This is a genomic window from Pseudarthrobacter sp. fls2-241-R2A-127 (assembly GCF_030209355.1).
Taxonomy (GTDB): Bacteria; Actinomycetota; Actinomycetes; order Actinomycetales; family Micrococcaceae; genus Arthrobacter.
This window is the reverse complement of sequence record NZ_JARVSF010000031.1, coordinates 1-57,671: the sequence shown is the minus strand read 5'-3', so window position 1 is coordinate 57,671 and position 57,671 is coordinate 1. Positions and strand designations below refer to the sequence as shown.

Genomic DNA, 57,671 nt, shown 5'->3' with positions numbered 1-57,671 from the left:
CCCATACGAGTTCACCGCCGGCAACACTCCCGATGCACCCCGCAGCGACCGGCCAGGGTTGCTGGCCGCGCTCGCCGCGGACCTGCGCGGGATCGACTACACGCTCGACGGCGTCGCCCGGCTCCTGGGGCCCACGGCTTCGGCTGCGCTCAACCGGGACCAGATCATTCCCGCGATGCTGGCAACCGGGCAGGCCGTGCAGCGCAGCGAAGCCGCGGCGCCCCTTGCCGCCGTCGTCCGGCTGTGGCTCCTGGCTGAGCCGCAGGAACAAGGAACGCTCGACGCCGCGCTGCCGGGCATTGGCGTGGAAGGGCTCCTGGAGTTGGGGCTGGTGCAGCCCGTCCCCGGCACGTCCCTCCTCACGGCCAAGGCCGACCTGCGCCCCTACGGCTGGGACGCCAACCCCGACGGCAGCGGCGGCGCCGAACTCTGGGTGGCCAGCGACCTCGCCGCCCACCAGCAGTCCGGGGTCCTGCGGCACGATCACGTCCTGGGCATCGGCCAGGCGTCCACCACTCTGGTGCAGACCACCATCCGCCGCCACACCGAACGCGCCCTGGACCTGGGCACCGGCTGCGGCATCCAGGCCTTCCACCTGCTGCACCACTGCCAGCATGTGACCGCCACCGACATCTCCGAACGCGCCCTGGCCTATGCCCGGTTCAACATCCTGCTCAACGCCGAAGCGCTCTCCGTGGACCCGGGACGCCTTGAGGACCGGGTCAGCCTGCGCCTGGGATCGCTCCTGGAACCGGTAGCGGGGGAGGAGTTCGGCCTGGTGGTGTCCAACCCGCCGTTCGTGATTACCCCGCGCACGGCCGGCGAGGATGCGGCGGACCAGTTCACCTACCGCGACGGCGGACTGCCGGGCGACGGAATCGTGGCCGCGCTGGTGGCGGACCTTCCCGGTGTCCTGGCGCCCGGCGGGTGGGCCCAGATGCTGGGCAACTGGGAAATCGCCGCCGGCAGCAGCTGGGACGAGCGGCCGAAGTCGTGGGTGCGGCAGGGCACGGACGCCTGGTTCATCCAGCGCGAGCAGGTCAGCCCGGAACAATATGCCGAAACCTGGCTGCAGGACGCCTCCGAATCCCGGGACCGGCACCATTACCGGGACGCCTACGCCGCCTACCTTGCGGATTTCGGGTCACGGAACGTCACGGGGATCGGCTTCGGCATGGTCTGGCTGCGGCGCCCCGCTGCGGACGGGCAGGAAACCATCAGCCGCTTCGAGGAAATCACCTACCCCATCGAACAGCCCATTGGGCCCCACCTGGGTGCCGCCGTCGAACGCAGCGACTGGCTGGCCGGGCACGACCTCGCCGGCACGCACCTGCTAGTGGCCGACGACGTCACGGAGGAGCGCCACCAGCGCCCCGGCGCCGAACACCCCGGCGTGATCCTGCTCCGGCAGGGTGCCGGCCTGCGCCGCACCAACCTGATGAGCACAGAGCTGGCCGGGTTTGTGTCCGCGTGCGACGGCGACCTGGCCGCCGGGCAGATCGCCGCCGCGTTGGAGGCCCTCCTGGGAGGGGAGGCCGGGACATTCCAGCGCTCGCTGCTTGCCGATGTGGCCAACCTGGTGCGGGACGGGTTCCTTATTCCGGCCGCGTTTCCGGCCGAACAGTAAGCCCCCTTATGCCCCCGTCTTTTCCACATGAATGCGCACGATTCCCCAAAATATGGTGAACTAGGCGAACATGGGCTCATCTGCCCCAGCAACCTTTTTCTGTAGGAGCACCGTGCCAAGCAAGGCCAAAACCGGCAAGAAACTCGTGATTGTGGAGTCTCCGGCCAAGAGCAAGACCATCGCCAAGTACCTCGGCGAGGGCTTCATCGTAGAGGCCTCCATCGGTCACATCCGCGACCTGCCGCAACCGTCCGAGCTCCCCGCCGAGCTGAAGAAGACATCGGTGGGCAAGTTCGCCGTCGATATCGACCACGACTTCAAGCCCTACTACGTGGTGTCCCCGGACAAGAAGAAAAAGGTGACTGAGCTCAAGGCCGCGCTCAAGGACGCCGACGAACTCTATCTCGCAACCGATGGGGACCGCGAAGGCGAAGCCATCGCGTGGCACCTGCTGGAAGTGCTCAAGCCCAAGGTCCCGGTCTACCGGATGACGTTCGGCGAAATCACCAAGGAAGCGATCCAGCGTGCCATGGGCAACCTGCGCGATGTGGACCAAGACCTGGTGGATGCGCAGGAAACCCGCCGTGTGCTGGACCGTCTCTATGGCTACGAAATTTCCCCGGTGCTGTGGCGCAAGGTGGCACGCGGCCTGTCCGCCGGCCGCGTGCAGTCCGTGGTCACCCGCATGGTGGTGGACCGCGAACGTGAACGCATGGCCTTCAAGGCTGCCTCTTACTGGGACCTGACCGGCCAGTTCGGCGCGGACTCCGGCTCGTTCAAGGCCAAGCTCGCCGCGGTTGACGGCGCCAAGGTGGCCAGTGGCCGCGACTTCAATGACAACGGCGAACTCACCGCCAAGAACGTGGCCCACCTCAATGAAGAGTTGGCAACGTCCCTGGCCGCCGGGCTCCAGAATGCGGACTTCCGGGTCCGCTCGGTGGACACCAAGCCGTACACCCGCCGCCCGGCCGCGCCGTTCACCACCTCCACGCTCCAGCAGGAGGCCGGCCGCAAGCTGCGCTTCTCCTCCAAGAGCACCATGCAGGTGGCCCAGCGGCTCTACGAAAACGGCTACATCACCTATATGCGTACGGACTCTTCGGCGCTCAGCGACGAAGCCGTCACCGCCGCGCGCCGGCAGGCCTCGGAGCTCTACGGACCGGAATACATTCCGCAGTCCCCGCGCGTGTACTCCAACAAGGCCGCCAACGCGCAGGAAGCGCACGAGGCCATCCGCCCCGCCGGAGACTCTTTCCGCACGCCGGCCCAGGTTGCCAAGCAGCTCTCCGGGGACGAGTTCCGCCTGTATGAACTCATTTGGAAGCGCACCGTGGCGTCCCAGATGGGCGACGCCAAAGGTTCGACGGCGACCATTCGCCTGGGTGCCGTCGCCACCGACGGGCGGGATGCAGAGTTCTCCGCTTCCGGCACCGTCATCACCTTCCCTGGCTTCCTGGCCGCCTACGAGGAAGGTAAAGATGAGACGCGAGGTGACGACGAGTCCGACGAAGCCCGCCGGCTCCCGAACGTGGCCAAGGACGATTCCCTCACCGCCTCGGAGATCCAGGCAGTAGGCCACGAAACCTCGCCGCCGCCGCGCTACACGGAAGCGTCCCTGACCGCCGAACTGGAAAAGAAGGGCATCGGCCGGCCGTCCACGTACGCGTCCACGATCTCCACCATCCAGGACCGCGGCTACGTCCGGAAGCAGGGCTCTGCCCTGGTGCCCAGCTGGATCGCGTTCTCGGTGATCCGGCTGCTGGAGCAGCACTTCAGCGACTACGTGGACTACGAATTCACGGCCGACATGGAAGGCGACCTGGACAAGATCGCCAACGGCCAGGAGGCGGGCGCATCCTGGCTCCGGCACTTCTACTTCGGCGAGGACTCCGACCCCGGGCTGTTGAGCATCGTCAACAACCTGGGCGAGATCGACGCCCGTGAGATCAACTCCATCCCCATCACCGACGACATCACCTTGCGGGTGGGCAAGTTCGGCCCGTACCTGGAAAGTTCGGCCGCCGTCGTTGATCCCAAGACAGGCGAGATCGTGGAGTCGGCCCGCGCCAATGTCCCCGAGGACCTGGCGCCGGACGAACTGACCGCGGCCAAAGCCATTGAGCTGATGGAGACGGCGGCACCGGAGGAACGCGTGCTCGGCGCCGATCCGCACACGGGACACACCGTCGTGGCCAAGAACGGCCGCTACGGCGCCTACGTCACCGAGATCATTCCGGAGATGACCGACGAAGAACTGGCCAAGCAGCCGGTGGAGTACTACAAGAACGGCAAGCCCAAGCCTGCCAAGAAGCCGGTCAAGGCCAAGCCGCGCACGGGTTCGCTGTTCAAGTCCATGACCGTGGAATCCGTCACCCTGGACGAGGCCCTGCAGCTAATGAGCCTGCCGCGCGCCCTGGGCGAGGACGCCGAGGGCAACCTCATCACGGTCCAGAACGGCCGGTTCGGTCCGTACTTGAAGAAGGGCACGGATTCCCGTTCGATCGGATCCGAAGAGGAAATCTTCACCATCACCCTGGAACAGGCGCTGGAGATCTACTCCCAGCCCAAGCAGCGCGGCGCCCGTGCCGCGGTGCCCCCGCTGGCCGAGTTTGGTCCGGACCCGGTGTCGGAGAAGAACATCGTGGTGAAGGAAGGCCGGTTCGGCCCGTACATCACGGACGGCATCACCAACATCACGGTTCCGCGTGCCACCTCCCTGGAGGAACTCACCCGGGAACAGGCCGTGGAATTGCTGGCCGAGAAACGCGCCAAGGGCCCCGTCAAGCGGACGGCCACCCGCAAGGCACCCGCGAAGAAGAAGGCAACGGCCAAGAAGTAGCGGCTGGCCGGCGCGTTTGCGCCGGCCACCGGATCGTGATCGGGTAGACGGTATGACTGAACAGCCCGCGCACACGGATCTCCAGCCGCTCAACGACCTCGAGGAGAAGCTCGCCACCGGCGGGCAGGAAGACGCCAATCCTGTGGACGTCATCCTGTCCTTCCTGAACAGCGAGGTCTACATCATCAGCTCGGACACGGTGGAGGGCGTGGATTCCCAGGTTGAGCCGCTGGTCCTTGCCAACGCCGACGGCCGCCCCGTCCTCGCCGTTTTCTCGCACCCCACCCGGGTGGACCAGCAGTACCTGGAAGCCGCACCCAACGTGCTGGGCACCCAGGGCGCGGCCATCATTGCCAACATCGGCGACGAACTGGGCATGGTGATCAACCCCGGTGCCGCCTATGGGTTCGAAATCGATCCGGAAGGCGTTGCGAACATCCGGCGCGACTTCAAGCGCGCCGACGAGGAATAATGTCTCCATGCGTCTAGGCGTCCTCGACATCGGGTCCAATACTGTCCACCTGCTCCTGGTGGACGCCCACCCCGGTGCGCAGCCGGTCCCGTTTGCGTCCCACAAGCGGCCCCTATCCTTGGTCCAATACCTCGAACCGGACGGCAGCATCAGTGACGAAGGCCAGCACGAGCTGATCGATTTCGTACTGGAAGCGTGGGAATTCGCCGCCCGGCACAAGGCCGAAGACCTGCTGGCGTTTTGTACCTCGGCTATCCGTGAGGCCACCAACGGCCCCGCCGTGCTGGCCCGGGTCAAGCACGAGACCACGGTGACGCTCCAGGAACTCACCGGGAGTGAAGAAGCCTCCATGACGTTCTTCGCGGTGCGGCGCTGGCACGGGTGGGGTGCCGGCCCCATCCTGAACCTGGACATCGGCGGCGGCTCCTTCGAAATGGCTTTCGGCCAGGATGAACTTCCGGAGGTGGCCACGTCCGTGCCGCTGGGTGCCAGCAGGCTCACGCGGGACTGGTTTCCTGAGGACCCGCCGTCGGCCAAAAGCGTCAAGGAACTCCGGCGCTACATCAGGGCCACCCTCAAACCTGCTGTGCGGGAATTTGACGGCCTGGGCCGGGCCAACGTGGTGGCGGGGACCTCCAAGACCTTCCGCTCCCTGGCACGGATCGCAGGGGCCGCGCCCAGCGCCGAAGGCCCGTACGTCAAGCGTGAACTGCATGCCTCCGACCTCGGCATCTGGACCCAGCGGATCTCGGCCATGAGCTCGGAGGACAGGCTGCATCTTCCCGGCGTCTCCGAAGCGCGGGCGCACCAGCTCCTCGCCGGCGCGCTGGTGGCCGAGGCTGCCCTGGAAATGTTCAAGTTCAAGAAGCTGCGCATCTGCCCCTGGGCCCTGCGTGAAGGCCTCATCCTGCGCCGCCTGGACCAGCTGGTCTTCGCCGGGCCGCTGGATCCGGCGCCCCACGTGGTGGCCGCGTCATACCCGGTCGAAGCTGCCATCTAGGAACCATGCCGCCAGCCGGGAAACAACAGTTCCGCCGTGCCAGGCAGTGCCTCGGGTTGCGCGGCGCTTAAAAGCGGAAGCACCGGGGCCGGCAATCAGGAAAATGGGGGAAAACCTGTTGCCGAACCACCGGTGCCCTGGCAGGCATCCCCATGCCTGCCGCATCACTCGCACCCTCAATGAGGTAATAACTACGTTAGGAGCCCAAGTTGTGCGCTGCCTGCGCTGAACATGGGAGTTGCCTGTGAATGCGTGCGAACTGCAATGATGGAGGCATGAGCAACCGAATTGCATTCCTTGGCTGTGGATCCATGAACGAGGCCATTCTTGGCGGGCTGCTGGAGGCCGGCACGGACCCGGGTGATGTGGTGGCCACCGTCCGCCGTGCGGAGCGCGCCTCGGAACTCGCGGAGCGGTACCCCGGTATTACCGCGATCGCCGGCGAGGAAGAACCGGACAACAACAAACAGGCCACCAAGGGATCCGCCGTCGTCATCCTTGGCGTCAAGCCGGTGGGAATCTCGGACCTGGCCCGGGAAATCAGCCCGGCCCTTTCGCCGGAAACTGTGGTGGTCAGCGTCGCCGCGGCAGTGTCCATCGCCCAGCTGGAAGCCGCGCTCCCCGCCGGCCAGCCGGTCATCCGGACCATGCCCAACACACCGGCCAAGCTGGGCCGCGGCGTCGTGTCCGTCTCGCCCGGCAGCCACTGCACGGCCGAGCAGCTTGGGAAGGTCAAGGACATCCTGCAAGGTGCCGGGACCGTTGTGGAAGTGCCGGAGGAGCAGGTGGATGCACTGTCAGCCATCAGTGGCTCGGGCCCGGCTTACGCTTTCTACCTGGCGGAGGCCATGGCCTCCGCGGGGGAGGAGCTGGGACTGGACCGCGAGCTGTCCCTGCTCCTGGCACGCGAAACGGTGGCCGGGGCAGGCTTCATGCTCGCCGAACCAGGGGCGGACCCTTCCGCGCTGCGCAAAGCGGTCACCAGCCCCAACGGCACCACGGAGCGGGCCATCGCCACGTTCGACGAACAGGGCATCCCGGCCATCATCGCCGCCGGCGCCAAGGCGGCAGCCGACCGGGCAGCGGAGATCACCAAGCAACTCGGCTAGGGCCGGGCGGCAAACCGTTCCAGCAGGTCCACGTGCCCGGAGACTATGAGCATGTCCCGCGAGGACACCTTGGTCTCGGGCCGGGCGTAGGTGAAGTCCTCGCCCGGGGACTTCACGCCCACGATGGTCACGCCGTACTTGGACCGGACCTTCGACTCGTCCAGCGTGAACCCCACGGTCTCGCGCGGAGGGTACATCTTCACAATGGCGAAGTCGTCGTCGAACTCGATGAAGTCCAGCATCCGGCCCGACACCAGGTGCGCCGCGCGGACGCCCGCGTCGGCCTCCGGGTAGATGACGTGGTTGGCCCCGATCCGCGTCAGGATCTTGCCGTGTGAGGGGGTAATGGCCTTGACCCAAAGGTGTTCGATGCCCAGGTCCACCAGGTTGACGGTGATCAGCACGGAGGACTCGATGGACGTACCCACGCCCACCACGGCGGAACTGAACTCCTGCGCGCCGAGCTGGCGCAGGGCGTCGATGTTGGTGGCGTCAGCCTCCACCACGTGGGTCAGGAGCGGCGCCCACTTCTGCACCAGGTTCCGGTCGCGTTCAATCGCGAGCACTTCCCGGCCCTGTTTGACCAGCTGCTCTGCGGTGGATGATCCGAAGCGGCCCAGCCCGATCACCAGCACCGGGGCATTGTGGGCAGGGCGCCGGGGGGCGTCTGTGGAACTAGCCAATGATGGGCCTCTCTTCGGGGTAGTGGTACAACTGGCTGCGCTGGCGCAGGGCCAGGGCGGCTGCGAGGGTAACGGTTCCCACGCGGCCCGCGAACATCAGGGCCGTGAGGACGTAGACACCGGCAGGGGGCATCTCGGCGCTGAGGTTGGTGCTCAGGCCCACCGTGGCGAACGCGGAAATGGTTTCAAACAGCACCCGGTCCAGTGACTGGCCACTGATGTGGAGCAGCAGGAAAGCGGACACGGACACCAGGGTGGCGCCTGCGACGATCACGGAGATGGCCACGCGCATGCTTCCTTGCGGGATGGTCCTGCCGTAGACCTTGACATCCGCGTCACCGCGGGCCTCGGCGACGATGGCCAGGAACATCACGGCGATGGTGGTGACCTTGATGCCGCCCGCCGTGGACGCGGAGCCGCCGCCGGCGAACATCAGGGCGTCCGTCAGCAGCATGGTGGTCGAATCCATCTGGTTCTGATCCACCAGGTTGAACCCGCCGGACCGCGTCATCACGGAGGCGAACAGCGCGTGGGTGATCTTGTCGCCCACGCCCATGGTGCCGATGGTCCGGACGTTGTCCCACTCCATGAGCGCCCACAGGAACGCCCCGGCCACCAGGAGGATCAGCGATACCTGGATGGTGAGCTTGGTGTGCAGGTTCCACTTTTTCCAGTTCAGGCCGTTCTGCTGGAGGACCATCACCACGGGGAAGCCAAGGCTGCCCAGGAACACCCCCACCATCAGGGGGATGAGGATCCACAGGTCCGTCTCGTAGGGCACGATGCCGTCCGAGTGCGGGGTGAAACCGGCGTTGTTGAACGAGGAAATGGCATAGAAGATGCCGTGCCACACCGACTGCCAGAAGGGCTCCCCGAGGGTCAGGAACCGGGGAACGAGGGCCAGGGCCAGGACGCCCTCGATGACCACGGAGGTGGTGATGACGATCCGGAGCAGGGTGCCCACCTCACCGAGGCGGCCGGCGTTGTTCATGGATTCCGCCGCAATGATCTTCCCGCGGACTCCCAGCCGCTTGCTCACCATCAGTGCCAGCAGCGAGGCCAGCGTCAGGGTGCCCAAGCCGCCGATGAAGATGCCCACCAGGATCACCAGCTGGCCGAAAAAGGACCAGTGCACCGCCGTGGACACCACCGTCAGTCCCGTCACGCACACGGCCGAGACTGCGGTGAACAGGGCCTCGTGGATGGGGGTGGCGGTTCCGTCGGCCGAAGCCACGGGCAGGGAGAGCAGGAATGTGAAAACCACGCAGACGGAGGCGAACGCAGTCAGGGCAAGCCGGGCGGGGGAGGTGTTGGCGATGTCGTCGATGAAGTCGCGAAGCCGCGTGAAGATCCAGAGGCCCTCCCGCTCCTGCGCTGGGGGGTGCCAGCTGGCCGGGGTCCGGGGCCTTGACTGGCTCTGCGTCATGTGTGGCTTTTCCTCGGTCGAAACTGCTTCCCCCAGTAGTAAACCACTAAAGCCAGGCTTCATGGCCTGGCGGGGACTCCGGCGGGCTCGGGTAGCCTGTGATTGATGACATATCTGCCCGGTCTAAGCCAGCCCGCGCCGCCGACGATGGTGGCGTGGAGCCCCGACATGACTGCCTACAATTTTGGCCCGGGCCACCCCATGGCGCCGGAACGGATGGACCTGACGGCCCGCCTGTCGCGCAGCCTGGGCCTCTTCGACCTGGACCACGTGGACGTCCAGGCGCCTGAGACGGCATCCGACGCGGAACTGGAAGCGGTGCATTCGACGGATTATGTCGCCGCGGTGCGCCGCGTCAGCGCCGACCCCTCCCGGCCGGACGAATCACGCGGGCTGGGAACCGAGGATGACCCGGCCTTCGCGAGAATGCATGAGGCAGCGGCGCGGCTGGCCGGCGGCTCCCTGATGGCGGCCCAGGGTGTGCTGGAGGGCTGGGCCGTGCATGCGGTCAACTTCGGCGGCGGCATGCACCACGCCTCCCGGGACCGGGCCAGCGGATTCTGTATCTACAACGACGCCGCCCTGGCCGTGCAACGGCTCCTTGACGGCGGCGTCGGAAAAGTGGCTTACATCGACGTCGACGCCCACCACGGCGACGGCACGCAGAACATCTTCTGGGACGACCCCCGGGTCCTGACGCTCTCGCTGCACGAAACGGGCCTGACCCTCTTCCCCGGAACCGGCTTCGCCAATGAGATCGGCGGCCCCGCGGCCGAGGGAACGGCCGTGAACGTGGCGCTGCCCGCCGGCACCGGCGACGCCGGCTGGCTGCGGGCGTTCTACGCCATCGTGCCGCAATTGGTGGGCGCGTTCGAACCGGAAGTGATTGTGAGCCAGCACGGCTGCGATTCGCACCGCAGCGACCCCCTCACGCACCTCAACCTCAGCGTCGACGGGCAGCGCGAGGCCGCGAACGCGGTCGCAAACCTGGCAGAACGGTTCTGCGGCGGCCGCTGGATCGCCACCGGGGGCGGAGGCTACAACGTCCTGGACGTGGTGCCGCGGGCGTGGAGCCACCTGGTGGCGATCGCCGCCGGAAGGCCCGTGCCGCTGCGTACCCCCGTGCCCGAGGACTGGCGGCAGTACGTGGCGGAGAAATTCGGGACCGTGGCCCCCGCGCTGATGGGGGATGACGTGGAGTTGTGGTGGCGCTCCTGGGAAGTGGGCTTCGACCCCAATGACGCCGTAGACCGCACCGTCATGGCTACCCGCAAGGCGGTGTTCCCGCTGCACGGGCTGGACCCCTGGTTCGACTAGCAGGCCGGGCCGCCGGACCGGGACGAGGGGCCACCGAAATAGTTGATGCCTTTCGGCGTATATGTCGCTAGGGTGGGAGGCATGGTGACAGACGACGTATTTGCCGTCATAGCGGAATCCACCCGGCGGGACATCCTGGTGGCCCTCAGGACGGGGGATAAAGCCGTGGGGGAGCTGGTGGAGGAGCTGGACGCCAGCCAGCCCACCATTTCCAAGCACCTGAAAGTCCTGCGGGAGGCGCAACTGGTCAGCATGCGTGCGCAGGGCCAAAAGCGCTACTACGCCTTGAACCGGGGTCCGCTGGAAGGAATCGCCAGCTGGCTGGAGACGTTCGACGTCGGCCCGGCCGCCAAGGCTGCCGCGTCCCCTGCCGGCGCATCACCAAAGAACGGCCCGGCCGGCAGCGCATCAGCCAACGGTGGGTCAGCGACGAAAGGCCGGTCCGCGTCGGGCACCGCCGCACCTGGCCTGCCGGAAGCACCTGCCGCCGTTGAACCCGGCCTCGTGCCGCAGGGCCAGGAAGAAGCCGCGGCGGCTGTCCTGGTGCGGGAAGGGGCCGAGCTGAGCCCCGCCGTCGTCATTCCCGGTGGAACCGCCGCCCCGCTGAGCGATGACAGTGTTCCCCAGCAGATCGGACGCAGTGTTGGCCGCGCGGCCACCAAAGCGGCGGACCTGCTGGCAAACCTCCCCAACCTGCCCAAGTTCGGCCGGAAGAAATAGGTTGGCGGAGGTGGTGGGAGCGGAGCCCCGCCGCGGCTAGCCGTGGACGGCGCTCCGCGACGCCTTGGCCGGGCCAGTGCTCGCCCGGACTTCGAGCCGGGGCTGGAAGCGGGTGCCGGGCACCTCGTTCCCTTCCTTGCGGATCAATGCCCGCAGCTGGTGCCAGGCCTGCTCGCCCAGTTCGGTGATAGGGACGGCCGCGGTGGTGAGTGCCGGCGTCGTGTACCTGGCGAACGGAATGTCGTCGAACCCGGTGACGGAGATGTCGCCCGGCACGTCCAGCCCGCGTTCGTGCAGTCCGCTCATCAACCCCATGGCCACGAGGTCGTTGAAGGCGAGGATGCCGGTGGCGCCGCTCGCCAGGACCGCATCCACTGCCTCATGCCCGGTGTCGAAGTCCGAACCGCCCTCGAGCATGGTCACCTCTACCTGCGGGTGGGCATCCTTGAAGGCCTCCAGGCCCTTGAGCCGCATTTCGTTGGAGGCGCTCCGGGGAGGCCCGGCCAGGAAGGCCAGGCGGGTGTGCCCCAGTTCCACCAGGTGCCCGGCAATGTCCTGGACCCCGTGGCCATAGTCCACCACCAGGCTGGGGACGTCCGGTGCGTCAGTGGTGCGGTTGATCAGTACCAGCGGGTGGAGCGACGGTGCGATTTCCGTCAGTTCGGCATCCGACATTCGTGGGGCGCAGAGGACCAGGCCGTCGCAGCGGCGGCGCGCCTCGCCGGCCAGGATGGATTCCTCGCTGGAGACCTCGAACGAGTCCGCGATCAGCACCCGGTAGCCATCCTGTGCCGCGGCCCGGCTCAGGCCTCGAAGGATGGCCTGGAACGTGGGGTTCGCCAGGTCCGGCACCACGATGCCGATCGTGTCCGTCTTTCCCAGCGCCAGGCTGCGGCCCACCGGGTTGGGCTGGTACTTCAGTTCAGCGGCGGCGGCGCGGACCCTGGCGGCGATGTCCGGGTCCACGGTGAAGTTCCCGTTCATGACACGCGAAACCGTGGCGTGTGAGACTCCTGCCTTCACGGCGACATCCGCGATGCCGATCCGGCCGCTTGCCGATTTCCTGGCCATGGGGAACCCTTCCTTCGTGCCACCCGGGCTGACGCTGCCGGGAGCGGCAGGCGCCCGGCTCTCAAGCCCCCGGGTGGCAGGTGCTTTGAGAGACAGCATATACGGGAGCTGGAAAACGATTTCTACCCTTTTCCCGACAGTTTTCCGCGGCGAACGCCCGGGGCGATCTCCGCTCGACCAGAAAACGCTTTCCAGCCGTACCTGAAGTGGTTGACGGATGGGTGGGCGGGTTGATACAACTTCTATAGCGAACTGAGAAAACGCTTTCTCAGGCAAGTGCAGCAGAGTGCCACCGCCGAACCGCAGCGGCCGTCCCGGCGGCCGGGCAAATGAGATTTCGAAAGGGACCCCACATGGTCAACACAGCCGAGACGACGTCGGCCGCAGCTGCTCCCCACACGGCTGCCGGCAGCTCCACCCACGACGGCCGCAAGGCGCGCCTTGCGCTGGTCGGCACCGGAGGGCGTTCCGAAATGTACATCCGCGCCGTGTTTGGCAAGCACGCCGACACCGCGGAACTGGTGGCGTTCGCGGACGTGAACCCCGGTCGCGTGGAGTTCTACCAGAACCTCATCCAGGAACTCGGCGCCCCCGGCCCCATTGCCTCGTTTGATCCCGCGGACCTGACCGCCTTCATCCAGGCCAACAACATCGACCGCGTTGTAGTGACCACGCCCGACTACACCCACGCGGACTACATCGTCGAAGCCCTCCGGGCCGGCGCCGATGTTGTGGTGGAGAAACCCCTCACCATCGATGCCGAGGGCTGCCGCCGCATCACCAAGGCGGTCCAGGAAACCGGCCGGAACGTCGTGGTGACGTTCAACTACCGCTACTCGCCCCGGAACAGCGCCCTCAAGGAAATCATCCAGAGCGGCGTGATCGGCAAGGTCACCTCGATCGACTTCAGCTGGGTCCTGGACACCGTGCACGGCGCGGACTACTTCCGCCGCTGGCACCGGGAGAAGAAGAACTCCGGCGGCCTCCTCATCCACAAGGCGTCCCACCACTTCGACCTCGTCAACTGGTGGATCAACGACGTTCCGGAGCGCGTCTTCGCCTCCGGCGGCCTGAAATTCTATGGCGACAAGAACGCCGCCGAACGCGGGCTCGGCCCCCGTCCCGAGCGCGGAACGCCCGATGCCGGTGCCCCCGCCGGCGAAAAGGACCCGTTCGCGCTTGACCTGCGCGAGGACGAGCGGCTCAAGGCGCTCTTCCTGGACAACGAACACTACGACGGCTACCGCCGCGACCAGGACGTCTTCACCAGCGGCATCACCATCGAGGACAACCTGGCACTGGTGGTTGAATACCAGGGCGGCCCGCGGCTGAGCTACTCGCTGAACGCCCACAGCCCCTGGGAAGGCTACCGGGTGGCGGTCAACGGCACCGAGGGCCGCGCTGAGCTCGAGGTGGTGGAACGCGCCGCCGTGCTGCACAGCACTGACCGGAAGACTGTCGTGGACCCCAGCGCAACCCCTGTGGAAGAAGAGGACGCCGTCCGCCGCAACGGCGAACGGCTGGTGGTCCAGCGCCACTGGGAGGCCGCGTACGAGGTGCCGATCATCAACGGCGAAGGCGGCCACGGCGGGGGCGACGAACTGCTGCTCTCGGACCTCTTCGACGGACCCGGCGAGGATCCCCTTGGCCGCCCCTCCGGCTACCTCGACGGGCTGCGTTCAGTATCCGTGGGGATTGCCGGCAACCAGTCGCTCGAAACCTCGCTGCCCATCCGCGTGGCGGACCTGGACCTCGGCGTCGACCTCCGCCGCGGCAAGTAAGGAAGAACCATGAGCAGGATATTCGTCACCGGCGGCTCCGGCCGCCTGGGCCGCAGCGTCGTGGCGGGGCTGGCCCAAGCCGGCCACGAGGTGGTCTCCGTGGACCGTGACGCCGTGCCCGCTGACCAACTGCCGCCCGGCGTCGTGCAGGAGACCGCGGACCTGCTGGCGCCGGGGGAGGCGCTGCGACTCCTCCGGGAGGCACGGCCCGACGCCGTCATCCATCTTGCGGCGATCGCTGTCCCGTTCAGCGCGCCGGAGGACGTCATCTTCGGCACCAACACCCGGCTCGCCTTCACCGTGATCAGCGCGGCGACGGAACTGGGCGTGCCCAGGATCATCACCGCCAGCAGCCCCACCGTGCTCGGCTATGGCTCGCCCGCGGGCTGGCTGCCGCCGTCGTTCCCGCTCGACGAGCGGACGCCGCCCAAGCCGTGGAACGCCTACGCGCTGTCCAAGCTCATCGCCGAACAGACCGTGCAGATGTTCGCCGCCGCCCAGGGGGAGCGGATCCGGTACGCGGCGTTCCGCCCGTGCTTTGTGATCTCTCCGGAGGAGTGGGAGGGGGCGCCCACGCAACAGGGCCACACCCTGGCTGAGCGGCTGGCCGATCCCGCCCTTTCCGCACCGGCCCTGTTCAACTACGTTGATGCCCGCGACGTCGCGGACTTCCTTGACCTGCTGCTCCGGAAAATGACGGACATTCCCAACGGGGAAACCTTCTTCGTCGGAGCCTCGGACGCCTTGGCAACCGCGCCGCTGGCGGAGCTCATGCCCAGGTTCCTGCCGGGCAGCGACGACATCAGCGCAGGCCTGACCGGGACCAGCCCGGCCTTCTCGATCGCCAAGGCCCAGGAGCTCCTGGGCTGGCAGCCCCGGCGCAGCTGGCGCACCGAACTCACGTCCCGCCACACCCTCAACGACGAGGCTTCCGCGCTGGTCACTGCCGGCGGCGGAAGCAAGGAGACACCATGAAATTCGACGGCGTACTGTTCTTCCCCGTCACCCCGTTCACGGCCGAAGGAGCCGTTGACGTGGAACTGCTCAAGGAACACATCGGTTCCCGCCTGCCCTTTGGTCCCGGCGGCGTGTTCCCTGCCTGCGGCACCGGTGAATTCCATGCCCTCAGCATCGACGAGGTCCGCACCGTCGTGGCGGCCGCCGTCGAGATCGTCGCCGGGAAGGTCCCTGTGGTGGCCGGGGCGGGCGGACCGCTGGGCCACGCCCTGGCCGCCGCCCGGGTTGCAGAGGAAGCCGGCGCCGACGCCCTCCTGGTGCTGCCGCCGTACCTGGTGACCGGACCCACCGACGGATTGGTGGCCTACATCGAGGCCGTGGCGAACGCCAGCAGCCTGCCGGTGATCGTCTATCACCGCGGCAACGCAAAGTTCACGGCGGCGTCCATGGCCAAGCTGGCCGCAAACCCCAAGGTCATCGGCTTCAAGGACGGCCTGGGCGACGTTGGCCTGGCCCAGGAGATCGTGTCCGCCGTCAAGGCCGCCGGCCGGGAGGACTTCGCGTTCTTCAACGGCCTGCTCACCGCCGAGTTGACGCAGGGCGCCTACCGCGGCCTGGGGATCCCGCTGTATTCGTCGGCCGCGTTCGCGATGGCGCCGGAGATCGCCAAGGCGTACTACGACGCCTACGTTTCCGGAGACGAGGACCGCCGCAACGCCCTGCTGGAGGGCTTCTACGCTCCACTGGTCCGCCTGCGCGACCAGACGCCCGGGTTCGGCGTCTCCCTGATCAAGGCCGGCCTGCGCCTGGGCGGCCTTCCGGTGGGCCAGGTCCGGCCGCCGCTGGTGGACCCCACCGAGGAACAGTTGGTGGAACTCAAGGCCATCCTCGCCCGGGGCTACGAGCTGGCCGGCCGCTGATGGGTGCCCTCGCGGCCGCGACAGTCAGAACAGTTCCGCGCATCACGGGACTGTCCACGCGGCTCATCACGGTGCCGCTCCGCCGGAGCTGGGGAGATGACGCCCCGGAGAACCACGTCATCGCCACGGAGGTCTCCACGGACGACGGCGGCACGGGCTTTGGTTTCTCCTGGACGCCCACCATCGGTCCCCAGGCAGTCAAGGCGCTGCTTGATCACGACATCGCCCCTTTTGTCACCGGGCTGCCCGCCACTCCCGAGGGGGTGTGGGACGTGCTCTGGAAGCGGCTGCACGAGGCCGGCGGCGGGGGATTGACCACCATTGCCATGGCCGGAGCGGACCTCGCGCTCTGGGACCTGCAGGCACGCCGCGCGCAGACCTCGGTTACCGGGCTGCTCGGCCAGCGGCAGGACTCCGCCGAAGTCTACGGCTCCGGCGTGAACCTGCACTACACCTTGGAGGAGCTGGTGGCACAGGCCGAACGCTGGGTTGCCGCCGGCCACCAGGCCATCAAGATCAAGGTGGGAAAGCCGGACCTGCGCGAGGACGCAGAGCGGGTGGCCGCCGTGCGGTCCGTGCTGGGCCCGGGCCGGCGGCTCATGATCGACGCCAACCAGCGGTGGGATCTGCCCACCACCTTCAGGGCACTGGACGTCCTGGCCGAATTCGGCCTCGAATGGCTGGAGGAACCCATCCGGGCGGATGATCTCTGGGCCTACCGCCGGCTGCGCAAACATTCCCCGGTGCCCATTGCCCTGGGCGAAAACCTGCACACCATCTACCGTTTCCGCGATTTCATTGAAGCGGAGGCGGTGGACATCATCCAGCCCAACATCATCCGGGTAGGCGGCATCACCCCGTTCCGGCGGATCGTGGAGCTGGCACGGACCAACAGCATCAAGGTGATGCCGCACCTGCTGCCGGAACTCTCCGGCCAGCTGGCATTGACCTTGGCCGAACCCACCATGGTGGAAGACGTCGAGGAGGCCTCGTTCGAGCAGCTGGGCATCCTCGACGGGCCATCGCCGGTGCGGTTCAGCAACAGCCGGGTGGCCGCGGCGGACCAGCTCGGCCTGGGATTCCGCTTCCGGGACGCACCGTAACCACGTATGCACATCCACAGAACGGGTATTTGACGTGACAACTGCAACCCTTTCCCTGTCCGGGCTCACCGCTGCCGCCACGGAGGCGGCCAGGACCGCTGCCGCGGCTACCGATGCCGAGCGCGCCGCCTGGCTCCATGCGGTGGCGGACGCCCTGGACGCCAACGCCGCCGAACTGGTGGAAATCGGCGAAGCCGAGACCAGCCTGGGGGTTCCCCGGCTGACAGGAGAGGTGGCCCGCACCACCGGCCAGCTCCGCCTCTTCGCCGCCGTCATCACCGAGGGCTCCTACCTCGAAGCCGTCATCGACCATGCGGACCCTGCCGCCACGCCGCCCAAACCCGACCTGCGCCGCATCCTGCGGCCCATCGGGCCGGTGGCGGTCTTCTCGGCGTCGAACTTCCCGTTCGCCTTCTCCGTGGCCGGCGGTGACACGGCCTCAGCGCTCGCGGTCGGCTGCTCGGTGATCGTCAAGGCCCACTCAGGGCACCTGCGGCTGTCTGAGCGGACCGCAGAAATCGTTGCTGACGCGCTGCGCGGGGCCGGTGCCCCGGAAGGCCTGTTCGCGCTGGTCAGTGGCCGCGAGGTGGGAACGGCGCTGGTCCAGGACCCCGCCATCAAGGCCGTTGGCTTCACCGGCTCCATCCCCGGCGGCCGGGCCCTGTTCGACCTCGCCACTTCGCGGCCGGATCCCATCCCGTTCTACGGAGAGCTGGGCAGCCTCAACCCCGTGGTCATCACGGCGGCAGCACTCCAGGCCCGGGCAGCGGAACTGGCCGCCGGCCTGGCCGGATCGTTCACGATGGGTGCAGGCCAGTTCTGCACCAAGCCAGGCCTGGTGTTCATCCCGGCCGGAACCTCCTTCGCGCACCAGGTAGCTGAGGCCAGCAAGGACAAGCCCACGGCCCGCATGCTGACCAGCCGCATCGCCGAAGCCTACCCGGAAGGGCTGCGCAGCTTCGCCGCCGTAGAGGGCGTGGAAGTGGCGGGCGGCAGCATCGACCAGGACGCCGCTGCCAACGGGGCGGCTCCGGTGGTGTTCGCCACCACCGCTGCCAAAGTCCTGGAGCGGCCGGAGCAGCTGCTTGAAGAGTGCTTCGGGCCAACCACCATCCTCATCGAATACACGGACCAGCAGGAACTCTCGGCGGTCCTGGCCGAGGTTCCCGGCAGCCTGACCGCCACTGTGCACGCCGGACCTGGTGAGGACATCGGCGCGCTCGTGGAGCAGCTCTCCGGCTTGGCAGGCCGCGTCCTGTTCGATGGCTGGCCCACGGGCGTCGCCGTGAACTGGGCCCAGCAGCACGGCGGCCCGTACCCGGCCACCACGTCGCTGTTCACCTCGGTGGGGGCCACGGCGGTCCGTCGCTTCCAGCGCCCCGTGGCCTACCAGGACGCCCCGGAAAGCGTCCTGCACCCCGCACTGCGCGAGGCCAACCCGCTGGGGATTCCGCGCCGGGTCGATGGGGAACTGAAGCTGCCGTAAACGGTCGAAAAGAAATCCCCCGCAGCCATTCGGCTCCGGGGGATTTCTTCGTGTTTCCTACAGTTGCAGGGTCACCGGGCGCTCCAGCCCGTTCACGGTGGCCGCCGGCCAGCGCGGATCTACCGTCAGGATGCGGAGACCGGATTCCGTGAGCTGGACGGTGTCCTCGATCTTGACGCCGGGGCCGGATGGGTTCCAGGTGAACGCCTGGTCCAGCACCACCGTGTCCGTGGCGCCCGAGGTGACGCGGGGATCGCGCCCTGCGTAACCGGCGGGGCCGCCCTGGTGGTGCTGCTCCCACTGGTCCGCGCCGAAGCCATGCCGGACGTAGGCGGCCTGGATCTCGGTGAAGATCCGGTCCAGGCGGGTGCCGGGAACCGTTGCATCGAAAATGTCCGCCTCCACTGCCGCGATGCGGGCCTCGGCGTCGCGCTCCCCGGGAGTGCCGGCATCGAACCTGATCCAGCGCGTGATGTTGGCAACCAGGCCGTCGCGGCGGGCGCAGACCACCGCCATGGCACGACGGCCCAGGGGCGCGTGCGTGGCCAGGGGATGCCGGAAGGTGCTGCGGGAGCTGCCATTGCACAGGAGCACCAGCGGCTCCGCGCCGGCGCCCACCACCCGGGCGGCCAACGCCGAGACCAGCGCGAATTCGGTGGTGTCCGGGCGGGCAGCGGACAGGACATCGGTCATGATGCCGGCAACCTCGGCGCTGAGCAGGGCATAGCGGGCACTCTCCGCCGGAAGCAGCTGCTGGCGGGCGGCACGCAGTTCGGCGGCGACCTCTGCCTCGGACAGTGGCGGCACCAGGCCGTTGCCAACGGCGGCCGCGGCCTGGTGCAGGTTCGCGTACCAGGGGACGGTGTGCAGGTTGACCCCCAGCGGAAGCTCCTCGGCGGCGATCCTGCCGGCTTCGTTGTTGAACGTCACCAGGTGGTCGCCGTCGCGGGCAACAAGCAGGGCAGCGATGGGATCGCCGGCCAGGCTGATGTGGACCCGGCTGCCGTCCAAGTACCACGTCAGCGCCGTGTTGCTGGTGAGAAGCAGCGAATCCCGGCCGGCCGCGTCGAGGATGTCCAGGACGCGCCGGCGCTTGATCGCCCGGTCTCCAGGGGATCCGGGAGCCAGGCGCGCCTCCTGCTGGGGAACGGCTGCGGCTGCGGTCTGGGTCATGACAGGTCCCCTTGCTGGTTGATCAGTGCTTCGATGTCGGCGGTGGCCAGGAGTCCGTCGGCCACGAAAACGGTGATGTGCCGCCGCACCGGTGTGCCGGGTTCGGCGATGACGGGCGAATCCCACGCCAGCGACTGGCCGACGCCCGGGTAGCCTTCCACCCGGACAAACCAGGGATCCGTGCAATCAGCGGCGGCCACGAACACCAGGGTGGCCGGGCCGCCGTCGAACGTTCCTGACCAGGCGAGCCACGGCGTGATGCTGCCGTGGGTCTGCGCCTCACCGGCTCCGGCCGGCGTCCAGACGGCTGCGTCCGCGCATTCGGGCAGCCGCCAAAAGAAGCCGCCGTAGCCGCCCTCGAACCGGCCGTTGGAGCCCGGGCTGCCCAGGCTGACCGGCGTGCTCCCGGCAGGTGACAGCGCAAAGTCCAGTGACAGCCGCCAGGTGGAGGGTGCGACGCCGGACCACGCCCAGGTGCGTTCCTCACGGAGCACAGGGGAGCCGTCCGGCCCGTTCCAGGCCAGCGCTTCCTCCAGGATGCCGGGCAGGTCCGCGCCGGCGTCGTCCCGGAACGATCCGGTGCCGGTGGTGGCAATGCTGCCGTGGTCCGGGCGCCAAACGTACTGGCCGGCTTCCCTGGTGTAGGTGCGGCCGCCCCAGAAATTCACCCCGTCCACGTCCTGCAGGGCGACGCCGGCACCCAGGTGCCACACGTGGTCCAAGGGCTGGTGGTCGGTCACCACGGTGCCGTTCAAAGTGCGCACCGGATGCAGGTAGGGGCGCGGGGAAGACACAGCCCTGATATGGCTGCCGTCCTGGTAGTCCGCCACCGGGCGGCCCCCAACAGCCAGCGTCCGGACCGGCGGAAGGGGACGGGCCCAGGGAACACCCAGCTCGGCGAAGGTCGCCTGTGCCAGCACTGCGCGCTCCATCAGTTCGGAGATGCCCCGCACCACCGGATGGGCGTCGTCGCCTTCGCCTTCCCAGGTGATGAATCCGGCACCGATCGGAGCGGGTGCCGGCGCGGTGCGGATGGCTTCCAGGACGGTGGTGAAGGCTCCGGTGTCCTCCAGCCCAGACAGCAGCGGCGTCCCGTTGGCACGGGCATCCAGCAGGTTTTCGAGCAGGTCTGTCCGGCCGAAGAATTCCCGGCGCTCTCCGGCCGGGGTGAGGATGACAACTTCGTCCTCGGTGTAGGAGAGCGTGATCTCGCCCAGGGTTCCGTGGACGGTGACGGTGGGGTTGAGCTGTTCGGGGGCACAGAGGGTGAGGGCGCAGAGCAGCGTGTTTCCGCCTGCGGTACGGACCCGAAGAATCGAGGTGTCATCGCTTTGGGTGCTGTTGGCCCGGTAGAGGTCCGTTTCCACCGTGGTGACGTCCGCGAGGGTGTGTGCGCCCGCAAGGTGCAGTCCAGTGGCAACGGCGTGGGCCAGGGCGTTTGTGGCCACCCCGTCCACCACGTCCGTGCCGTCGAGGCTGCGCTTCCCGGCCCAGCGCGAGCGGTTGTAGTAGGCCTTGGTCCGCAGCCATTGGCCGGTGGCGCTAAGCCCCAGGACGGTGCCGATTTCACCCGCCTCCACCAGGTCCCGGATGGCGGGCAGGGCTTGGGAGCCAAGGCTCTGGAAGCCTACCTGGACCAGGCGGCCGTGATCCTTGGCCGTGGCAAGGACCTGCTCGAACTGTGCCAGGGATGCCACCGGCGGCTTTTCGACATAGACGTCCATCCCGGCGGACAGCGCCGCGATGGCCAGCGGCGCATGGGTCTGGATGGGAGTGGCAAGTATGACGACGTCGGCACCGGGCTGCGCGGCGAGCAGGGCGTCCAGGTCGGGGAACACTGCCACCGTGTCCGCCAGCGTGCCCGCCTGCGGTGGATTGGGATCGGCGACGGCCACCAGCTCCAGGGCGCCGGCCTGTTCGAGCCGGGCCAGGTTGGCAAGGTGTCGTTCACCGAAGCCGTGCACGCCCACCAGGGCAATGCGCGGGACGGCGACAGGGGGTTTGGGCGCATCCTCGCGCCCGGGTTCGGTGGAGGCGGTTTGCTGAATCATCACGTGGTCCTTGGGAGTGGTGCTGGGTGGGGGTCAGGAGGTCAGCGTTTCCGCCAGGAAGTCGAGGGCCTCGTCCTGCATGGCAGCGGTGAAGACGTGGCCGCCGGGCCAGAAGCTGCCGGCATACCTGTCCGTGCCGCGGTGCAGGGATTCGAGCAACCGGTGGGCCTGGCGCATCCCTTCTTCAGGGAAGAGCTCATCCGCCACGGCGTACTGCACCAGGAACCGGGCGGCGCTTGAGCGTGCGGTGAGCTCTGGCCAATCGCCCAGGTGCCAGAGCCCCGGAGTTTGCAGCAGCCACGAATGTGCGTCGAGGTAGGCGGGGAAGAGGGACTCAAAGGTGGTCATCATGCAGGTGACCACGGCGGCCCGGATACGGGGGCTCAGGGCGGCGAGCGTGAGGGAACGGCCGCCACCGCCGGAGAAACCGACGCACCCGAGATTGTCCGCATCGACGCCGGGCAGGGCGGCCAGGACGTCGAGGGCGGCAAGGTCGTCGTGGGCTACCATGCCGGCCAGGCTGGTTCCGAGCAGCCCGGCCGCTTTGGCCACGGTGTCCTCGTGGTAGCCGGCAGCGGCGTTGTATTCCTCCGCCTCGGAAGGCACGACGCCCTCCGCCCGCCATTGCGCCTGCCGTGCGCCGACGGCTGCGCCGGTCCGCCAGGGCGGGGTGAAGAGGTCAAACCTGCGGCTGCCCCAGGCAAAGGTGTCATGGGCCAGGACGGCGAAGCCCCCGCGGGCGATGCCGGTGGCAAGGGCCCGGCCGTCGTAGTGTGCTGCACGGGCAGCAGCTGCCGACGGATGGTTTCCGGGGAGTTCCACCAGCCGGTCCGCGCCGCCGAACTTGTTTCCGCCGTGGCAGTGCAGGGCCAGGACGCCTGGCAGCGGCGCGGAATGTCCGGCCGGCCTGACCAGCCAGCCCGTGGTGCGCGGCCCGAAGCCCAGCTGCCAGCTCAGCTCGGTGGTGGTGGCGTCGTCGTACGTTTCTTCCCAGTGCACCCGTACTTTCAACGGCGCGGGCGCAGCGGGGACGCCCAAGGCGTCTGACAGCTCCTGGGCCGCGGCGGTGGATGCCCGGTGGCGGGGATGGGCCCGGACGTAGGCAGGCCAATCGTCGTAGCCGGCGATGGCGCTGGGCCGTGTCGTCGTGATCATGTGCCTGCCTCCTTTCGTGGGTTGTTGGATGTGCACCCGCCCGCCGCTGCAGGGTCAGGCGAGGTTTTGGTTCACTTCTGAAATCATGCCCTTGGCGGCGTCACGGGGCGAGATCTTCCCGAAGAGTACATCCGTGTTGTAACGGTTCAAAACTTCCAGTGTGGCTGATGATCCTGCCGGGAAGGGCTTGGGTGCCGGGATCTTCATGGCCGCAATCCGGTCCAGGTAGGTGGCTTCCTTCTGCTGGGTTTCCTTCAGCAGGGGAGTGATGCCCGCCTTCAGCTCGGTGTTGGCGGGCATGCCGCGGTCGCTCTTGATCTTGGTGGCCGCGTCCATGTTGTTGACGAGGTAGTTGATGAACAGGGCCGCTTCCTTGGGCTGGGGCGATTTGGACGAGATGGCGTATTCCATCGAGGAACGCAGCCAGGCTCCCGGGGTCTTGCCTTCGCCGGGCAGTTTCATCATGACCAGCGGGGCGCCGGAGTAGGAGGTCATCTGGTTGCTCCAGGAAATCTTCATTCCTTGCTTTCCCTGCCCCATCAGGGTCATCTCGGGCTGGGCGGAGCCGTCCTCGACGGTCTGGGAGGCTGAAGGGGCGCCCCCGGTATCCATCAGCTTCTTGTTGAGCTCAAACCACGAGGCCAGCGTGTCCTCGCTGATGCCCATTTTCTTGCCGTCGTCCGTGTAGAGCTCCTGGCCGTTCTGCCGCGCCCAGACGGCGAGGAATGAGTCGTTGGCCATCGGGGTGGTGCCGAAGGTGCCGGCCGGCGACTTCTTGGTGAGTTCCGCGGCAATCCGTGCATAGTCGTCCCACGTCCAGGTTTCGTCGTCCGGCATCGGAACGCCGGCGGCCTCGAAGACCTTGGGGTCCAGCACCATGGACATTGAGTTGACGCCCGCCGTGATGGTGTACTGCTTTCCGTTGATCTTGCCCAGGTCAACGGTCCCGTCGGCAAACTTCGAAGTGTCGATCTGGTCCTTGACCTTGGCCAGGTCCAGGAGGACCCCGCGGCTGGAATATTCGCTGGGGTAGGCCCCGCTCATGGCGATCACGTCCGGAGTGGTCCCACCGGCGATCTGGGTGGCCATCTTGTCCCAATAGGAACTGAATTCCGTATTCTCGCCCTGGACCTTGATAGTGGGGTTGGCGGCTTCGAAGGCCTTGATGACCTCCATGGTGGTCTTCGCCCTGGAGTCGTTGCCCCACCAGGCAAACCGGATCGTCACGGGATCCTCCGCGGTCCCTACTTTCCCGGCCTGCGGGCTGCTGCCGCAGCCGGTAAGGACCATGGCCAGTGCCGTGGCTGCGCCGGCGATTCCCATAGCGGATTTCCTGAGACCAAACCTCATTGTTGTCCCCCTCATTTTTGGTGGTCGCGCCTCTGCGACATGTAACAGAAAACGTTTTCTCAAAAACTAACAAAGGGCTGTACAGGAGTCAAGAAACCGTTTACTTTGGTACGGAGCCGCTTTCTCAACGACGCTCCCGGCGGCGGAACCGCTCCAGCCCTGGCAGGCATGGAGCGGGCCCGAGACCGGAGCGCCCGATCCCCCCATCGCCTGGCGATGACCGAAACGTGGAGGCCACGATGACCAAAGGAGACCACATGGCCGCAAAGCATATTCCCAGGACGCTCGGGCCGGCCCAGTTGCCGGCCGCAGCGTACCTGCTGTCCGTGACGGAGCAGCAGCCGTGAGCGCCATCAGCGAACTGTCTTCGTTAAGCCGGCGGAAGGGCAAGGCCACCGCGGAGGAGAAGAAGGCCAACAGGCGGGACAACAAGGCCGCCTACATCTTCCTGCTCCCGTGGCTGGTGGGCCTGGTGGCCATCACCATCGGCCCGATGCTGATGTCCCTGTACTTGTCCTTCACGGACTACAACCTGCTCCAGCCGCCTGAGTGGACTGGGCTGGACAACTTCACCCGGATGCTCAGCGATGCCCGGCTGCACAATTCGTTGCGGGTCACGTTTACCTACGTACTGGTCGGTGTTCCGCTGCAGCTGGCTGTTGCGCTGCTGATCGCGCTCGTCCTGGATAAGGGGCTCCGTGGCCTTCCGTTCTACCGTTCGGTGTTCTACTTGCCCTCGTTGCTGGGCGGTTCGGTGGCCGTCGCGATCTTGTGGAAGCAGATCTTCGGCACCACTGGCCTGGTCAACCAGGTCCTGGCCATGTTCGGCATCCAGGGTCCGGGCTGGATCTCGGACCCCAGTACGGCCTTGGGGTCGATCATCCTGCTGCACGTCTGGACTTTCGGCGCTCCGATGATCATCTTCCTCGCGGGCCTGCGCCAGATCCCCAATATGTACTACGAGGCGGCCAGGGTGGATGGCGCCACCACGCTCCAGCAGTTCTGGCGGATCACCATGCCCATGCTGAGCCCGATCATCTTCTTCAACCTGGTTCTGCAGATCATCGGTTCGTTCCAGTCCTTCACCCAGGCGTTCATCGTCTCCGGCGGCAACGGCGGACCCTCCGACTCAACGATGTTCTTCACCTTGTACCTCTACCAAAAGGGCTTCGGCCAGTTCGACATGGGCTACGCCTCAGCCATGGCATGGGTGCTGCTGCTCATCATCGGCGTCTTCACCGCCATCAACTTCATCGCTTCTAAGTATTGGGTTTTCTATGACGACTAAGCTTGAGACGCTGCCCACCCCGGAGAAGAAGTCCGGGGGCGCCGGCAAGCCTACGAACCGCAAGCCCAGGGTCCGCGAGTCACGCGGAACACTGGCCTTCAGCAGGGCCCAGCGTGGTAAATCGCTGATGAAGCACGCCATCCTGATCCTGGCCGGCGGGTTGATGATCTACCCGCTCCTGTGGATGGTGGTCTCCTCGCTGCGGCCGAACGATTTGATCTTCCGGGAACCGGGCTTGTGGCTGAACAGCCTGGAAATGAGCAACTACACCTCCGGATGGTCGGCGCTGACCCACCCGTTCGGCCACTACATGATCAACTCAGCGATCGTGGTGATCGGCTCGATCCTGGGCAACCTGGTCTCATGCTCGATGGCAGCCTACGCATTCGCGCGGCTGCAGTTCACCGCCAAAAAGCTGTTCTTCGGCATCATGCTGCTGACCATCATGCTCCCCTTCCACGTGGTGATCGTTCCGCAATACATCCTGTTCTCGCAGATCGGCTGGGTGAACACCTTCTGGCCGCTGATCGTTCCCAAGCTCCTCGCCACGGACGCGTTCTTCGTCTTCCTCATGGTGCAGTTCATCCGGGGCATCCCCAAGGAGCTCGATGAAGCCGCCAGGATCGATGGGGCAGGCCACCCGCGCATCTTCCTGCGCGTGATCCTGCCGCTGATGGTGCCGGCCCTGGCCACCACCACGATCTTCACGTTCATCTGGACCTGGAACGACTTCTTCGGCGCCCTGATCTACCTCACGGACCCGGATATGTTCACGGTTCCCGTAGCGCTGCGTGCTTTCGTCGACTCGCAGTCAGCCACCAGCTGGGGATCCCTGTTCGCCATGTCCATCGTCTCGCTGCTGCCCGTCTTCCTGGTATTCCTCTTCGGCCAGCGGTTCCTCATCAAGGGCATCGCCACCACCGGCATCAAATAGCGGACGCGTCACCCGGCGTCACGCATTACCCTGCACCACCCCTTGAACGGCCCGTCGCCAGCGACGGGCCGTTCGCGCGTCCCGGGGCGGGAGCATTTCGCAGCGCATCTTGTACAAGTAGCTAACTTGTAGCCTTAGATGCAGAAAGCGCTTTCGCGGCAAGGCGGGCCTTCGAAACCTCGAAGGCTGCGGCACCTGCCAACCCCAACGTCACCGCACCTGGATCAAAGAAGATCGGAGTTACACAGTGCCGCTTTTTCCCCGTCCTGCATCAGCTGCCAAGCAGCCGGCAGGGGCACCCCCTTCGCGCGTATCGCGCCGAACCCGTAAAGCAGGCGCGGTTGCAGCCGCAGTCGCCGCCGTCATGGCCCTCAGTGCCTGCGGCGGGGGAGCCACGCCGCAGAGCGCTGACGGAACCGTCGAGCTTCGCTTCTCCTGGTGGGGCGGCGACAAGCGCGCCCAACTCACGCAAGAAGCCATCAAGCAGTTCGAAGCCGAAAATCCCAAGATCAAGATCAAACCCGAGTTCGGCGACTGGAGCGGATACTGGGACAAGCTCGCCACCCAGGTGGCCGCCAATGACGCCCCGGACATCATCCAAATGGACGAGAAATACATCACGGAGTACTCCAGCCGCGGCGCGCTCCTGGACCTGTCCAAGTACGACATCGACACCTCCAAGCTGGATGAGGCGGCCCTGAATGCCGGCAAGGGCCAGAAGGGCCTGACGGGCATCGCGGCCGGTATCAACGCCGCCACCATCCTGGCCAATCCCGCTGTTTTCCAGGCCGCCGGCGTTCCGCTGCCGGATGACACCAAATGGACCTGGGACGACTTTGGCCGGATCGCCGCCGAAATCACCGCCAAATCGCCCAAGGGCACCTACGGCGCGGCAGCCTACGGAACGGACGAGGCCTCCCTGGGAGTCTGGCTCCGGCAGGACGGCAAGTCCCTCTACACGTCCGACGGCAAGCTGGGCTTTGAGTCCGGTGACATCGCGGACTGGTGGGCGTTCCTGAAGGAGCTGAGCCAGAAGAAGGCCGTGCCCTCAGCATCCGAGGTAGTTGAGGCTGAAGCCGCTCCGCTTGACCAGAGCGGACTGGCCACCGGCAAGAATGCAATGGCGTTCTGGTGGTCCAACCAGGCGCCGGCCCTGGAGAAAGCGAGCGGCGGAGACCTCAAGATCCTGCGGTTCCCCACCAAGACGGGCTCGGCTGCCGACGCGGAGCTTTGGTACAAGGCCTCGCAGTTCTGGTCCGCGTCCTCGCGCACCAAGCACCCGCAGGAAACTGCCAAGTTCATCAACTTCCTGACCAACAACGTCAAGGCCGGTGAAGCGCTCCTGGCGGACCGCGGCGTCTACCCCAACTCGGATGTCCGGGCCGCCATCCAGCCCAAACTGACACCGGCCGATGTCAAGGTGGTCAACTTCATCGACCAGATCAAGGGTGAGCTCGGCGAAGCTCCGGCACCGCCGCCGAAGGGTGCGGGCGCGATCCAGGAAATCATCAAACGGTACACGTCGGAAGTCCTGTTCGATCGGCTGTCACCGGCCGATGCGGGCAAGAAGGCAACCGACGAGATGAAATCGGCCATCAGCAACTGATTCACCGCCAACACGGCTCCGGACGCTATGGGTGGATGCCTCCCCATTCCAGGCGTCCGACGGCGGGTGGCAGCTACGCCCCGGCGGGAACCAACGGTTCCTTCCGGGGAGTAGCTGTTTAACTGCCCCTCGCCCCTCATTGCCCACCGGCGGCGCCCCATGGAGGCGCCGCCGTCGTAAGTCCTTGACGGACGGGGCTAGCTAGTTTCCGCCACCACCGCGACGCCGCCGGCCGGGACAGTGCCGGGGAACGGCGCGCCGGTCAGCAGGTCCTCGCCGGTGGCGGAGACGGCGGCATCCGTCCTGGTGTGGTTGATCGCGAACACGAAGCTGCGCCCGTCCGCGGCCAGTCGCCGCGTCAGCTCCACCCCGCGGTCGGCAGCGGCAACGGGAGACACGCCTGATTCGGCGAGCAGCGTGTCCACCAGGGCTTCAATGCCGTCGGCGTCGGGGAAGGTGGCCAGGTACCACGCCGTCCCGGATCCAACATCCCGCCGGGTCAGGGAAGGCACGCCCTCCAGCGGGTAACCGGTAAACGCCTGTACGGCCTCCGCGCCGGCAAGGCGGACGTGCTCGCTCCAGATTGACGAGGTGGTGCCGTCGCTCAACGTCAGCTGGACCCCGGCCAGCACAGGGTGGAATTCCTCCACGCGAACGCCCAGGAGGTCGCGGAACGCGCCGGGGTAGCCACCCAGCCGGATGTGGTCCTGCAGGTCCGCGATCCCGCTGAAATAACTGACCAGGACCGTTGCGCCGGCAGCGGCGGCAGCAGCGATATTGGCGGCGGAGTCATCGGACACGGCGTACAGCGTGCACACCAGCACCAGGTCGTAAGCATCCAGCGACGCGGACGGGTGCACCACATCAACGGAGACTCCGCGCAGCACCAGGGACCGGTGGAACGCCCTCAACAGGTCCAGGTACTTCACGTCGACGCTGGGCTTGGAATCGATTTCGCTGGCCCACCATGCCTCGTAGTCGAAGACGATGGCGGTCCGCGACTGGACCCGGGATCCGCGCACGGCTTCGAGGCGCTTGAGGGCCGCGCCGAGCTCCACCACCTCACGCCACACCCGCGTGTCCCGTCCGCCGTGCGGCACCATGGCGGAATGGAACTTCTCCGACCCCGCAAAGCTTTGCCGCCACTGGAAGAACATCACGGCGTCGGCTCCGCGGGCCACATGGGCCAGCGAATTGCGCAGCATCTCGCCTGGCATCTTGGGCTGGTTGCGCGGCTGCCAGTTGACGGCCGACGTCGAATGCTCCATGAGGATCCACGGGTCACCGCCGGCAATGCCGCGCGTGAGGTCCGCGCTGAACGCGAGTTCGATGTGCCGTTCCGGGTCCGCCGCCACAAGGTAGTGGTCGTTGGCGATGACGTCCAGGTCCTTGGCCCAGCTGAAGTAGTCCATGGATTTTGTGGCGCTTGAGGCCATCAGGTTGGTGGTGCAGGGGACGCCCGGGGTGACCTCGCGCAGGACGGCCACCAACTCACGGTAGTAGTCCATCAGGGCCCACGAGTTGAACCGCTGGAAGTCCAGTTGCTGGCCGGGGTTCAGGGTTGACGGGGCGACGGCGGGCGGCACGATTTCATCGAAGGAGGCGTAGTTCTGGGACCAGAATGCGGTGCCCCAGGAGGCGTTCAGGGCCTCGATGCTGCCGTACCGGCGTTCCAGCCAGGCGCGGAAGGCGGCGGCGTCCTCCTCCCCGTAGAACTCTGAAACGTGGCAGCCCAGTTCGTTGTCCACGTGCCACAGCGCCAGCGCGGGGTGGTCCTTGTAGCGTTCGGCGAGTACGCGCGTGATCCCGGCGGCGTAGCGGCGATAGACGGCCGACGACGGCGTGTAATGCCGCCGTGAGCCGGGTCCCAGTATGGTCCCGTCAGCCGTGACCGGCAGGATTTCCGGGTGCTTGCGGACCAGCCATGCCGGGGGAGCGGCCGTGGCGGTGGCCAGGGCCACCTTCACCCCGATCCCGGCGAGGTTGTCCATCACCTCGTCCAGCCAGCCGAACTCGTAGTGCCCTTCGGCCGGTTCCAGCAGGGCCCAGGAGAAGATGCCGACGCTGAGGAAATTCACCCCCGCTTCCTGCATGAGGCCGAGATCCTCCAGCCGGACGTCCGCGGGCCATTGCTCGGGGTTGTAGTCGCCGCCGAATGCGATGCCCCCAACGTTGCGCCAAACGCTGGCCGGACCTGTGCTTTCCTGCTGTGTCATCGGACTCCTTTGTCAACTGAAGGGCTGGGTTGCTGTGAGGAAGCGTTTTCTTGGAAAACGCTTGCCCAGACGGGTTGGAAAACGCTTGCCCATTACTCGGAATGCAGCTATTGTATCGTTTCAGAAGCCGTGTTAGCCAGCTCACTACTTACGTTGTAGAGCGAGGCAGGCACCCATTGAGCAAGGAGGCTCCCGTGATCAACAGAAGGCATTTCCTCACTACCGTGGCCATCGGCACCGCATCTGCCGCAGCCCTGGCAGCCTGTGGGAACGGATCCAGCTCTTCCGGCCAGACCGGATCCGCTGACAATCCCGTGACCATCAACTACACCTGGTGGGGCAACGACGACCGCGCCGAGCGCACCCGCAAGGCCATCGCCCTCTTCGAATCCAAGAACCCGGACATCAAGGTCAACGGCAACTTCACGGACTTCGCCGGCTACTGGCAGAAGCGCGCCACCGAAGCGGCCGGCGGCGGCCTGCCGGACGTGATGCAGTGGGACCTGTCCTACCTGCGCGATTACGGCCAGCGCAACCAGCTCCTGGACCTGGGCACCGTGAAGATCGATACCTCCGCGTTCGAGAAATCACTCCTGCCGTCCGGGCAGATCAAGGGCAAGACCTACGGCATCCCCACCAGCACCAACGCCTTCGCGGTCTACTACGATCCCGCCAAACTGGCTTCCCTGGGCATCGCCGAGCCCACGGGCAAGTGGACCTGGTCCGAATTCCAGGCATTCCTGAAGGAAGTTGGCGACAAGGGCAACGGCACCCTGTACGGTTCCACGGACTTCACGGGTGTGTGGTGGCAGTTCAACATCTGGCTCCGCCAGAAGAACATCCAGGCGTTCAACAGCGACGGGAAGCTGGGATTCAGCAAGGACGACCTGAAGACCTGGTGGAACCTCAACGCGAAGCTGCGCGGCACCCAGGCCATCGTGCCGGAAGACAGGGTGACCCAGCTCAAGCCCAAGTCGCCGTTCGGCTCCAACGTCAGTGCTGCCGAGGTTACCTGGGACAACTTCATGGCCGGCTACCTGGCTGACAGTGGCGCCAAGCAACTCAAGCTGGTACCGGTCCCTTCGGATGACCCGAACAACCTGGGCCTGTTCCTGAAGCCCTCCATGCTGATGGTGGCCAGCGCCAAGACCAAGTTCAAGGATGCTGCCGCCCGCTTCATCGATTTCATGGTCAATGATCCCGAGGTAGGCCAGATCTTCAAGACCTCCCGCGGCGTTCCGGCCTCCAAAACCCAGCGCGACGGCACCACGTTCGACGGCGCCGACAAGCTGGTGGTGGATTACGAGAAGTCCATCGAGCAGTACCTGAAGGACGCACCCGAACCGCCCATTGTCGGTTTCGGCACGCTGGAAGCATCGTTCGGCCGGATTGCCTCCGACCTCAACTACGGCAAGCTCACCGTTGACGGTGCCGTCGACGCGTGGTTCAAGGAAGCCGAAGACCTCATCAAGCAGAACGCCTGATCCGGCCAGTGCCTGATCGAGTGTTCACGACTGACGGATTGAACTCGTGACTCAAAGCCCAACCCTGAGCAGGCGCCGGGGGCATTCCGGTACCGCGCTGCCGCGCAAGTCGCGGCAGCGCGGGGCGGATGCCCGCGCCGGTTACACCTTCCTGCTGCCCTGGCTGCTGGGATTCATCGCCCTGACGGTGGGGCCGATGATCTCATCGCTGTATCTGTCCTTCACCAACTACAACCTGTTCGAACCGCCCAAGTGGATCGGGTTCGACAACTACGCCACCCTCTTCCAGGACGAACGCTTCCTGCAGTCCGTGGGGGTGACCCTGTCCTACGTGGTCTTCGGTACCCCGCTCAAGCTCGCCGCGGCACTGGCGGTGGCGATGCTGCTGAACAGCAAGCGCCGCGGCCAGGGCTTCTACCGGTCGGCGTTCTATGCCCCGTCCCTGATCGGGGCTTCGGTGTCCATCGCGATCGTCTGGAAAGCGATGTTCGGCGATTCCGGCCCGGTGGACCAGGGCCTGTCCTTCTTCGGAATCAACATCGGCGGCTGGGTGGGGAATCCGGCCATGACCATGCCCATGATGATCCTGCTGACCGTGTGGCAGTTCGGCGCCCCGATGGTGATCTTCCTGGCCGGCCTGAAGCAAATCCCGGGCGAGCTCTACGAGGCGGCCTCGATGGACGGGGCCGGTCCGGTCCGGAAATTCTTCAACATCACCTGGCCCATGCTCTCCCCGGTGATCTTCTTCAACCTGTTGATGGAAACCATCCACGCGTTCCAGATCTTCGCGTCGGCCTACATCATCTCCAACGGTGACGGCGGCCCCGCCGGCTCCACCCTCTTCTACACCCTCTACCTGTACCTGCGCGGCTTCAGCGACTTCCGGATGGGCTACGCCTCAGCCATGGCCTGGCTCCTGGTGATCGTGGTCGGCATCATCACGCTGATCTTCTTCCGCACCTCCAAGTCCTGGGTCCACTACAGCGGTGATGCAAAATGACGACAACGGCAACCCCCATCCAGCCGGCCCCGGGCGCCACCGCCCCGGCCTACAACCCGAAATCGGAATCCACCACCGCCAAACGCGCCAAGAGCGCCATCTTCCACGCCGCAGCGCTCGTGCTGACCTGCGTGGTGCTCTACCCGGCAGTGTGGATGGTCGCCTCCGCGTTCAAGCCCAACTCCGAAATCGGCGGCCAGAACACCTCGCTGTGGTCCAACAACTTCAGCTTTGACAACTTCGCCACCGCGATGGAAGGCATCGGCGGGGTCTCAACCCTGCAGTTCTTCACCAACTCGCTGATCCTGGCCATCGGCGCGGTCGTGGGCACCATCCTCTCCGCGAGTGTGTCCGCCTACGCGTTCGCCCGGATCAAATTCCCCGGCCGCAGCCTGTTCTTCGGCATGATGATCGCCACCCTGCTGCTGCCCTTCCACGTGGTGATCATCCCGCAGTACATCATCTTCCAGCAGCTCGGCCTGGTGGATACCTACGTTCCGCTGCTCATCGGCAAGTTCCTCGCCGGAGACGCGTTCTTCGTATTCCTTATGGTCCAGTTCATGCGCAACCTGCCGGCCGAACTTGACGAAGCAGCCCGGATCGACGGCGCAGGACACGTCCGGATCTTCACCTCCATCATGCTGCCCCTGATGAAACCGGCCCTGATCTCCACCTCGATCTTCTCCTTCATCTGGAGCTGGAACGACTTCCTGGGCCCATTGCTCTACCTGAACACCCCCGACAAGTACCCGCTGCCCCTGGCCCTGCGCCTGTTCGTGGACCAAACCCAATCCTCGGACTACGGCGCGATGATCGCCATGTCCGTCCTGGCCCTGCTCCCCGTGCTGATCTTCTTCCTGATCTTCCAGCGGTACATCGTCGAGGGCGTGTCCACCCAGGGCCTCAAAGGCTAACGGTCAACGGAGAGAAATATGAGCGCCATGGACAGCACCACACCCGCCTCCGGCCACGAGCCCATCCCGGTGAACCGGTTTGCCCTGTTCTCCGAAACCCTCCTGGCAGGACTGCTGGTGCTGGTGCTGTCCATCCCGCTGGTGACCATCCCGGCCGCCTACGCGGCCGGGACCGCCCACCTGGAACGGCACCTGGCCGGCAGGGATGATTCCGTCCGCGGACTCTGGAGCCTGTTCAAGGCTGCCCTGCCCGGCAGCTGGAAGCTGGGAATCGCTACGGCGGCAGCCGCCGTCGTGATTGTCCTGAACCTTTTGCTCGCCTGGGTGGGGCAACTGCCCGGCCGTGGTGTGGTGCTGCCCGCTACCCTGGCCCTGGCCGCCGGGGCGGCGATCCTGCTGCTGCGCACCGCCTCGGCCTGGACCGATACAACCGGCCAAGGCACCTCCGCCGTGGATTCCTGGCGTGCGGCCCTCCACGCCGGCCAGGCAATCTCGCCGCGTGACTGGACCGGTTCACTGCTGCTCGCAGCCGCCCTGTTCTGTGCCGTGGTGTTCGTCTGGATGCTCGCGGCGCTCTTCGTGGTGGTCCCCGGCACCCTGATCCTGGCCGCGGCTGCAGTAAAACTTCGCTCCGGCCGGCCCCGACGCTAGCTGTGCCGTTCCGCCGAGTCCGCACCGAACAAAGCGTCCGCCCCCGGCCCGGCCAGCCCCGCTGGTACCACCCGCTCAAGCACCACAACTACCGGCTGTTCCTGGGCATGCAGCTCGCCGGCAGCCTGGGCGTGTGGATGCAGCGCCTGGCCCAGGACTGGCTGGTGCTGCAGCTCACCGGAAGTCCAGCAGCGGTAGGGGCCGCCGTCGCCCTGCAGTTCCTGCCCATGCTGGTGGTGGGCCCGCTGGCGGGGCTGGTGGTGGATCTCTTCCCGAAGCGCCGGATCATGATGGCGTGCCAGTCCGTCATCGTGCTGCTGGCCGTTGGCCTTGCCGCGTGGGCGGCGAGCGGCACCCTGACCGTGTGGGTCGTCTACGCCGGCTGCATCGCCCTGGGCATCACCGCGGCGGTGGACCAGCCCACGCGGCAGGTCTTCGTCAACGAAGTGGTGGGCGACGCCGCGCTGCGGCCGGCCATCGGACTGAACAATGCGCTGTCCCAACTGGGTGGCATGGCCGGCCCGGCGTTGAGCGGGGTGCTCATCGCCCAGGCCGGTCCGGCGGCGGCTTTTGCCGCCAATGCGCTGATCGGCGTGGTTGTCCTGGGCCTCATCGCGGCCATCCGGACCAGCGACCTGCATCCTGGCCCGCGCGCCCAGAGCGGCCGGGGACAGTTGCTCGCCGGCCTCCACTACGTCCGGGAGCGGCCACGGCTGCTCCTCCTGATCCTGCTCGCCGGCCTCCTGGGTGCCTTCGGGATGAACGGGCCGGTGGTCCTGGCCGCGTTCGCCGCGCGCGTGTGGCACAACGGGGTGGAAGGCTTCGGCCTGTTCAACACCGTCAGCGCCGTCGGTGCCCTCGCCGGGGCGCTCCTGGCCGCCCGGCTTGGCACCATGGGCCGGAAAGGCATTGTTGCCGCGGCGGGCCTATTCGGCTTGTCCCAGCTGCTGGCCGCCCTCATGCCCACCCTTGGCCTCTTCACCGCCATGCTGGTGGTGGTGGGCATGATGACGCTGCTCTTCCTCACCAGCGCCGCCACGGCCGTCCAGCTTGAGGCAGGTCCCGCCATCCGTGGCCGCGTCATGGCCCTGTACCTGCCGCTCCTGCTGGGCGGACACGCGCTGGGCGGCCTCCTCGCAGGCTGGCTGACCGAACAGTTCGGGGTCCGGGAGGGCTTGGTGGTCACCGGCAGCCTGGGCATGCTGTCTGCCCTGGTCATCGGCTTCCTGCTCTGGCGGCACGGGCAGCGCACCCGGCCCGCAACGCCATCTACCGGGGCGTAAACGTCCAGGCACCCGTGTGCACACGGAAGTCCCTGGTGGCGCCGGCCGCGGCGCCGGCCGGGGTGGAATTTACGACGGCGGCATCCGCAGTGGGCCCCTTGACCCCGTATGTGCCGGCGGGCAGCCGCACGGTGGCCGTGGTTCCCGGCGGAACCGTGCACTCCAGTTCCACCGAACCACCCCGCCGGCGCCAACCCGAGTGCACGTAGCCGTTGTCCACCGGAACACTGCCGCGGGCATGCTCCAACCGGCACAGGGGCGGCTCGATCACCACCGCGGTGCCGCCCGGGACCGCGTACCGGATGCCCAGCAGGTGCTCAAGGATCTCCTTGAGTACGGACGCGGACCAGGCGTGCGACTGGCTGTAATCGGTCCCCTCGGCCAGGTCCCAGGCCTCCCAGGTGAAGGTGGCTCCGCGGTCCAGGAGCTGTGCCCAACCCGGCTGGTCCTTGGCGGTGAGGAGGTCCAGGACGGCGTCCATGCGGCCCTGGTTCACCAAGGCCCGGACCAGCCGGTGTACCGTCATGGGGCCCTGACGCATGCCCATTCCTGCGATCCGGGCGGCATCCGGTCCCGCGTGGCCGGGGTCCGTGATGCCCAGGGACAGCGGGAAGGACGTGGCGTGCTGGGAAGCGTGGGAACTGGGTGTTCCGTCCTCGTGGAGCCCGTCCACCATCACCTCGCCAACGCGCAGGCGGGTGCGGATGGAACCGGCCAGCGCGCGGGCGGCCGTGGCGTAGCGGACGGCTGCGTCCTCGTCGCCGGCCGCGCTGCAGAGCCGCGCCGTTGACACCAGCGCCGAGTAGGCCTGGGCGTTGACGGTGGTCTTGGCCGCGCACTCCATGTCATAGCCGAACCGGCCCGGTGCGGGCCAGTCGACGATGCCGTGCAGGTAGGGACCGGAGCCGCCGCCCAGCCTGGTGACCAGCCCCGCCGTCGGGCCTTCCGCGGGAATGTACCGCAGTGCGTAGTCAGCCGTGTCGCACAGGTGGGGGAGCAGTTCGCGGACCAAGGCCAGGTCTCCGGAGCGCAGGTGGTACTCCTCCGCCCACTCGGGCAGCATCAGGGAGAAATCCGGAATGTCACGCTTGCCGTCGCCATTGGGATAGACGGCGTTGTACCGGCCCTTGTCCGCCCCGGTGTGCCAGTAGCGGCGGGCTGACCAGGCGAATTCCCGCAGCGCCTGTGCCGTGTAGGCGTGTTCGCCGAAGAGCGCCATGGTGGCGTAGGAAATATTGGCGGCGTCGGCAAGGAACTGGCCTTTTTCCCGCGTGGGCGTGTCCACGAACTGTTCCTGGACACCGTAGAGCGCAGAGTCGCGCAGCAGCCCCACCACGGCGTCCAGGGTGGGGTCGGAGCTGTTGAAGCTGCCCTCGCCGGGGTGCCGGCCGTAGACGGTCGCGGCACCAACGCGGGACACGTCCGCGGCCGCGACGCCCGGCAGTTCAAGGTAGCGGAAGCCCAGGTGCACCGTGGCCCGGAATTGCTGGGGTCCGCCCGTCTGGGTGTACGGGAAGGACATGTCCGTGTTCTGGCTGGCGGTCTTCCCTGCGTCCACCCTTCCGTCCGGGCGGAGGACGTAGCCCGCGCGGAGCATGACCGTGCGCCCCGGAACGCCGGCAAGGAAGTCCACCTCGGGCCGCGCCGGGATGACCCGGCCGAAGTCCGCCACCAACGTGCCGTCCTCCGCGGCCAGGAACTGCCGGAGCGCCACGAACTCACCGGCCAGGAACGTCCGGCGGGCGTGCAGCCGCGGAAAGTCCGACGACGGGTGCCGGCCACGGCTGACGGCGGCCGGAAAGCCTTCGGCGATGTCCAGGGACGCCGCGGCCTCGCCATCAAAGTGCTCCACGGGGTCGCCCTCGTCATTGCGGTAGCCCGATTGGCGGTACGGCGCCTCGCCGGCAATCCAGCCAGGGCCGGAGGCAAGGACGTCGCGCCGTCCGTCGTCGTAGTCAACACTCAGCCGGACCATCAGGCCGGGAACGCCTGCGGCGCGGCCCTGGCCTGGACCGTACCAGTGGAGGAGCGCGGTCACCGGCACGGGCGTACCCGCCGGATGTGCCGCCAGGACCGCGGTGACGTCGGCGGCGTCGTAGTACCCCTCGCCGGGATAGCCGAACGACGTGGTGCTGAGGCAGGGGGTGCCGGCTACCGACACCTGCGCGTGGTGGTGGGCCGCCACGAAGAGCCTGGCCCGCCGGACCATCCCGTCCAGCGCCATGGTGCCCCGGAACAAGGTCCACTCGTCGGGCTGCCGGTGTCCGGTGGTGCGGTCCCACTGCGCCAGGAAGGCCAGCGCGTCTCCCTCGCCGGCATCATAGCGGTGGTCCAGCAGGACCTCCCGGGGCCGGCCGGGAATCGTTTCGACGATGCGGAGCCGGGCGTACTCCGCCTGGCTCCGGGGCCCCTGATGCAGGGCGGCTGTTCCGCCGCTGTCCGCGGAGGCCGGTTCTTCGACCGCCAGCAGTTCCTTTCCGCCCAGCGATACCCGGATGGTGTGCCGGTCGTCGCTGACGGCCAGGTCCTGCCATGATCCGGGATCCGGTTGCCGGCCTCCTGCGGGGGCGGCGCTGCCCAGTACCTGGGAATCCGGAGCGGCGGGGGAGGGGATCTCCCAGGGGGGCGTGCGGCGGAGCACCACGTCTCCGGTTGCCCCCAGTTCGAGCAGCAGGCCGGTCCCCGGCCCGTTGCTCCGCAGGATGATGCCGGCCTTGCCCATGACGGGCCGGAGCCGGGCCTCGATCCGGACGTTGCGGGGCACGGGGCACGGAATCGGCAGGAAAGGGGAGCCGGCCACGCGGAGGGCGTGGTGGTGGATTTCCAGCGGGGCGCGTCCGCCAGGTGCCCGGCTGATCCAGTGGGCCTGCCAGGAGGCATCCGTGAGGCCGGTGCTGAAAGGCTGTGGGGAAGACCATGGGCCCGGGTTGCCGGCCGCGTCAAGGATGCGGACGCGCCAGGCGAAGTCGGAGTCGTCCGGCAGTGCGGGACCGCCATAGGGAACGCCGCGCTGGGACGCGGAAGCCACCTCCCCTGAACCCCATACCAGCGTGCCCCGGGTGTCCCGGACTTCAAGCTCATAGCCGGTCTGCCGTGCCAGGGCGGGATCGTCGCCGTCGGCCTGGCCCAGCTGCCAGCTGAAGCCGGGGGCCGGCGAAGCGGTCAGGCAGGGGGACAGTCCGTCCGTCAGGAGGGTGGAGGCGTGGAGGTGCCCGGCGCCCGGGTCCAGGCCGCCCATCAGGAGGCTGGTATATCGAAGGTGGCCGGGGCGGAGGCGGCCCAGGGGAGTCCCAGTTCGCTGAAGGTGGCGTGCTGGCGGCCGGCGCGTTCCAGCGCGTCCTCGATGCCTGCCACGACGGCGTGGGCTGAGTCGCCGTCGCCTTCCCACCGGACGTGGGCGGGGTCGATGGGGGAGGGCGGCGGCGCCGTCCGGATGGCTTCCAGTACCAGCATGAACGCTCCGCTGTCCTGCAGGCTGCTGGTGAGCGGTACGCCCGTGGCGCGGTGGGCCAGCAGGTTCTCGGTGAGGTCGTCGCGGCCGTATGTCTGCTCGGTGCGGCCGGCCGCGGTTTCAACGCTGAGCCGGTCCTCGGTGTAGTGGAACACGGCGGTGCCTGCCGAGCCCTGGAGGGTCACGTAGGGCTCAACGGACTCGGTCGCGCAGATGGTCAGGGCACAGGTGATGGGGAGGCCCCGCGTGGTGCGGATCCGGATCACGGAGGTGTCATCCGATTCGATGTCATTGGCCCGGTACAGCTCGGTCTCCACGGAGGCCACGTCCGCGGTGGTACGCGCCCCGGCGATCCGGAGGGCGGTTGCCACGGCGTGGGCCAGCGGGTTGGTGGCGACGCCGTCCACTACGTCAACGCCGTTGATGCTGCGTTTTCCGGCCCAGCGGGAGCGTTTGTAGTAGGCCCGGTCCCGGACCCACCGGCCGGTGGCTGAGATGCCCTCCAGTGTTCCGATGGTTCCGGCGGCGAGCAGTTCTTCTATGGCCAGCAGGGCGTGCGAGCCGAGGCTTTGGAAGCCGACCTGGACTCCGTGGCCGGACGCCGCCGCGGCAGCGCACAGCCGGCTGAAATCGGCAAGGGACGCGACGGGAGGTTTTTCAAGGTAGAGCTCGGCGTCCGTGGCGAGGGCAGCCAGGGCCAGCGGGGCGTGCGTCTGGATGGGGGTGGCCACGATGACCAGGTCAAGGTCCGGGGCCGCCTGGAGGAGCTCGTCGAGCCCGGAGTGGATGGCAGCCGACGGCGGCACTGCACCGGGTGCCGGGGGCTGCGGATCGGCAACGGCAACCAGTTCGACGGCGCCTGCCGCCTGCAGCCGTTCCAGGTTCCGGAGGTGGTGGGTGCCAAAGCCGTGCACCCCCACCAGCGCGGCCCGCGCCGCAGGCTTCCTGGGGGTTCCGGCATCCTTGCCGGCGGCCTGCGTTGCCGTTCCCATGGTTCTCCATCCTGCCCGCCCGGGCACCAGCGCGTGGCGCCCGCAGAAATCCAGCAAGCGCTTTCCAGCTTTCAGTGTGCGGCATGGGGGCGTTGCCAGTCGAGCTATGTAACGATTCAAAATTTCACTTGACCCCAGCGCGGGTGCGGGTCTAGATTTTCGAGAAACCGATTACCAGCGTGATGCGGGACACTTTCCGCTTCGCCTCTGCAACGATGGAGAACAGAAGGGAGCCCTGCCATGCTGTCCGGGACCTTCAGTGCGCGGGCCTACGCATTCTTTGACACGCTCGCATGGATTGCGGGCCTGAACCTGCTGTGGATCGCCTTCACCCTGTTGGGCGGCGGCGTCTTTGGCGCCGGGCCGGCCACGGCAGCGGCGCAAATCCTGGTACGCAAGAGGTCCCGCGGGGAGGCGGCGCCCCTGGTGCGTGGATTTGCTGCCGGATACACCAGGAATTTTGGCCGGGCAAACATCCTTGCGCTGCCTGTCATGGCCGTATCCGTGGCGCTTGCCGTGAACTGGAACTATTTTTCAGCCGGCCATGGGCTCTTCCCGCAACTCATGGCGGCCGGCATCTTCGTTGCGGCGATCTTCCTGGCCGGAGCAGCCTGCTACGTCTTTCCCCTGTACGCCCGCTACGAACTGCCGCTCCTCCAGTATCTGCTGACGTCGTCGCGGTTTGCCGTGCGGCATCTCGCGGGAACAGTCATCCTGCTCTTTGTCTCCGCCGCCGCGGTGTACGCCAGCACCGCGCTCCCGGGCCTGATTCCATTCTTCAGCATCGGAGCCTGGCTCTTCCTGACCGGCTGGCTCTGTGACCGCTTCTTCACCGCGAATGACGAATCTGTGGCCCAAGCCCACGCGGCTGATCCAGACGGCCTGCCTGCGCTGCAGGGGGCGTCCACCGCCTGACCACCCTTCCGCCGGGTGTGGCTCCGCCATGCCCGGCCCAACTAATGAAACGTATCAATGCTGGCCTCAAGGCCCAATGAACCCCAATGAAGTGGGATAGGAAAAATATGATCCGCAGGAAACTTTCCCTGGCCGCCGCCGTCGTCACCGCCGCGGCCCTGTCCCTCACGGCCTGCAGCGGAGGTGACGCCCCGGCCGCCGACCTCACCTCGGTGTCCATCATGGCGCCCTTCCTCGAGGCGCAGCCGCCCGGCGCGGACGGCGCAGTGCAAAAGAAGCTGGAGGAGATCACCGGCAAGCAGGTAAAGATCAACTGGGCTCCCAACGCCTCCTACGAGGACAAGACCAATATCACCCTGGCGGGATCGGACATCCCGCAGGTCATGGTGATCCAGGGCAAGAGCCCCGGGTTCGTCAAGAACGCCCAGGCCGGCGCCTTCTGGGACCTCACCGGCAAGCTGGACAAGTACCCCAACCTCAAGACCACCTACCCGGACATCCAGCAGAACGCCAGCGTCAACGGCAAGGTCTACGGCATCTTCCGCGGCCGCGCCCCGATGCGGACCGCGGTCATGTTCCGGCAGGACTGGCTGGACAAACTTGGCCTGCAGCCGCCCAAGACCGTGGAGGACCTCTACAAGGTGGCCAAGGCGTTCACGGAGCAGGATCCGGACGGCAACGGCAAGAATGACACTTACGGGATCACCATCCCCAAGTGGGGCGCACTGGGAAGCAACAGCCCCTACGACGTCATCGAGGAATGGTTCGGGGCCGGCAACCGCTGGACCGAGCGGGACGGAAAGCTGGTACCCAGCTTCGAAACCGACGAGTTCCTCCAAGCGGACCGCTTCATCAAGAAGATGGTGGATGAGAAGCTCATTAACCCCGACTTCGCAACGTTCGACAGCACCAAATGGAATGAGCCGTTCTTCAACGGCAAGGGCGGCATCATCGTGGACGTCGATTCCCGGGTCAGCGTCCTCATCAACCTCTTCAAGCAGGCAGATCCCAACAACTTCCAGAACAAAGTGGGCTTCGTGGGCAACCTCGAGGGCCCCGACGGCAAGCTGCACGCCCACCCCACCGACGGCTACTCCGGCTTCCTGGCCGTCCCGAAAGCCAGTGTCCGGACGGAAGCCGAACTGGACAAGGTCCTGGAATTCCTGAACACCCTGAACGGCAAGGACGCCGGCATCCTCCTGAACAACGGCATTGAGGGCGTCAACTTTACGGTGGTGGACGGCAAGGCCGCGCCGGTCAAGCCGGAGACGGACGCCAGCAAGGCCGTCACCACAGACATCAAGAGCTACGCCCAGCTGGGCATGAACGTTGCCGGCAACCAGTTCTACCCGGTCAAGCAGCCCACCGACTACGAGCAGCAGGTCTTCGACAAGCGCACCGACGTGATGGCGGCCGACCTCAAGAGCGCCGTCTACAACCCGGCAGCGCCCTACGTTTCCGCCACCTACGTCGCCAAGGGAGCCCAGCTGGACAACATCGTGGCCGACGCCCGGATCAAATACCTGGCCGGCCAGATCGATGAGCAGGGGCTGAAGGACGCCATCAAGCTGTGGGACACCAGCGGCGGCGACAAGGTCAAGGAAGAGATCAACAAGCTCTGGCAGGACAACAAGTAAATGGCAGCCCCCGTCGTCGAGGCTGAGGCACGGGCGGCGAACCGGCCGCCCGTGCGGGAACGGAAGAACGGCAGGTTCTCCGTCCATTTCGCGCACTACAAGTGGCTGTACCTGCTGCTGCTGCCCGGCGTGGTGTACTTCGCGGTGTTCCGGTACGGCCCCATGTACGGCGTATCCATCGCGTTCAAGGATTACGTCCCGTTCCTGGGGGTGAACGGCAGCCCCTGGGTGGGAGTGCAGAACTTCACGGATTTCTTTGCCAACCCGGATTTTCCCCGGCTGTTGGGCAACACCCTGATCCTGGCTTTCCTGAACCTGGGCATCGCATTCCCGCTGACCATCGTCCTGGCGTTGCTGCTCAATGAGGTACGCCTGTCCGTGCTCAAGCGCACGGTCCAGACCCTGGTGTACATCCCGCACTTCCTGTCCTGGACCATCGTGGCGTCCTTGAGCTTCCTGCTGTTCGCCCTGGACATCGGCCCGCTGTTCCAGTTCCTGAACAACGTCATGGGCACGAACATCGATTTCCTGTCGGATCCGGCCTGGTTCCGGCCCCTGATCGTGCTGCAGGACATCTGGAAGAACACCGGCTGGGGCACCATCATCTTCCTGGCCGCCCTGGCCACGGTGGACCAGGACCAGTACGAGGCCGCAATCATCGACGGCGCCGGCCGGTTCCGCCGGGTCTGGCACATCACGCTTCCCGCGATCCGGTCCACCATCATCGTGATGCTGATCCTGGCCATCGGGCAGATGCTCAATACCGGCTTCGAACAGATCTACCTGATGACCAACGCCCTCAACCGCGAGGTGGCGGACGTCTTTGACACCTACGTCTACTTCGTGGGCATCACCCAGGGCGCCTACAGCTACTCCACGGCGGTGGGCCTGTTCAAATCCCTGGTAGGCATCGTGCTGATCTTCGGCACCAACTGGCTGGCCAAACGATTCAACCAGAGCGGACTGTTCTAGCCATGAAAATCCACAACACCCGCGGCGGCCGGGTTTTCGACGCCGTCAACTACGTGTTCCTCGCCCTGATCGGCATCATCACCCTGCTGCCGTTCGTCTACGTCTTCGCAGGGTCCTTCGCCACCGAAGCGGAGATCACCCGCCGGGCGTTCTTCGTCTGGCCTGAGCAGTTCACCCTGGGCTCCTACGAGTACATCTTCGCCACCCCGGCGTTCACCCGCGCCCTGGTCACCACCATCCTGGTCACCGCCGTGGGCACCCTGGTCCAGCTGGCCTTCACCGTGACCATGGCCTACCCGCTGGCCAAGAAGAGCCTGCGCGGCAGGAACGTCATCCTGTCGCTGGTGGTCTTCGCCATGGTGTTTTCCGGCGGCATGATCCCCACGTTCCTGCTGGTCAAGGACCTGGGCCTGCTCAACTCGTACTGGGCCCTGATCCTGCCGGCGGCCATCAACCCGTTCAGCCTGATCATCATCAAGAACTTCTTCCAGGAACTCCCTGCGGAACTTGAGGAATCTGCCAAGATGGACGGCGCCACCGAGATCGGGATCCTCTGGCGGATCCTGCTGCCGCTGTCCAAGCCGGTGCTGGCAACGTTTGCGCTGTTTTACGCGGTAGGGATCTGGAACGACTTCATGTCCCCGCTGCTGTACCTGAGCGACAACTCCAAGTGGACACTGCAGATGTACCTCCGCCAGGTCACTGCCGCTTCCGACCTCCTGGGCACCGGCAACGTTGACCCCAATTACATTCCGCCGGAGCAGGGCATCAAGTTCGCGGTGATCGTGGTGGCCACCCTGCCCATCCTCATCTTCTATCCGTTCCTGCAAAAGCACTTTGCCAAGGGCATGCTCATCGGCTCCGTCAAAGGCTGACCCCCTACTCGAGGAAGCACACCATGAAAATCCTGCTGGCCGGCGACTCCACCGTGGCCGACTGCCCGACCCAAGAGTTCCCCATGAGCGGCTGGGGAGCGCAGCTTCCGCCGCACACCTGCCGGTGGGGCTCGGTGCACAACTTCGCCAAAGGCGGGGCAAGCACCGAATCCTTCCGTGACGAGGGGCTCTGGGCGGACCTGTTGGCCCAAGCCGGGCCCGGCGACGCGGTGCTCATCCAGTTCGGCCACAACGACCAGAAGAAGCAGCACCTCGCCGCACGGACCGGCTACGCGGCCAACCTGCGCACCATGGTGGCAGAGGTGCTCGCCCTGGGAGCCGCTCCGGTACTTTGCACCTCCGTGGAGCGGCGGCACTTCCTGGCCTCGCCGTCGTCGGACGTCCTCGAAGAGTCCCTGGAGGACTATCCGGACGTGGTCCGCGAACTTGGGCTGGAACTGGGTGTCCCGGTGTTGGACCTCAACGCCTGGACCCGGGACCTGTACCTCCGGCTGGGCCCCGAGGGCTCACGAGCGCTCTTTTGCCACTTCGAGCCTGGCGATCACGCGCGCTGGCCCGACGGCCTGGCGGACAACACCCACTTTTCGCAGCAAGGAGCCATGCTGGTGGCAGGGGAGGTGGCCCGGCAGTTGGGCCGCTTGGGGTACGGTGCGCTGGAGCCTGTATTAAGTACGACGACGGGACAGGGCTAGATGGGTGTCCCCGGCCTGGCAACGGGCATCCTCTACAGCAACCCGCTGGCAGGACCTGGCGATGTTGCCGGCTGGGTGGCGGAGGGGCCGGTGGGCATGGGAAACCATAAAGAGGCCCTGGAACTGTCCGGCGCCGTGGATGACCGGGAGTTCGGCGACCATGCACACTGGACCTTCTGGTGCCCCGAGGAGTTCCCCGACGGCATCCGCATCAGCTGGGACTTCCTGCCCCTCGCCGAACCCGGCTTGGCCATGCTGTTCTTCGCCGCCGCCGGCCAGGGCGGCCGGGACCTCTTCAGTGCTGCCCTCGTACCCCGCACCGGGTACTATCCGCAGTACCACTCGGGGGACATCGATACCTTGCACGTCTCGTACTTCCGGCACAAATACCAGTCCGAGCGCGCGTTCCGCACCTGCAACCTGCGTAAGAGCGCAGGGTTCGAACTGGTGGCCCAGGGCGCGGACCCGCTGCCGCCTGCTGAAGACGCCACGGATTTCTACCGGTTGGAGGTGGTGAAAGACGGCCCACGGGTGGCGTTTTCCATCAACGGCCTGCAGCTTTTTGCCTGGCGCGATCCATCGGAGAACGTGCTTGGCGGCGGTCGCATCGGCTTCCGCCAGATGGCCCCGCTGCGGGCTGCCTACCGAAACCTGGTGGTGGAGAAGGTTTAGGTCGCTTCCGCACTGGGGCAAGATAGGAGGCGTACATCTGCCCACTGGAGGGAGGCGGGACATGGAACCCGTATTGGTCGACGGCGGCAAGGGAACCGTGGAACTGGGCCCGGACGGCATCATCCACCTCGTCTGGGAATCAAAGGTCCGGATTGAAGCCGAGGACGCGAAGGCTGCCATGGCTGCCGTGAACCGCATAGCCGGTGACGGCACCTATCCCATGCTGGTGGATATGGCCACCACCGAGAACGTCAGCATCCAGGCGCGCTCGGTCTTCTCCATTCCCTGTGCGGCCAACCGCATTGCCCTGCTGGGATCAAGCCCGGTGGACCGGATCATCGCCAATTTCTTCCTGGGCGTCCATATCCCGCCCTGCCCCACCCGCTTCTTTACGTCGCGGGATGAGTCCATGAAGTGGCTGCTGCAGGCGGGAAAGTAGCGGCTCAGCCGGCTGCGGCTGTGCTTTGCCTGACCACCAGCTCGGGCGTGAACACGACCGCCCGGTGTACCGGGTTTTGGGATTCCACTTCCTCGGACAACAGCTCGATGGCGGTCCGCCCCAGCAGCTCGGTGGGCTGGCGGATGGAGGAGAGCGGCACCACTGCGGAGGCCGCAAAATCGATGTCGTCGTAACCAATCAAGGCCACATCCTCCGGAATGCGGAAGGTGTGCGTCATGGTGAGGGACTGCATGACGCCCAGGGCCAGGAGGTCGTTGGCGCAGAAGATGCCGTCCGGCAGCTCCGCGCGGCCCCGCTGCACCAGCATGTCGCCCACTCCTCGGCCGGCAAGGACTGTCTGCCCGTCCGAGTCCAGCACTTCCAGGGTGGCGTCCGGTTCCTCCTTGACGGCCCGCCGGGCCCCCTCGAGGCGGTCCGCCACCTGACGGATGGAGGCGGGGCCGCCCACGAAAGCCAGCCTGCGGCGGCCGGTATCGAGCAGGTGCTTCGCCGCGAGGTACCCGCCGGCGTCGTCATCCACTGCCACGGAACTGAACTTGGATTCGTCAGCCAGTCGGTCCACCAGGACGGTGGGTACGCCGCGCTCGCGGAGGAGGTCCAGCCGGTCCGTGACATCGCCCACGGGGGAAATCAGCAGGCCTTGGACGCGCTGCTCCTGGAAGAGATCGATGTAATTCGCTTCCCGGCCGGCGTCGTGGCCGCTGTCCCCGAGCAGAACGGCGCTTCCCTGGAGGGCGGCTGCGTCTTCCGCCGAGCGGACCACTGAAGTGAAGAAGGGGTTGCCCACGTCAAGGACGATGAGGCCGATGGTGCGGCTGTGGCCAATCCGGAGCTGGCGGGCGGCATCATTGCGGACAAAGCCCAGCTCGTCGATGGCCCGCAGGACCCGTTCCTTGGTCCGTTCCGACACCCGGTCCGGGTAATTCAGGACGTTCGAGACCGTTCCCACGGCCACGCTCGCGTGGGTGGCGACGTCCTTGATACTGGCTGTCCGGTTCATCGAATCTCCGTGCTGGTCTGTCCGCGGCAGGGGTGTTCCGCGCGGGCGATCAAAAGTTTTTGCCATTGCTTGACACCTGCTCCGGTTCAACTGTACTTTGAATCGTAACAATGAAACGATTCAAAAAATCGCGAGTTTGAACAGGGGTACCAATGAGGGTTTGTTTCCGTTCCTCGGTCCAGCCGGCGCTCATCGATGAATACCGGCGCCGGCACGCGGCGGTGTGGCCGGAGATGCTGCTCGCCCTCAAAGAGGCCGGCTGGCACAACTATTCCCTGTTCCTGGCGGAGGACGGGCTCCTGGTGGGGTACGTGGAGTGTGACAACTTTGACGCCGTCCGCGCCCGGATGGCCCTGACGGACGTCAACGCCCGCTGGCAGGCAGAAATGGCGGCACTCTTTGAAGACTCCGGCCAGGCTCCCGATGAGGGGTTCCAGGTGCTGGAGGAAGTCTTCAACCTCGACAACCAATTGGCGGCCCTGCCCGCCGCAGGCTGACTGCCCGCAAAACGTCCGCAATACCAGAAACCAGCAGTACAGCTCCAGCAGCGGGGCATCAGACCATACGAACCAGACACCGGAAAGAACATCATGAACGACGTAGCAACGGCGCTGGGCAGGCTGGAAGAGCTTGCCATCGAGGTCCCTTCGTGGGCCTATGGGAATTCGGGTACGCGGTTCAAGGTGTTCGGCACGCCCGGCACGCCGCGCACGGTCCAGGAAAAACTGGCGGATGCCGCGAAGGTCCACGAGCTGACAGGCCTGGCGCCCACGGTGGCGCTGCATATTCCGTGGGACAAGGTGGACGATTACGCGGCACTGAAGGACTACGCGGCAGGCTTGGGCGTGGGGCTGGGGACCATCAACTCCAATACCTTCCAGGATGACGAGTTCAAGTTCGGTTCCCTGACCTCCTCCAACGAGTCGGTCCGGCGCCGGGCCATCGACCACCACCTGGACTGCATCGACATCATGCACGCTACCGGGTCACGTGACCTGAAGATCTGGCTGGCGGACGGCACCAACTACCCGGGCCAGGACGACATCCGCGGCCGCCAGGACCGGCTGGCCGAATCCTTGCAGGAGATCTATGCCGCCCTGGGGGATGAGCAGCGGCTGGTGCTGGAATACAAGTTCTTCGAACCGGCTTTCTACCACACCGATGTTCCGGACTGGGGCACCTCCTACGCCCAGACGCTGGCTTTGGGGGAGAAGGCGTTCGTCTGCCTGGACACCGGCCACCATGCGCCCGGGACCAATATCGAGTTCATCGTGATGCAGCTGCTTCGCCTGGGCAAGCTGGGATCCTTCGATTTCAACTCGCGCTTCTATGCCGACGACGACCTGATCGTGGGTGCCGCCGATCCGTTCCAGCTCTTCCGGATCATGCACGAGGTGATCCGTGGCGGCGGCTTCGGCAAGGACTCCGGCGTGGCCCTCATGCTGGACCAGTGCCACAACCTGGAAGAGAAGATCCCGGGACAGATCCGCTCGGTCCTGAACGTCCAGGAAATGACGGCACGCGCCCTGCTGATCGACACCGCGGCCCTCACCGAGGCCCAGCGCGCCGGGAACGTCCTGGCCGCCAACGGCATCTTCAACGATGCGTTCTACACCGACGTCCGGCCCCTCCTGGCCGAATGGCGTGAATCCCGCGGCCTGCCCGCGGACCCGATGGCCGCCTACAAGGCCAGCGGCTACCAGAAACAGATCAACGAGGACCGCGCAGGCGGCCAGCAAGCCGGATGGGGCGCATAAAGGGCATGAACATGCAGAACGCAGCCAAGACTGTTGAAGACCTGATTTCCCGTTCCAACCGCCTGGGCGCGGACAAACGGAACACCAACTTCGCCGGCGGCAACACCTCGGCCAAGGGCACGGACAAGGACCCGGTCACGGGCGAGGACGTCCAGCTGCTGTGGGTCAAGGGCTCCGGCGGTGACCTGGGCACGCTGAAGGCACAGAACCTCGCCGTCCTCCGGCTGGACCGGCTGAATGCGTTGAAGAACGTCTACCCGGGTGTTGAGCGCGAAGACGAGATGGTGGCCGCGTTCGACTACTGCCTGCATGGCAAGGGCGGCGCCGCCCCCTCGATCGACACTGCCATGCACGGCCTGGTGGACGCCGCGCACGTGGACCACCTGCACCCGGACTCCGGCATCGCCATCGCCACCGCTGCGGACGGAGAAGCCCTGACCACCAAGATCTTCGGTGACAAGGTGGTGTGGGTGCCCTGGCGCCGTCCCGGTTTCCAGCTCGGCCTGGACATCGCCGCCATCAAGGACGCCAACCCGCAGGCCATCGGCACCATCCTGGGCGGCCACGGCATCACCGCCTGGGGCGCCACCAGCGACGAAGCCGAAGCCAACTCCCTCTGGATCATCGACCAGGCCGAAAAATACATCAAGGACAACGGCACGGCCCAGCCCTTCGGCGCCAAGCTGCCCGGATATGCAGCCTTGCCGGAGGCGGAGCGCCGTGCCAAGGCCGCCGCCCTGGCACCCGTGATCCGCGGCCTCGCTTCCACGGACAAGCCGGTCCTGGGGCACTTCAGCGACGACGCCGTCGTCCTGGACTTCCTCGAAGCCGCCGAGCACCCGAGGCTGGGCGCCCTGGGGACCTCCTGCCCGGACCACTTCCTGCGCACCAAGGTCAAACCGCTGATCCTGGACCTTCCGGCAGACGCCTCGATTGAGGACTCCATCTCCCGGCTCCAGGAGCTCCACGCCGACTACCGCGAGGACTACCAGGCCTACTACGACCGGCACAAGGAAGCGGACAGCCCGGCGCTGCGCGGCGCTGACCCGGCCATCGTGCTGGTCCCCGGCGTGGGGATGTTCTCCTATGGTGCGAACAAGCAGACCGCCCGGGTCGCCGGCGAGTTCTACATCAACGCCATCAACGTGATGCGCGGCGCCGAGGCCATCTCCACCTACGCGCCGATCGAGGAATCCGAGAAGTTCCGGATCGAGTACTGGGCGCTGGAGGAAGCCAAGCTCGCCCGGATGCCCAAGCCCAAGTCGCACGCCACCCGCATTGCCCTGGTGACCGGTGCGGCCTCCGGCATCGGCAAGGCCATCGCCACCCGCCTCGCCGCGGAAGGCGCCTGCGTGGTCATCGCCGACCTCAACCTTGAGAACGCCCAAAAGGTAGCCGAGGAACTCGGCGGCCCGGATGTCGCCGTCGGCGTCCAGGCCGACGTCACCGACGAAGCCCAGGTCGCCGCGGCGATCGACGCCGCCGTGCTGGCCTTCGGCGGCGTGGACCTGGTGGTCAACAACGCCGGCCTGTCCATTTCCAAGCCACTGCTGGAAACCACCGAGAAGGACTGGGACCTGCAGCACAACGTCATGGCCAAGGGTTCCTTCCTGGTGGCCAAGGCCGCCGCGAAGGTCATGATCGCCCAGGGCATGGGTGGGGACATCATCTACATCTCCTCGAAGAACTCCGTGTTCGCAGGCCCCAACAACATCGCCTACTCCGCCACCAAGGCAGACCAGGCCCACCAGGTGCGGCTGCTCGCCGCGGAACTGGGCGAGCACGGCATCCGCGTCAACGGCATCAACCCGGACGGCGTGGTCCGCGGCTCCGGGATCTTCGCCGGCGGCTGGGGCGCCAAACGCGCCGCCGTCTACGGCGTGGACGAGGAGAAGCTGGGCGAGTACTACGCCCAGCGCACCCTGCTCAAGCGCGAAGTCCTGCCCGAGCACGTGGCCAACGCCGCCGCCGTCCTCACCAGCAATGAACTGTCCCACACCACCGGCCTGCACATCCCCGTGGACGCCGGAGTGGCCGCAGCCTTCCTGCGATGAGCGGGGACGTTTCAACAGTCGGCGGCGCCGTGTTTGCCGCCGTGGACATCGGCGCCTCCTCCGGCCGGGTCATTCTGGGCCGCGTCGCTCCCGGCGCGGGGGTGTCGCTGGAGACCGTCCACCGGTTTCCCAACGGCGTGGTGGAGATCGACGGCGGCCTCCGCTGGGACTTCGACTCCTTGTTTGCCGAAGTCCTTGCGGGACTCAAGGCAGCTGCCACGGTGGCCGCCGTCCAGGGCGAAAGGATCGCCAGCATTGGGATCGACACCTGGGCCGTGGACTACGGCCTGGTCACCAAGGCCGGTCGATTGGTGGCGCAGCCGTTCAGCTACCGCGACGACCGAAGCCGGGCCGCGGTGGCCCCGGTCCACGCCAAGCTGGACCCCGCGCGCCTCTATGCCACCACGGGGCTGCAGTTCCTGCAGTTCAACACGATCTACCAGCTGGCCGCGGAACAGGACCTGGACGGGCTGCAAGCACTGCTGATCCCGGACCTGATCGCCTTCCTGCTCACGGGCGTCCGCCGGACCGAAGCCACCAATGCCTCCACCACCGGGTTGTTCGACGCCGTGGCAGGGGAGTGGGCCACCGAGTTCTTTGCTCCCCTGGGCCTGCGGAAGGACCTGTTCCCGCCGCTGATCCAGCCGGGCGAAACCGTCGGCACGCTGCTGCCGGAGATCGCAGCAGCTGCGGGCCTGCCACAGGAAACGAAGGTAGTGGCCGTCGGCTCGCACGACACCGCCTCCGCCGTCGCCGCTGTCCCCGCAAACAAGGAAGACTTCGCCTACATCTCCTCCGGCACGTGGTCGCTGGTGGGACTGGAGCTCACGCACCCTGTCCTCACCGAGGCCAGCCGCGAAGCCAACTTCACCAACGAACGCGGCGTGGACGGCACCATCCGGTACCTGCGCAACATGGGTGGGCTCTGGCTGCTCAGCGAATGCCAGCGCACCTGGGCCGGTGAGGGTTTCCGCCCGGAACTGACCGCGCTGCTCGAGGCCGCTGCGGCGCTTCCCCCGGGTGGTCCGCAAGTGAACCCCGACGACCCCTACTTCATCGCCCCCGACAACATGCCCGAGCGCATCCGGGCGGCAGCACGGCGCACCGGCGAGGTCCTGCCAGACGATCCCGCGGCCATCACACGCTGCATCATGGACAGCCTCGCCGCCGGCTACGCCCGGACCCTCACCGCCGCAGAACGCCTCGCCGGCCGTGCGGTGGACGTGGTGCACGTGGTGGGCGGCGGTTCGCAAAACGCCCTGCTCTGCCAGCTCACCGCCGACGCCACCGGACACCCCGTCATCGCCGGCCCGGTGGAAGCAACCGCCCTGGGCAATGTCCTGGTCCAGGCCCGGGCAGCCGGGGCGGCACCGGGCGGGCTGCGGCAGTTGAGCAGCATCATTGGGGCCGCGGGCAGCCTTCGCCGCTACGAGCCCTCGGACCTTCCCGTGAACGCTTCCAGGAATTGAACCCATGCAAATCGCACTTTCCGCCGCGTGAAGTAGGCTGCAACCAGGCCGCCAAACGCCACTGACAGAACGGACTTTCGATGCCCCTCTTCGACCTCCCCCTGGCCCAACTGCGCAGCTACTCTTCAGACGTCACGCCGCCGGAGGACCTGGGGGCGTTTTGGGACGCCACCCTCGAAGAAGCCAGGGCCTTCCCGCTGAATGCAACCTTCGAACCGGTGGAGAACCACCTGACGGTGATCGACACTTTCGACGTCACGTTTTCCGGCTTCGGCGGGGCGCCGGTCAAGGGCTGGCTGCACCTGCCCGCCGCCCGCGAGGACGGCACCAGGCTGCCCGTGGTGGTCAACTATGTGGGCTATTCCGGCGGCCGCGGCCTGGTTAACCAGGACACCCGCTGGGCCCAGGCGGGCTATGCGCACTTCATCATGGACACCCGGGGCCAGGGCTACGGCGGCCTGGTCGGCGACACCCCGGACCCGCACCCCTCCGCCGGGGACGTGGCCCACGCGGGCCTGATGACCAGGGGCCTCGCAAGCCGCGAGGACTACTACTACCGCCGCGTCTACGTGGACGCCTTCCGCGCCGTGGAGGCAGCCCAGTCACATCCCGGCGTCGACCCCGCCAAAGTGGTGCTCGCCGGCGTCAGCCAGGGCGGCGGCATCGTGGTGGCCACGGCAGGCCTCACCGCCGGACGGCTCGACGGCGTCATCGCCGCGCTGCCCGACGTCCCCTTCCTGCAGGACTTCCCCCGCGCCATCGACATCACCCCGCGGGGCCCCTACCCGGAGATCGCCCAGTTCCTGGCGCGCCACCGGGACCGGTACCAGCCCGCGCTCGATGTCCTGAACTACTTCGACGGCGTCAACCTGGCCCGGTACGCCACTGCGCCGGCGCTGTACTCGGTGGCGCAGATGGACGATATCTGCCCGCCGTCCACGGTCTTCGCCAGCTTCAACGCCTACGGCTCCGGGACATCGGGGGCATCTTCCACCGGGGCCACCAAGGAGATCGAGGTTTACCGGTTCAACAACCATGAAGGCGGCCAGGAACACCACTGGATCCGTCAGCTGCAATATCTGCGCAAGCTCCTGGGGTAGGCAGGCGACGGAATGTGACGGACGCTGATTTTGCTGCGGCGGCCGGCCGGGCTTATGGTCTTTGCCATGACTAACCGTTGGTATGCGTATTTTTCGTTGGCTCTGGAGGGGCCCGCGTCTAACTGACACGCATCCAGCATTCCTTCAGAGCCAACAGGGCAGAGATTATTCTCTGCCCTTCGCCGTTTCTCCGGCGGGTTCTGAAATCCGGGCCCGCTTCCCATCTGGAACAGGACCCGAACATGAGCACCGCAACAGCAGCAGCCCCCAACGCCGGCAGCACATCCACCTCAAACCTGCGCGTCAGCGAATTCACCGCGCTGCCCACCCCTTCCGAACTCCTCGCCGAGCTGCCCCTGGACGCCCGGGCGGCTGACGTCGTCGAACGCGGCCGCGACCAGGTCCGCGCCATCATGGACGGCGTGGATGACCGGCTGCTGGTGATCGTTGGGCCCTGCTCCATCCACGATCCCAAGGCCGGGCTGGAATACGCCCGCCGGCTGGTCAGCCAGGCGGAAAAGCACAAGGAAGACCTGCTGGTGGTCATGCGGACCTACTTCGAAAAGCCCCGCACCACTGTGGGCTGGAAGGGCCTGATCAACGATCCCCGCCTGGACGGCAGCCACGACATGGTGACCGGCCTGCGAACCGCCAGGCAGTTCCTGCAGCAGGTGACCGCGCTGGGACTGCCCACCGCCACGGAATTCCTGGAACCGATCAGCCCCCAGTACATGGCCGACCTGATCTCCTGGGGCGCCATCGGTGCCCGCACCACCGAAAGTCAGATCCACCGGCAGCTGGCCTCCGGCCTCTCCATGCCCATCGGCTTCAAGAACGGGACCGACGGCGCCCTGCAGGTGGCGGTCGACGCGTGCGGCGCCGCGGCGGCGGCCCAGGCCTTCCTGGGGATCGACGGCGACGGCCGGGCTGCGCTGGTGGCAACGGCCGGGAACCCGGACACCCACGTGATCCTCCGTGGCGGCCGCAAGGGCCCCAACTACTCAGCCGCCGACGTCGAACAGGCGTCCGGGGAGCTGGCCGGTAAGGGCCTGAACCCGCGCCTGGTGGTTGACGCCAGCCACGCCAACAGCGGCAAGAGCCACCACCGCCAGGCCGAGGTGGCGCTGGAGATCGGTGCCCAGCTGGAAGACGGTGGCGCCGCTGCGCAGGCCATCGCCGGGGTCATGCTGGAGAGCTTCCTGGTGGGCGGTGCGCAAAACCTGGACGTTGAGGAGCATGCGGCCGGCCGGTCCGCACTGGTGTACGGCCAGAGCGTCACCGACGCCTGCATGGACTGGGACGTTTCCGCCTCAGTGCTGGAGCAGCTCGCGGCCTCGGCACGGAAGCGCCGGCAGGCGAAATAGTGCCTTTACCTACTTTCACATCTGCCACATGAACATCTAGAGTATCTTTTTAGGTGATTGGTGGATGGCTCAGCATCGGAACACCGCATTGGCACGTACCTGGGGTCATGTTGTCCATCCGTCAGCAAAGGAAAATAGGGAAATGTCGGCAGAACAGAACTTCTCCAACGCGAAGTTCCTGACCGTGGCTGAAGTGGCCGAGGTCATGCGCGTCTCCAAAATGACTGTTTACCGGCTGGTCCACTCCGGCGAAATGCCGGCAGTGCGGTTCGGCCGCTCCTACCGGGTACCTGAGAATGCCGTGGAGCAGTACCTCAAGGGTGCTGTGGTGGACGGTCACACCGAGACAGCCTAAGTCAGCTTGTCCCAAGCCGCCCCCGATAGGCGGTACCCTGTTAAGGAACGTTTTACGTCATTGTAAGAATCTGTCAGTTGTTCAGTTCGTAGCTCTGTCCACGGACCATTTCCATCAGACAGGTACTGCATCTAGTTTGTAAGGAACTTTCGTGGGTTCAGTTATCAAGAAGCGTCGCAAGCGTATGGCCAAGAAGAAGCACCGCAAGCTGCTTCGCAAGACCCGTCACCAGCGCCGCAACAAGAAGTAGCAATACTTCGAACAGCGTGGAGAACGCCCGTCGCCTGCAAAGGTGGCGGGCGTTTTTTCGTGCGCAGGAGTGGATGGTGCGGTGACGTACCGATCCCGGGAAGCTAGGCGCGCGGGCCGCGGATCCGGGCGAAACCCTTCCACAGCCCGTAGATGGCGCCGCCGAAGGTTGCCACTTTGAGTCCGAAAGTGGCGGCGCGCCGGCCGGCGCGGAAATCGTAGACCGGCCAGTTGCGGTCGCGGGCGTGCCGGCGGAGCTTCGCGTCGGGGTTGATCGCCACCGGGTGGCCCACCAATGACAGCAGTGGAACGTCGTTGTAGGAGTCGCTGTACGCCCAGCAGCGCTTCAGGTCCAGGTCCTCCTCGTCGGCGATGGCCTGGACGGCCACGGCTTTGGCCGAGCCGTGCAGGATATCGCCCACCAGCCGGCCGGTGTACATCCCGTCGGAGACCTCCCCTACGGTCCCGCGGGCGCCGGTCAGGCCAAGGCGGGTGGAGATGACGGTGGCAACTTCGATGGGCGTGGCCGTCACCAGCCAGACCCGGCGGCCTACGCGGAGATGCTGCTCGGCCAGCGCCTTGGCGCCCGGCCAGATCCGCGAGGCGATCATCTCGTCATAGACCTCTTCGCCCAGGGCCTTGATGTCGTCGACGCTGATGCCCACTGCCAGGTTCAGGGCCGAGTCCCGGACGGCGTGGACATCATCCATGTTTTCACCGCGGGCCACGAACTTGAACTGTTTCCAGGCCATGCCGGCCGCCTGCCTCAGGGTGAATGCTCCCCGCTGGTGCATCTTCCGCGCCACGTGGAAAAGGCTGGCCCCGCGCATCAAGGTGTTGTCCACGTCGAAAAACGCCGCCTCACCGGGCTGCGGCGCAGCAACCGGCCGTGTGACGACGGCGACGTATTTCTCCTCGGGCATGGACTTGAGTCTAGTCAATCCACCCGCTGGCCGCCGTCGGCGTCACCCGCACGGCGCGAACGGCGATACCGTTAAGCCATGGCTACCCCCCGCGTCGTCCTGGTCACCAAAGCTGACTGCCACCTTTGCGAAGAGGCGCGCGACGCCGTCGGCCGGGTCACTGCCTCGTTGGGCCTTACCTGGAGCGAAGAGTCGGTGGACAACCAGCCCGACCTGCGCGAACGCTACGCGGAGGAAATCCCGGTGGTCCTGGTGGACGGGGTGCAGCGCGACTTTTGGAAGATTGACGAATCCCGGCTGGAACGCGTGTTGCAGCGCGCCATGGCCCGGTAGGGGGAGGCCAATGACGTCCTTGGAACCAACGTCCCAGCCTGTCCCGGACCTTCCGGGCGCCACCGGGACGCCCGCCAAACAGATCCCGCCCGCGGCGGTGGCCCGGCTGACGCTGTACCTCCGTGCCCTGAACACCTTGCTGGGCGAGGGAGTGGAGCGGGTCTCTTCCGAATCACTGGCGGAGGCCTCCGGCGTCAGTTCCTCAACCCTGCGCAAGGACCTGTCCCATGTCGGGTCATACGGCACCAGGGGAGTGGGCTACGAAGTGCAGTACCTCAGCCGCCACATCGCAGCTGCCCTGGGCCTCACGCACGACTGGAAGGTGGCCATCGTTGGCGCCGGAAACCTGGGTAAGGCTCTGGCCCGGTACGGCGGCTTCGAATCCCGCGGGTTCGACGTCGTCGCAATCTTCGATGCCGACCAGATGGTGGTGGGCAACGAGGTGGGCTGGCTGCGGGTCAGTGACGTGGCGGATCTTGAAACCGTCCTGCACCGCACCGGGGCCAACATGGTGGTGCTGGCGCTCCCGGCGGCGGTGGCCCAAGGCATCTGCGACCGCGTGGTGGCCGCCGGGGTGCACAGCGTACTGAGCTTTGCACCCGTGATGCTGCAGGTCCCGGAAGGTGTGAACCTCCGCAAGGTGGACATGGCCACCGAACTCCAGATCCTTGCCTACCACGCCCAGCGGGCACAGGCTCCAGGCCAGACCGCCTAGGTGTTCTTCCCACGGAGATTGTGAGCGTGGCCTGAAGTAAAAAGGCGAG

Annotated in this window: 49 protein-coding genes (1 of these 49 running past the window's edge); 37 read left to right on the top strand and 12 right to left on the bottom strand. The window is 66.6% G+C overall.

From position 1 onward, the window contains the following. The 5 genes from QRN53_RS18000 to proC all read left to right on the top strand — a co-directional run. Positions 1-1,627: the 3' portion of a DUF7059 domain-containing protein gene (locus QRN53_RS18000; RefSeq protein ID WP_285245175.1), read on the top strand. It extends 11 nt beyond the left edge of the window; the window shows 1,627 of its 1,638 coding nt (coding positions 12-1,638); its start codon lies off the left edge, out of view; it ends in the stop codon at positions 1,625-1,627. Positions 1,628-1,739: 112 nt separating this feature from the next. Beyond that, complete coding sequence (gene topA / locus QRN53_RS17995) at positions 1,740-4,466, top strand: type I DNA topoisomerase (RefSeq protein WP_285245174.1); 2,727 nt, start codon at positions 1,740-1,742, stop codon at positions 4,464-4,466. A 52-nt stretch (positions 4,467-4,518) separates the two neighbouring features. Then, on the top strand, positions 4,519-4,938 hold the full coding sequence (locus tag QRN53_RS17990) for an SseB family protein (RefSeq protein WP_285245173.1): 420 nt from the start codon (positions 4,519-4,521) through the stop codon (positions 4,936-4,938). A gap of 7 nt (positions 4,939-4,945) precedes the next feature. Then, a complete protein-coding gene (locus QRN53_RS17985) occupies positions 4,946-5,938 on the top strand; it encodes a Ppx/GppA phosphatase family protein (protein ID WP_285245172.1) in 993 nt (330 codons plus the stop codon). A gap of 275 nt (positions 5,939-6,213) precedes the next feature. After that, the gene (proC, locus tag QRN53_RS17980) at positions 6,214-7,047 is read left to right on the top strand and encodes a pyrroline-5-carboxylate reductase (RefSeq protein WP_285245171.1); all 834 of its coding nucleotides are present in this window, start codon (positions 6,214-6,216) and stop codon (positions 7,045-7,047) included. Here the strand turns inward: proC and QRN53_RS17975 are convergent. Together QRN53_RS17975 and QRN53_RS17970 are read right to left on the bottom strand one after the other, a co-directional pair. Next, a complete protein-coding gene (locus QRN53_RS17975) occupies positions 7,044-7,682 on the bottom strand; it encodes a potassium channel family protein (RefSeq protein ID WP_018761823.1) in 639 nt (212 codons plus the stop codon). The genes proC and QRN53_RS17975 overlap by 4 nt on opposite strands. A gap of 40 nt (positions 7,683-7,722) precedes the next feature. Continuing rightward, on the bottom strand, positions 7,723-9,156 hold the full coding sequence (locus tag QRN53_RS17970) for a TrkH family potassium uptake protein (protein WP_285245170.1): 1,434 nt from the start codon (positions 9,154-9,156) through the stop codon (positions 7,723-7,725). A 105-nt stretch (positions 9,157-9,261) separates the two neighbouring features. Here QRN53_RS17970 and QRN53_RS17965 point away from each other — a divergent pair, with 105 nt between their 5' ends. Continuing rightward, positions 9,262-10,473, top strand: coding sequence for an acetoin utilization protein AcuC (locus QRN53_RS17965; protein ID WP_285245169.1), 1,212 nt, complete (start codon positions 9,262-9,264; stop codon positions 10,471-10,473). 81 nt (positions 10,474-10,554) lie between these two features. After that, positions 10,555-11,193, top strand: coding sequence for an ArsR/SmtB family transcription factor (locus QRN53_RS17960; protein ID WP_285245168.1), 639 nt, complete (start codon positions 10,555-10,557; stop codon positions 11,191-11,193). 36 nt (positions 11,194-11,229) lie between these two features. Here the strand turns inward: QRN53_RS17960 and QRN53_RS17955 are convergent, their stop codons facing one another. Further along, positions 11,230-12,264 carry a LacI family DNA-binding transcriptional regulator gene (locus QRN53_RS17955; RefSeq protein ID WP_285245167.1) on the bottom strand — a complete coding sequence of 345 codons (1,035 nt, stop codon included), beginning with the start codon at positions 12,262-12,264 and terminating at the stop codon, positions 11,230-11,232. 353 nt (positions 12,265-12,617) lie between these two features. Between QRN53_RS17955 and QRN53_RS17950 the strand changes: the two genes are divergently transcribed. The 5 genes from QRN53_RS17950 to QRN53_RS17930 are packed head-to-tail and all read left to right on the top strand — an operon-like array spanning position 12,618 to position 18,511. Beyond that, positions 12,618-14,045, top strand: coding sequence for a Gfo/Idh/MocA family protein (locus tag QRN53_RS17950; RefSeq protein ID WP_285245166.1), 1,428 nt, complete (start codon positions 12,618-12,620; stop codon positions 14,043-14,045). A 9-nt stretch (positions 14,046-14,054) separates the two neighbouring features. Then, positions 14,055-15,020 (top strand): NAD-dependent epimerase/dehydratase family protein, encoded by a 966-nt coding sequence (locus QRN53_RS17945; RefSeq protein ID WP_285245165.1) that lies wholly within the window; start codon positions 14,055-14,057, stop codon positions 15,018-15,020. Beyond that, positions 15,017-15,922, top strand: coding sequence for a 5-dehydro-4-deoxyglucarate dehydratase (locus QRN53_RS17940; RefSeq protein WP_285245164.1), 906 nt, complete (start codon positions 15,017-15,019; stop codon positions 15,920-15,922). Before QRN53_RS17945 ends, QRN53_RS17940 begins: the two co-directional genes overlap by 4 nt. Further along, a complete protein-coding gene (locus tag QRN53_RS17935) occupies positions 15,922-17,025 on the top strand; it encodes a mandelate racemase/muconate lactonizing enzyme family protein (protein ID WP_285245163.1) in 1,104 nt (367 codons plus the stop codon). The genes QRN53_RS17940 and QRN53_RS17935 overlap by 1 nt, the downstream gene beginning before the upstream one ends. A 34-nt stretch (positions 17,026-17,059) precedes the next feature. Further along, on the top strand, positions 17,060-18,511 hold the full coding sequence (locus QRN53_RS17930; RefSeq protein WP_285245162.1) for an aldehyde dehydrogenase (NADP(+)): 1,452 nt from the start codon (positions 17,060-17,062) through the stop codon (positions 18,509-18,511). A gap of 57 nt (positions 18,512-18,568) precedes the next feature. Here the strand turns inward: QRN53_RS17930 and QRN53_RS17925 are convergent, their stop codons facing one another. Genes QRN53_RS17925 through QRN53_RS17910 form a run of 4 tightly spaced genes read right to left on the bottom strand, consistent with a single transcriptional unit; the run spans position 18,569 to position 24,213 of the window. Next, positions 18,569-19,684 carry a M24 family metallopeptidase gene (locus QRN53_RS17925; RefSeq protein ID WP_285245161.1) on the bottom strand — a complete coding sequence of 372 codons (1,116 nt, stop codon included), beginning with the start codon at positions 19,682-19,684 and terminating at the stop codon, positions 18,569-18,571. Then, positions 19,681-21,735, bottom strand: coding sequence for a DUF6807 family protein (locus QRN53_RS17920; protein WP_285245160.1), 2,055 nt, complete (start codon positions 21,733-21,735; stop codon positions 19,681-19,683). The genes QRN53_RS17925 and QRN53_RS17920 overlap by 4 nt, the downstream gene beginning before the upstream one ends. A gap of 33 nt (positions 21,736-21,768) precedes the next feature. Continuing rightward, a complete protein-coding gene (locus QRN53_RS17915) occupies positions 21,769-22,890 on the bottom strand; it encodes a histone H3 family protein (protein WP_285245159.1) in 1,122 nt (373 codons plus the stop codon). A gap of 54 nt (positions 22,891-22,944) precedes the next feature. Continuing rightward, entirely contained in the window at positions 22,945-24,213 is a 1,269-nt protein-coding gene (locus tag QRN53_RS17910) for an ABC transporter substrate-binding protein (protein WP_285245158.1), read from the bottom strand. Positions 24,214-24,583: 370 nt separating this feature from the next. Between QRN53_RS17910 and QRN53_RS17905 the strand changes: the two genes are divergently transcribed. The 3 genes from QRN53_RS17905 to QRN53_RS17895 all read left to right on the top strand — a co-directional run bounded on the left by QRN53_RS17905 (position 24,584) and on the right by QRN53_RS17895 (position 28,068). Continuing rightward, the gene (locus QRN53_RS17905; protein ID WP_018761806.1) at positions 24,584-25,528 is read left to right on the top strand and encodes a carbohydrate ABC transporter permease; all 945 of its coding nucleotides are present in this window, start codon (positions 24,584-24,586) and stop codon (positions 25,526-25,528) included. Then, positions 25,518-26,462 (top strand): carbohydrate ABC transporter permease, encoded by a 945-nt coding sequence (locus QRN53_RS17900; RefSeq protein WP_285245157.1) that lies wholly within the window; start codon positions 25,518-25,520, stop codon positions 26,460-26,462. Before QRN53_RS17905 ends, QRN53_RS17900 begins: the two co-directional genes overlap by 11 nt. A 247-nt stretch (positions 26,463-26,709) precedes the next feature. Further along, a complete protein-coding gene (locus QRN53_RS17895) occupies positions 26,710-28,068 on the top strand; it encodes an ABC transporter substrate-binding protein (protein WP_285245156.1) in 1,359 nt (452 codons plus the stop codon). 197 nt (positions 28,069-28,265) lie between these two features. On the opposite strand, the gene QRN53_RS17890 is transcribed toward QRN53_RS17895, so the two are convergent. Then, on the bottom strand, positions 28,266-30,284 hold the full coding sequence (locus tag QRN53_RS17890; protein ID WP_285245155.1) for a beta-galactosidase: 2,019 nt from the start codon (positions 30,282-30,284) through the stop codon (positions 28,266-28,268). A gap of 194 nt (positions 30,285-30,478) precedes the next feature. On the opposite strand from QRN53_RS17890, the gene QRN53_RS17885 reads away from it, so the two are divergent. Genes QRN53_RS17885 through QRN53_RS17865 form a run of 5 tightly spaced genes read left to right on the top strand, consistent with a single transcriptional unit; the run spans position 30,479 to position 35,616 of the window. Then, entirely contained in the window at positions 30,479-31,768 is a 1,290-nt protein-coding gene (locus tag QRN53_RS17885) for an ABC transporter substrate-binding protein (protein ID WP_285245154.1), read from the top strand. Between the two features lie 46 nt (positions 31,769-31,814). Further along, a complete protein-coding gene (locus tag QRN53_RS17880) occupies positions 31,815-32,768 on the top strand; it encodes a carbohydrate ABC transporter permease (RefSeq protein ID WP_285245153.1) in 954 nt (317 codons plus the stop codon). Continuing rightward, positions 32,765-33,682: a carbohydrate ABC transporter permease gene (locus QRN53_RS17875; RefSeq protein WP_285245152.1), complete on the top strand. Its 918-nt coding sequence runs from the start codon at positions 32,765-32,767 to the stop codon at positions 33,680-33,682. The genes QRN53_RS17880 and QRN53_RS17875 overlap by 4 nt, the downstream gene beginning before the upstream one ends. Positions 33,683-33,700: 18 nt before the next feature. Then, complete coding sequence (locus QRN53_RS17870; protein WP_285245151.1) at positions 33,701-34,333, top strand: Poxvirus protein I5; 633 nt, start codon at positions 33,701-33,703, stop codon at positions 34,331-34,333. A 2-nt stretch (positions 34,334-34,335) separates the two neighbouring features. Beyond that, positions 34,336-35,616, top strand: coding sequence for an MFS transporter (locus QRN53_RS17865; RefSeq protein ID WP_285245150.1), 1,281 nt, complete (start codon positions 34,336-34,338; stop codon positions 35,614-35,616). On the opposite strand, the gene QRN53_RS17860 is transcribed toward QRN53_RS17865, so the two are convergent. Beyond that, a complete protein-coding gene (locus tag QRN53_RS17860; protein WP_285245149.1) occupies positions 35,603-38,854 on the bottom strand; it encodes a family 78 glycoside hydrolase catalytic domain in 3,252 nt (1,083 codons plus the stop codon). The two genes, QRN53_RS17865 and QRN53_RS17860, sit on opposite strands and share 14 nt — an antisense overlap. Beyond that, positions 38,854-40,059 (bottom strand): Gfo/Idh/MocA family protein, encoded by a 1,206-nt coding sequence (locus QRN53_RS21855; protein WP_285245148.1) that lies wholly within the window; start codon positions 40,057-40,059, stop codon positions 38,854-38,856. The genes QRN53_RS17860 and QRN53_RS21855 overlap by 1 nt, the downstream gene beginning before the upstream one ends. A 240-nt stretch (positions 40,060-40,299) precedes the next feature. Here QRN53_RS21855 and QRN53_RS17850 point away from each other — a divergent pair, with 240 nt between their 5' ends. The 7 genes from QRN53_RS17850 (at position 40,300) to QRN53_RS17820 (ending at position 46,282) form a co-directional block, all read left to right on the top strand. Beyond that, the gene (locus QRN53_RS17850) at positions 40,300-40,974 is read left to right on the top strand and encodes a YesL family protein (RefSeq protein WP_285245147.1); all 675 of its coding nucleotides are present in this window, start codon (positions 40,300-40,302) and stop codon (positions 40,972-40,974) included. A 107-nt stretch (positions 40,975-41,081) separates the two neighbouring features. Further along, the gene (locus QRN53_RS17845) at positions 41,082-42,611 is read left to right on the top strand and encodes an extracellular solute-binding protein (RefSeq protein ID WP_285245146.1); all 1,530 of its coding nucleotides are present in this window, start codon (positions 41,082-41,084) and stop codon (positions 42,609-42,611) included. Beyond that, entirely contained in the window at positions 42,612-43,583 is a 972-nt protein-coding gene (locus tag QRN53_RS17840; RefSeq protein ID WP_285245145.1) for an ABC transporter permease, read from the top strand. It abuts the gene before it with no gap. A 2-nt stretch (positions 43,584-43,585) separates the two neighbouring features. Next, positions 43,586-44,458 carry a carbohydrate ABC transporter permease gene (locus tag QRN53_RS17835; protein ID WP_285245144.1) on the top strand — a complete coding sequence of 291 codons (873 nt, stop codon included), beginning with the start codon at positions 43,586-43,588 and terminating at the stop codon, positions 44,456-44,458. Positions 44,459-44,481: 23 nt separating this feature from the next. Next, on the top strand, positions 44,482-45,171 hold the full coding sequence (locus tag QRN53_RS17830; RefSeq protein WP_285245143.1) for a rhamnogalacturonan acetylesterase: 690 nt from the start codon (positions 44,482-44,484) through the stop codon (positions 45,169-45,171). Beyond that, complete coding sequence (locus tag QRN53_RS17825) at positions 45,172-45,843, top strand: DUF1961 family protein (protein WP_285245142.1); 672 nt, start codon at positions 45,172-45,174, stop codon at positions 45,841-45,843. Positions 45,844-45,904: 61 nt separating this feature from the next. Continuing rightward, positions 45,905-46,282: a DUF7793 family protein gene (locus QRN53_RS17820; protein ID WP_285245141.1), complete on the top strand. Its 378-nt coding sequence runs from the start codon at positions 45,905-45,907 to the stop codon at positions 46,280-46,282. 4 nt (positions 46,283-46,286) lie between these two features. Here QRN53_RS17820 and QRN53_RS17815 read toward each other — a convergent pair whose 3' ends face one another. Then, on the bottom strand, positions 46,287-47,303 hold the full coding sequence (locus QRN53_RS17815) for a LacI family DNA-binding transcriptional regulator (RefSeq protein ID WP_285245140.1): 1,017 nt from the start codon (positions 47,301-47,303) through the stop codon (positions 46,287-46,289). 152 nt (positions 47,304-47,455) lie between these two features. On the opposite strand from QRN53_RS17815, the gene QRN53_RS17810 reads away from it, so the two are divergent. The 8 genes from QRN53_RS17810 (at position 47,456) to QRN53_RS17775 (ending at position 55,652) form a co-directional block, all read left to right on the top strand. Continuing rightward, complete coding sequence (locus QRN53_RS17810) at positions 47,456-47,800, top strand: L-rhamnose mutarotase (RefSeq protein WP_285245139.1); 345 nt, start codon at positions 47,456-47,458, stop codon at positions 47,798-47,800. Between the two features lie 93 nt (positions 47,801-47,893). Further along, positions 47,894-49,060, top strand: a complete 1,167-nt coding sequence (rhaI, locus tag QRN53_RS17805) for an L-rhamnose isomerase (protein WP_285245138.1) — start codon at positions 47,894-47,896, stop codon at positions 49,058-49,060. An 11-nt stretch (positions 49,061-49,071) separates the two neighbouring features. Next, a complete protein-coding gene (locus tag QRN53_RS17800) occupies positions 49,072-51,114 on the top strand; it encodes a bifunctional aldolase/short-chain dehydrogenase (RefSeq protein ID WP_285245137.1) in 2,043 nt (680 codons plus the stop codon). Then, positions 51,111-52,583 carry a rhamnulokinase gene (locus QRN53_RS17795; protein WP_285245136.1) on the top strand — a complete coding sequence of 491 codons (1,473 nt, stop codon included), beginning with the start codon at positions 51,111-51,113 and terminating at the stop codon, positions 52,581-52,583. Before QRN53_RS17800 ends, QRN53_RS17795 begins: the two co-directional genes overlap by 4 nt. A gap of 80 nt (positions 52,584-52,663) precedes the next feature. Beyond that, positions 52,664-53,683 carry an acetylxylan esterase gene (locus QRN53_RS17790; RefSeq protein WP_285245135.1) on the top strand — a complete coding sequence of 340 codons (1,020 nt, stop codon included), beginning with the start codon at positions 52,664-52,666 and terminating at the stop codon, positions 53,681-53,683. Positions 53,684-53,925: 242 nt separating this feature from the next. Continuing rightward, the gene (locus QRN53_RS17785) at positions 53,926-55,047 is read left to right on the top strand and encodes a 3-deoxy-7-phosphoheptulonate synthase (RefSeq protein WP_285245134.1); all 1,122 of its coding nucleotides are present in this window, start codon (positions 53,926-53,928) and stop codon (positions 55,045-55,047) included. Positions 55,048-55,189: 142 nt separating this feature from the next. Next, the gene (locus QRN53_RS17780) at positions 55,190-55,402 is read left to right on the top strand and encodes a helix-turn-helix domain-containing protein (RefSeq protein WP_043452394.1); all 213 of its coding nucleotides are present in this window, start codon (positions 55,190-55,192) and stop codon (positions 55,400-55,402) included. A gap of 151 nt (positions 55,403-55,553) precedes the next feature. Next, positions 55,554-55,652: a 30S ribosomal protein bS22 gene (locus QRN53_RS17775; protein WP_003792170.1), complete on the top strand. Its 99-nt coding sequence runs from the start codon at positions 55,554-55,556 to the stop codon at positions 55,650-55,652. Between the two features lie 103 nt (positions 55,653-55,755). Here QRN53_RS17775 and QRN53_RS17770 read toward each other — a convergent pair whose 3' ends face one another. Next, positions 55,756-56,574, bottom strand: coding sequence for an HAD family hydrolase (locus QRN53_RS17770; RefSeq protein WP_285245133.1), 819 nt, complete (start codon positions 56,572-56,574; stop codon positions 55,756-55,758). A 78-nt stretch (positions 56,575-56,652) separates the two neighbouring features. On the opposite strand from QRN53_RS17770, the gene QRN53_RS17765 reads away from it, so the two are divergent. Both QRN53_RS17765 and QRN53_RS17760 read left to right on the top strand, forming a co-directional pair. Next, complete coding sequence (locus QRN53_RS17765) at positions 56,653-56,907, top strand: glutaredoxin family protein (protein ID WP_285245132.1); 255 nt, start codon at positions 56,653-56,655, stop codon at positions 56,905-56,907. A 10-nt stretch (positions 56,908-56,917) separates the two neighbouring features. Continuing rightward, positions 56,918-57,622 carry a redox-sensing transcriptional repressor Rex gene (locus tag QRN53_RS17760; protein ID WP_285245131.1) on the top strand — a complete coding sequence of 235 codons (705 nt, stop codon included), beginning with the start codon at positions 56,918-56,920 and terminating at the stop codon, positions 57,620-57,622. The last annotated feature ends 49 nt before the right edge of the window (positions 57,623-57,671 follow it).

Bases quoted from the DNA above. Each gene is read 5' to 3' on its own strand.
- QRN53_RS17965 (WP_285245169.1), top strand. From the start codon at position 9,262: ATGACATATCTGCCCGGTCTAAGCCAGCCCGCGCCGCCGACGATGGTG.
- QRN53_RS17940 (WP_285245164.1), top strand. From the start codon at position 15,017: ATGAAATTCGACGGCGTACTGTTCTTCCCCGTCACCCCGTTCACGGCC.
- QRN53_RS17935 (WP_285245163.1), top strand. From the start codon at position 15,922: ATGGGTGCCCTCGCGGCCGCGACAGTCAGAACAGTTCCGCGCATCACG.
- QRN53_RS17780 (WP_043452394.1), top strand. From the start codon at position 55,190: ATGTCGGCAGAACAGAACTTCTCCAACGCGAAGTTCCTGACCGTGGCT.
- QRN53_RS17870 (WP_285245151.1), top strand. From the start codon at position 33,701: ATGAGCGCCATGGACAGCACCACACCCGCCTCCGGCCACGAGCCCATC.
- QRN53_RS17785 (WP_285245134.1), top strand. From the start codon at position 53,926: ATGAGCACCGCAACAGCAGCAGCCCCCAACGCCGGCAGCACATCCACC.
- QRN53_RS17850 (WP_285245147.1), top strand. From the start codon at position 40,300: ATGCTGTCCGGGACCTTCAGTGCGCGGGCCTACGCATTCTTTGACACG.
- QRN53_RS17890 (WP_285245155.1), bottom strand. From the start codon at position 30,284: ATGACACAGCAGGAAAGCACAGGTCCGGCCAGCGTTTGGCGCAACGTT.
- QRN53_RS17765 (WP_285245132.1), top strand. From the start codon at position 56,653: ATGGCTACCCCCCGCGTCGTCCTGGTCACCAAAGCTGACTGCCACCTT.
- QRN53_RS17920 (WP_285245160.1), bottom strand. From the start codon at position 21,735: ATGATTCAGCAAACCGCCTCCACCGAACCCGGGCGCGAGGATGCGCCC.
- proC (WP_285245171.1), top strand. From the start codon at position 6,214: ATGAGCAACCGAATTGCATTCCTTGGCTGTGGATCCATGAACGAGGCC.
- QRN53_RS17925 (WP_285245161.1), bottom strand. From the start codon at position 19,684: ATGACCCAGACCGCAGCCGCAGCCGTTCCCCAGCAGGAGGCGCGCCTG.
- QRN53_RS17955 (WP_285245167.1), bottom strand. From the start codon at position 12,264: ATGGCCAGGAAATCGGCAAGCGGCCGGATCGGCATCGCGGATGTCGCC.
- QRN53_RS17950 (WP_285245166.1), top strand. From the start codon at position 12,618: ATGGTCAACACAGCCGAGACGACGTCGGCCGCAGCTGCTCCCCACACG.
- QRN53_RS17810 (WP_285245139.1), top strand. From the start codon at position 47,456: ATGAGGGTTTGTTTCCGTTCCTCGGTCCAGCCGGCGCTCATCGATGAA.
- QRN53_RS17860 (WP_285245149.1), bottom strand. From the start codon at position 38,854: ATGGGCGGCCTGGACCCGGGCGCCGGGCACCTCCACGCCTCCACCCTC.
- QRN53_RS17835 (WP_285245144.1), top strand. From the start codon at position 43,586: ATGAAAATCCACAACACCCGCGGCGGCCGGGTTTTCGACGCCGTCAAC.
- QRN53_RS17985 (WP_285245172.1), top strand. From the start codon at position 4,946: ATGCGTCTAGGCGTCCTCGACATCGGGTCCAATACTGTCCACCTGCTC.
- QRN53_RS17845 (WP_285245146.1), top strand. From the start codon at position 41,082: ATGATCCGCAGGAAACTTTCCCTGGCCGCCGCCGTCGTCACCGCCGCG.
- QRN53_RS17840 (WP_285245145.1), top strand. From the start codon at position 42,612: ATGGCAGCCCCCGTCGTCGAGGCTGAGGCACGGGCGGCGAACCGGCCG.
- QRN53_RS17790 (WP_285245135.1), top strand. From the start codon at position 52,664: ATGCCCCTCTTCGACCTCCCCCTGGCCCAACTGCGCAGCTACTCTTCA.
- QRN53_RS17770 (WP_285245133.1), bottom strand. From the start codon at position 56,574: ATGCCCGAGGAGAAATACGTCGCCGTCGTCACACGGCCGGTTGCTGCG.
- rhaI (WP_285245138.1), top strand. From the start codon at position 47,894: ATGAACGACGTAGCAACGGCGCTGGGCAGGCTGGAAGAGCTTGCCATC.
- QRN53_RS17830 (WP_285245143.1), top strand. From the start codon at position 44,482: ATGAAAATCCTGCTGGCCGGCGACTCCACCGTGGCCGACTGCCCGACC.
- QRN53_RS17910 (WP_285245158.1), bottom strand. From the start codon at position 24,213: ATGGGAATCGCCGGCGCAGCCACGGCACTGGCCATGGTCCTTACCGGC.
- QRN53_RS17970 (WP_285245170.1), bottom strand. From the start codon at position 9,156: ATGACGCAGAGCCAGTCAAGGCCCCGGACCCCGGCCAGCTGGCACCCC.
- QRN53_RS17960 (WP_285245168.1), top strand. From the start codon at position 10,555: ATGGTGACAGACGACGTATTTGCCGTCATAGCGGAATCCACCCGGCGG.
- QRN53_RS17990 (WP_285245173.1), top strand. From the start codon at position 4,519: ATGACTGAACAGCCCGCGCACACGGATCTCCAGCCGCTCAACGACCTC.
- QRN53_RS17945 (WP_285245165.1), top strand. From the start codon at position 14,055: ATGAGCAGGATATTCGTCACCGGCGGCTCCGGCCGCCTGGGCCGCAGC.
- QRN53_RS21855 (WP_285245148.1), bottom strand. From the start codon at position 40,059: ATGGGAACGGCAACGCAGGCCGCCGGCAAGGATGCCGGAACCCCCAGG.
- QRN53_RS17825 (WP_285245142.1), top strand. From the start codon at position 45,172: ATGGGTGTCCCCGGCCTGGCAACGGGCATCCTCTACAGCAACCCGCTG.
- QRN53_RS17795 (WP_285245136.1), top strand. From the start codon at position 51,111: ATGAGCGGGGACGTTTCAACAGTCGGCGGCGCCGTGTTTGCCGCCGTG.
- QRN53_RS17820 (WP_285245141.1), top strand. From the start codon at position 45,905: ATGGAACCCGTATTGGTCGACGGCGGCAAGGGAACCGTGGAACTGGGC.
- QRN53_RS17815 (WP_285245140.1), bottom strand. From the start codon at position 47,303: ATGAACCGGACAGCCAGTATCAAGGACGTCGCCACCCACGCGAGCGTG.
- QRN53_RS17915 (WP_285245159.1), bottom strand. From the start codon at position 22,890: ATGATCACGACGACACGGCCCAGCGCCATCGCCGGCTACGACGATTGG.
- QRN53_RS17800 (WP_285245137.1), top strand. From the start codon at position 49,072: ATGCAGAACGCAGCCAAGACTGTTGAAGACCTGATTTCCCGTTCCAAC.
- QRN53_RS17875 (WP_285245152.1), top strand. From the start codon at position 32,765: ATGACGACAACGGCAACCCCCATCCAGCCGGCCCCGGGCGCCACCGCC.
- QRN53_RS17760 (WP_285245131.1), top strand. From the start codon at position 56,918: ATGACGTCCTTGGAACCAACGTCCCAGCCTGTCCCGGACCTTCCGGGC.
- QRN53_RS17900 (WP_285245157.1), top strand. From the start codon at position 25,518: ATGACGACTAAGCTTGAGACGCTGCCCACCCCGGAGAAGAAGTCCGGG.